Source organism: Novosphingobium sp. DS6-6 (assembly GCF_057784975.1).
The window spans coordinates 1-56669 of record NZ_JBYNTS010000012.1 but is presented as its reverse complement, the minus strand read 5'-3'; the positions used below and the strand labels follow the sequence as shown (position 1 = coordinate 56669).

The following is a 56669-nucleotide window of genomic DNA, read 5'->3' as shown; positions in this document are numbered from 1 at the left end:
CTTTGCATCCCGGCGCAAATCACGTAGTGCGCTCCACCGGTTCGGGCATGATGGCGATTATGGAAGGTGTTTTGAAAATGCTCTTGCAGGCGTTGGCAGACACGCGGACAGCTTCTCTCCCAACCCTGTTCGCGAACGGGAAGAAGGCCTGATGACCCGCCTGCAATCCGCCTTTGCCAAAGGCCACGCCGCGCTGGTCTGCTTCGTCACCGCCGGCGATCCCGCGCCGCAGGCGACGCCTGCCATTCTCGACGCGCTGGTCGAAGGCGGGGCCGATGTGATCGAGCTGGGCATGCCCTTCACCGATCCCATGGCCGATGGCCCGGCGATCCAGGCCGCCAACCTGCGCGCGCTGGCGGCTGGCACGAAAACAGCCGACGTTCTCGCCATTGCTCGCGATTTCCGCGCCCGCCACCCCGATGTGCCACTGGTGCTGATGGGCTATGCCAACCCGATGATCACCCGCGGGGCGGAATGGTTCGCCGATGCCTGCGCCGATGCCGGCGTGGACGGGGTGATCTGCGTCGACATTCCCAGCGAGGAAGACCCCGAGCTTGGCCCGGCGCTGCGCGCCCGCGGCATCGCGCCGATCCGCCTGGCAACGCCCACGACCGATGCCGCGCGCCTGCCCGCCGTGCTCGATGGTTCGGCCGGGTTCCTCTATTATGTTTCAGTGGCCGGGATCACCGGCAAGCAATCGGCCGCGCTTGCCTCGATCGAGGCGGCCGTGGCGCGGATCAAGCAGACGGCGACGATTCCCGTCGCCGTGGGCTTTGGCGTGCGCACGCCCGAACAGGCCGGCGGCATTGCCGCGGTTGCCGACGGCGTCGTCGTAGGCTCGGCGCTGGTCGATCTGGTTGCGCAACATGGCGCCGAGGCCGCCGGCCCGGTACGCGATCTGGTGGCCGCCCTGCGCACGGCGGTGCATGCGGCGCGAAAGGAATTGGCATGAGCTGGATCAACCGCGTTCGCAACGCGCTGCCTTTCACCCCCAAGCGGGACACGCCCGACAACCTCTGGATCAAATGCCCCTCGTGCAGCGAGATGCTCTTCACCAGGGAATATGAAGACAACCAGTCGGTCTGTCCGCGTTGCGATCACCATGGCCGCATCGGCGCCGATACGCGCCTGGCGCAACTGATGGACCCGGGCTTTGTCCTGCTGCCCGCGCCCAAGGTCAAGGAAGACCCTCTCAAGTTCCGCGACACCAAGAAGTATACCGACCGGATCAAGGCGGCGCGCGCCGCCAACCCGCATCCCGATGCGCTGACCAACGCGGTCGGCCGCATCGAAGGCAAGAAAGCCGTGGTCGGCGTGCAGGAATTCGCATTCATGGGCGGATCGATGGGCATGGCCGTGGGCAATGCCTTCATCGCCGGCACCGAACGCGCGATCCGTGAGAAATGCCCCTATGTCGCCGTCACCGCCGCGGGCGGCGCGCGCATGCAGGAAGGCATTCTCTCGCTCATGCAGATGCCCCGCTCCACCGTGGCGATCAGCCGCCTCCATGCGGCCGGCCTGCCCTACATCGTGGTCTTGACCGATCCGACCACCGGCGGCGTCACGGCCAGCTATGCCATGCTCGGCGATATCCAGATTGCCGAACCGGGGGCGCTGATCGGCTTTGCGGGCCAGCGCGTGATCCAGGACACGATCCGCGAAAAGCTGCCCGAAGGCTTTCAACGCGCGGAATATCTGCACGCCCACGGCATGATCGACATGGTCGTGCACCGCCACAACCTGCGCGCCACTCTGGCCGAAACGATCGACTATCTCATGGCGGCACGGGCGGCCTGAAGCCGGAACGGCAGCCGGCGGGGCCGGGGTGAGAGAGGGTTCTCGTGAAGGATTTCGCGATATCCGAAGACCGGGCGGTACAGGCCCAGCTCGATCGGCTGGCCGCGCTGTCGCTGCCGCAGGGGCGCCTGGGCCTCGACACGGTACGTGCTCTCTGCGCGCGGCTGGGGAATCCGCAGGACCGCCTGCCCCCGGTGTTCCACGTCGCCGGTACCAACGGCAAGGGCTCCACCTGCACCTATCTGCGCTTCATGCTCGAAGCGCAGGGCCTGCGCGTCCACACCGCCACCAAGCCACACCTGGTGCGCTATAATGAACGCATCCGCCTGGCCGGGCAACTGATCGACGATGCCATGCTGGCCGCGCTGCTCAAGGAAACGCTCGACGCGGCGGAGCCCGATCTGGCGCCCAGCTTTTTCGAAGTCACGACCGCGGCCTTGTTGCTGGCCTTCGCCCGGGTGCCAGCCGATGCCTGCGTGATCGAAACCGGCCTGGGGGGGCGGCTCGATGCCACCAATATCCTGCCGACGGCCGCCTGTTCGGGCCTCGCCACGCTGGGCCTAGATCACGAAGCGTTCCTGCTTGCGCCCGATCCGGCACTGCCGCCCGGCGCATACGACGACCCCCTGGCACGGATCGCTTTCGAAAAGGCGAGCATCGCCAAGCCCGGCGTGCCGCTGGTGACGCTGGCCTATGCCGGCCAGGCGGGGCAGACCGTGGCCGATACCGCCGCATCGCACGGCGCGCCGGTGCTGGCGCGCGGCCAGGCCTGGGACGCCAGTGTCGATGATGCCAGTGTCGATGGCGCAATCCGCTATCGCGATGTGTGCGGCGAACTGACCCTGCCCCTGCCGGCGCTGGCCGGTGCCCACCAGGCGGAAAACGCCGCGCTCGCCGTGGCCATGCTGCGCCATCAGCATGCCCTGTCGGTAAGCGCCGAGGCCATGGCCGCCGGCATCCGGGCCGCGCGCTGGCCGGCGCGGCTGCAAAAGCTGGCCGATGGGCCGCTGACGGTTCTGGCCGGCGGGCGCACGGTCTGGCTCGATGGCGGGCACAATCCCGATGCCGGGGTCGCCATCGCCCGGCACCTCGCCACGCAGCCGCCGGTGCATGTCGTCATCGGCATGCTGGCCAGCAAGAACCCCGGCGCGATCCTTGCCCCTCTGGGAGATCACGCACTGTCGATCTCGGTCGTGCCGGCACCGGGCCACGACGCGCACCGCCCGGAAGACTTTGCCGCGCACACCAACCTGCCCGTGCGCAGCTTCGCCGATGTCCAGGCCGCGCTCGCTTCTTTGCCGCCCGGCGGGGACGTGCTGATCGTCGGCTCGCTCTATCTCGCGGGCGACGTCTTGCGGCGGAATGGCGAAATGCCGGGTTGAGTGGTCAGGTCAAAAACCTGTCCTCCGGCGCTTCTTCGCCCGCCGTGCCGCCCGCCGTGCCGATCGCCGCATCGACCAGCCCGCTGCGGCTCATCCACCAGAACAGGACGATGCCGGGCACCGCCAGCACCGTCGTGAGGAGATAGAAATTCACATAGCCCATGCTCTCGATGAACGCGCCGGCGGTGGTGCCGGTGACGAAGCGGCCGACAATGCTCGCGGCGGCTGAAATCAGCGCATATTGCGCAGCGGTATAGCGCAAGTCGCACAGCGCGGAAAAATACGCGATGACGACAACGCCGCCATAGCCCGAAGTGGTGTTTTCAAAGCCGATCGCGCTGGCCAGGCCCAGGTTGGAATGGCCCGCCGCCGCCAGCGCCGCGAACGACAGGTTGGAAACGCCCATCAGCACCAGCGCAAGCAGGACGGAATGCTTGAGCCCCATCCGGGCATAGGCCACGCCGCCCAGGAACACGCCGATGAGATAGGCCCAGAAACCGACGCCGACGTCCCAGATCGCGATTTCGTCATTGGTGAACCGCAAGTCTTCGAAGAGCAGGCGGAACGTGAGATTGGCCAGCGTATCGCCCACCTTGTGGACAAGAATGAACAACAGGACCAGCCAAGCGCCGTTGCGCCTGAAAAACTCGCCAAACGGGCCGACCAGCGATGCCACGACCTCGCTCACCCCCTTGCGCGCCGCCGGTTCGCGGTGCCGTTCGGGCTCGCCCAGGATCAGTGCGGTCAGCATGGCCGGAAGCGCAAACAGCGCACAGGCCAGGTAGGCCGCGCTCCAGCCGAATCGGGCCGCCATCAGCAGGGCCAGTGCGCCGGCACCGGCGGAGCCGATGCGCCAGCCGTACTGGCTCATGCCCGATCCCGTGCCCAGCTGGTAAGGCTTGAGCGTCTCGATGCGATAGGCATCGATCACGATATCGAACGTCGCCCCGGCCACGCCCACCAGAATCGCGGCCAGGACCGTGGCGCCAAGGTCTGCCGCCGGATCGACCAGCGCAAGATTGGTGACCGCCGCGATCACCAGCGATCCCGTCAGCAGCATCCACGAGACGCGTTGACCCAGCCTGCCCAGCAGCGGCAAATGCACGCCATCGACCAGCCACGCCCAGAAAACCTTGAGATTGTAGACCAGAAAGGCAAGCGTGAAGGCCGTCACCGTCTTCTTGTCGATCCCGTCCTGCGCCAACCGGGTGACCAGGGTTGCCCCGATCATCGAGTAGGGAAAGCCTGATGACAGGCCAAGGAAGAACGCCGCCAGCGACTCCCGCTCCAGATAAGGTCGCACCGAAACCCACAGATTGCGTTGCGCGGGCGCCATGGTCATCGGTGCTGATGCTCCCTCTTCGTCGCTGGCAGACCGGCGCGATCCCATATCCGCAGCCGTCTCGCGCCACGAGAAACCAAGCGAGACCCCGGGTCAAGCCCGGGGTGACGGTTGTGGTGGACGGGCCGATCGTCTATTGCCCCGGCGATGACACTTCCCCCCAAAGGCAGGAGCGGCCGCCCGGGACGGCCCGCCGCTTCCGACAAGACCGCGCGCACGCCCCCTTCCGATGGCAAGCGGCCCCCGCGCGGGGGAAGCAAGCCCCAGCCGGCCCTGAGCGACGGCAAGATCAAGGGCAAGATCGAAGGCAAGCTTCACCCCAAACCGGCTGCCAAGCGCGGCGATGAGCGCCCCAGCGGCGCGGCCCAGGCCCGCTCGCTCAGCCGGCCGCAGGGCGACCGTCCGTTCAAGATCGCCAATCGCACGCCCCGGCCCGGCGCGAAACCGGCAACGGCCGTGCCCGCTCAGCCGCGCGAGGAGGGCCGCGAAGGCGAACGCATCGCCAAGCTGCTGGCCCGCGCCGGCGTGGCCTCGCGCCGCGAGGTGGAGCGCCTGATCGCCGAAGGCCGCGTGCGGCTGAACGATCAACCGGTCACCACGCCTGCGACGATTCTCAAGAATCTCAAAGGTGTGAGCGTTGACGGCAAACCGGTCGAGGCCGCGGCCCCGACGCGGGTGTTCCGCTTCCACAAGCCTGCCGGCCTGATTACCGCGGAACGCGATCCGGCGGGGCGACCGACGATCTACAATGCGCTGCGCAACGCCCTGCCCCCCGGGACGCCCCGGGTCATGCCGGTAGGGCGGCTCGACCTCAATACCGAAGGCCTGCTGCTGCTGACCAACGACGGCGAGTTGAAGCGCGCGCTGGAACTGCCCGCCATGGGCATCGCCCGCACCTATCGCGCCCGCACTTTTGGCGACATCTCCCAGGCGCGGCTGGAAGAGCTGATCGAAGGGATCGAGATCGACGGCGTGCGCTATGGCCAGATCGACGCCAACATGGAGCGGCGCACCGGCCGCAACCAGTGGATCGAAATGACTCTCACCGAAGGCAAGAACCGCGAAGTGCGCCGGGTGCTCGAACATCTCGGCCTGCAGGTCTCGCGCCTGCTGCGCACCGCCTATGGCCCGTTCGAGCTGGCCGACCTGCCGCGCGGCGGGGCCGAGGAAGTGCCGCAGATCCTGGTCGAGCGCTTTCGCAAGACCCTGAAAATCGGGTCTGCCCCGCTCAAGACGGAAAATTGAACGGATGCGTATCATTTCCGGGCAATGGCGCGGCCGCAAGCTGAATGCGCCCGCCGGCGAGACGACCCGCCCAACTTCTGACCGCACGCGCGAAACGCTGTTTTCGATGCTGACCAGCCGGCTGGGCAGTTTCGACGGGCTCAAAGTGGCCGATCTGTTTGCCGGATCGGGCGCGCTGGGGCTGGAAGCCCTGTCGCGCGGGGCGGCGCATTGCCTGTTCGTCGAGCAGGATGCCGCCGCAGTGCGCGCGATCCGGGCCAACCTGGCCGCGTTCCGGGCACAGGCGCAGGCCGACGTGCGCGCCGCTTCGGTGCTATCGCTGGGGCCGGTCAGGGAACCGCTGGACCTGATCCTGCTCGATCCGCCCTATGGCACCGGCGCGGGCGCGGTGGCGGTGGACAAGCTGGTGCGGCTGGGCTGGATCGGCGCGGGCACGTGGGTCAGCCTTGAAACCCATGCCGACGAAGTGCCGCAGATCAAGGCCTGCGAGGTGGAGAGCGAACGCAAGGTGGGCAAGGCGCGGCTGACTCTGCTGCGCCTCAAAACCAGGGGCTGACACCAGGCGCGTCAGCGCGGGGCCGGCCTGGGCGCCAGGATCACCCCTGCCAGTGTGACGGCCCCGGCTACCGTCAGGAACAGGCCGACGCTGGCCGTTCCGCCGCGCAAGGCCAGCGCCTGCGCGGCAAAGGGCGCCAACGCCCCGCCGATGATCCCGCCCGCGTTGAACGCGATGGAAATGCCGGTATAGCGCACGGGCACGGCATAGAGCGTGGGCAGCCACGCGCCGAGCGGGCCATAGACCAGCCCCATCACGAACAGGGCGAGCGCCAGGGTGGCAAAGACCACCGGCAGATAGCCCGACCCCAGGCCCAGCCCGAAGACCAGGCCGACCAGCGCCGTCAGTGCGGCGCCCACGCGCAGGACGGCGGCCGCGCCCCGTTTGTCGGCCCACCAGCCGGCGAAGGCGATCCCCGCGGCGAGGAAGACATTGGCCCCCAGTTGCACGGCCAGGAATTCCTGCTTGGCATAGCCCAGTCTGGTGGTGGCGAACGACAGGGCAAACGTGGTGGCAAGGTAGAAGATGGCAAAGCAGGCCACCACGCCGGCAATGCCTGCCGCGACGGCGCCGGGGTGATCGACCAGCAGGCGCCCGACCGGCACCCTTGGCGGCGGCGCCGCCTCGAGCGCGCGGGCGAAGGCGGCGGTTTCCCCGATCTTCAGGCGCACCCACAGGCCCAGCCCCACCAGAAGCGCGCTGGCAAGGAAAGGCACGCGCCAACCCCAGCTGGCAAAGGCCGCTTCGGGCAGGGCAATTCCCAGAATCAGAAACAGCCCGTTTGCAAACAGGAAACCCAACGGCGCGCCCAGCTGCGGTGCCGCGCCGAAACGCGCTTCCCATCCAGGCGGTGCGTTCTCGACCGCCAGCAGCGATGCGCCGCCCCATTCCCCACCCAGGCCAAGGCCCTGGCCAAAGCGGAGCAGGCACAGCAGCGCGGGCGCCCAGGCACCGGCCATCGCATAAGTCGGCAGGAAAGCGATCAGCAGCGTCGATCCACCCATCAGCATGAGGCTGGCCACCAAAGTGGATTTGCGCCCGACCCGGTCTCCGAAATGGCCAAAGGCGATTGCCCCCACGGGCCGCGCCACGAACGCCAGGCCAAAGGTCATGAACGAGAGCAGGACCTGCGCTTCGGGCGCTTGCGCCGGAAAGAACAGCGGCCCGATCACCAGCGCCGCGGCAGTCGCATAGATGTAGAAATCGTAGAATTCCACCGCCGTGCCCACGAGGCTGGCGACAAGGACGCGCGCGTGCTGGCGAACGGGGTGCATGGCAAAGGTCATCACCCCAGCGACGTTCCCGCCGCGCCGGCGCTTGTCAAGAAGACTGTCACCCCCTGCACACTGGTGGCTGCACACTGGTGGCCGCATTCTGGTGGTTGCATTCTGGCGGCAAGAAGGGCGCTGGCGAAAAAAGGGGTGCCGGTCTGCCCGGCACCCCTTCCCGTTGCGCGTTTCCCGTGCGCAGGGAAACGGCGTTGCGACCCTTGGGGCTTAACGGTCAGACCCCGCCACGGTTGCGGCAGTTGTCGGTAACCGTGCGCGAACACACCGGATACTTCTTGGGCGTGGCCGCATTGCCGCTGTCGTTGGTGGCATACTGGCCCGCCCCGCTGGTCGCAGCGGTAGCCGAGGCGCTGTCGTTCATGCCCGCGGATTGCTGGTCCATGCCCGACTGGGGCGCGGGTGCAGCCGCATCGTTGGCGGCCATGCTGCCCGCCGCGCCAGCGTTGGCGCCAGTCCCGGCGCCCGCGCTTGCGCTCGCGTCAGTGCCGGCGGCGGCCGGTGCCGGCGGGGTGCTGCCGGCGGCCGAGGCCGTCGCACGGCCCTGGACCTGGGCAACGATCGACGGCCAGATCTGCGCGCGCTGATCGGGCGTCATCGCATAGACCTGCCCGCGCTGGGTGTCGTTCATTGCCCACCAGCCCTTCTGCTGATCGACGTCGAGCGACCAGAAGTATTCCTGCTGGGCCGAAGGCCAGGCATCATACTTGGCCTTGAGATCGGCCGGCCAGGCATCGTACTGGCTCTTTTGTTCGGTAGTCATCGTGAATGGGCCGGACGGCGCCGTTGCGGTTGCCGCACCTGCTGCCGCGGGGGGCGTGGCGGCTGTCGACTGGGCATGAAGCGCGGCCGGTACGGACGCGGCGGCCAGCGCAAGAACGCTGATGGACATGATCTTTCGCATGGAATTTTCTCCTGTTCCCAAGATCAGAATTTGCTTTGGTTACGCCCAACGCCCCGATTTCGTTCCATGTGATCGGCCAGATGTGACCCGCTGTCGGCCAGCCGAACGAGCTGCCCCGTTTGTGGGACAAGCCGTTGATTTCCTGCTGTATGCAAGATGAATGACCGCGCCCGGGCAGGAACCCCGGCGGGCAACGTCGCCGGTCGGCGGGGGGAAATCCCGCCTTGCGTGCCCGCGCAAGGTTCCCTACTTGTTCCAGAGTGACGAGCATGCCCCCTCCTTCCGCTGCCGCGCCGCCCGAGCCGGCATGGCTTTCCGGGTTGAACCCGCCCCAGCGCGAAGCGGTGCAGACCACCGATGGCCCGGTGCTGATGCTGGCCGGGGCAGGCACGGGCAAAACAGCCGCCCTGACGGCGCGCCTGGCCCATCTGTTGCGCCAGCGCCTGGCCTGGCCGTCGCAGATCCTGTGCGTGACCTTCACCAACAAGGCCGCCCGCGAAATGCGCGAGCGCGTCGGCCATCTGATCGGCCCGGCGGTGGAAGGCATGCCGTGGCTGGGCACGTTCCATGCGATCGCGGCCAGGATGCTGCGCCGCCATGCCGAGCTGGTCGGGCTGACCGGTGCCTTTACCATTATCGATACCGACGATCAGTTGCGCGTGCTGAAACAACTGATCCAGGCTGAAGGCATCGATGACAAGCGCTGGCCGGCCAAGCAGCTCGCCGGGCTGATCGACCGCTGGAAGAATCGCGGGCTCGGCCCCGACGCGCTCGACGCCAGCGAGAACGAAGCCTATGCCAACGGGCGGGGCGCGCATTTCTATCGCCTCTACCAGGATCGCCTGCGCACACTGAACGCCTGTGATTTCGGCGATCTTCTGCTGCACATGCTGACGATTTTCCGCCAGCACCGTGATGTGCTGGAAGCATGGCAGGACCGCTTCCGCTATATCATGGTCGACGAATACCAGGATACCAACGCGGTGCAGTATCTGTGGCTGCGGCTGCTGGCCCAGGTGCGCCGGAACATCTGCGTGGTGGGTGACGATGATCAGTCAATCTATTCCTGGCGCGGGGCGGAAGTGGCCAACATCCTGCGTTTTGAAAAGGATTTTCCCGGCGCGAAAGTGATCCGGCTCGAACAGAACTACCGCTCCACGCCGCATATCCTGGGGGCGGCATCGGGCCTGATCGCCGAAAATGCCGAGCGGCTGGGCAAGCAGCTGTGGACCGAGCGCAACGGCGGCGACAAGCTGCGGGTAATCGGCGTGTGGGACGCGCCCGAGGAAGCCCGCCGCGTGGGCGAAGAGATCGAACGGCTCGAGCGCGAAGGTTGCCGGCTGAACCAGGTGGCAATACTCGTGCGGGCGCAGTTCCAGACCCGCGAATTCGAAGACCGCTTCATCCAGATCGGCCTGGCCTACCGCATCGTCGGCGGCTTCCGCTTTTACGAGCGCGCGGAAATCCGCGATGCCCTGGCCTATCTGCGCCTGGTGGGCCAGCCGTCGGACGATCTGGCCTTCGAACGCATTTACAACACGCCCAAGCGCGGCCTGGGCGACAAGACGCTGGAAAAGCTGTTTCGCTTTGCCCGCGCCGCCCAGGTGCCCCTGCTGCGCGCGGCTTACGAAATCGCCGATACCGACGAACTGCCAGCCCGGGCGCGCAACACCCTGCTGGCGCTGGTGCGCGATTTTCTGCGCTGGCGCGATCAGGTTGCCACGCTGTCTCCGGCCGAACTGGCGCGTACCATCCTTGACGAAAGCGGCTATACCGCCGCGCTCCAGGCGGAAAGGACGGCCGAGGCCAGCGGCCGCCTGGAAAATCTGTCGGAACTCGTCCGCGCGATGGAAGAATATGAAACGCTGGGCGATTTCCTGGAACATGTCAGCCTGGTGATGGACAACGAAGCCGCCGCGAGCGACGAGAAGGTCACGATCATGACCATCCACGCGGCCAAGGGACTGGAATTCGACCAGGTGTTCCTGCCCGGCTGGGAGGAAGGCGTGTTCCCCTCGCAACGCGCGCTGGATGAAGGCGGGCTGGCAAGCCTGGAGGAAGAGCGCCGCCTGGCCTATGTGGCGATCACCCGGGCGCGGCGGCGTTGCACCATTCTGCACGCCGCCAACCGCCGCATCTATGGCCAGTGGACCAGCGCGATCCCCTCGCGCTTCATTGCCGAACTGCCGGTCGAGCACATCGAGCAGGAAACCACGCTGTCGGGCGGCGCTTCGATGTGGCGCGCCAGCTGGAGCGAGGTGAGCGATCCCTTTGCCGAAGTGGCCCGCGCCAACCCGGTGAAAGCCAGCGCGCGCGGCCCCGGCTGGCAGCGCGCGGCGGCCCAGCTCTATGACCCCAAACCGCGCCGGATTGCCGAAAACACCCGCAGTGCGGCCAGTTTTGCCGGCACCCCGCGCGGCGATCTGGCCGTGGGCGCGCGGGTGTTTCACGACAAGTTCGGTTACGGCGTCGTGGCCCGCCAGGAAGGCAACAAGCTGGAAATTCATTTCGATACGGCCGGCGAGAAGCGCGTGATCGACAGTTTCGTCAGGCCCGCCTGAACCCGTCCCGCCCTGATCTGGTGCCGCCATGGCAATGCCCGGCGGCACCGGCGCGGATCAGGCGGATCAGGTGTCGAGCGCGCGGCGGCCCAGCCGCACCGTGGCGCGATGGCCGACACGCGCCGCCGTGCTGCGCTGGGCGATGGTATCGAGCATGACCCACGCGTTGCTCACGGCCTGGGCGCTGACCGTCAGCGCCATGTAGCCCCGCCGCGCGGTGTCGCACCAGGCAAGCTCGGGATTGCCCGACACCAGCCCCGCTGCCAGCGTCTGCGGCGCCACCGCCACGTCGTGCTCGAAGCCGGGCGAGGTGACCGACTGGCCGGCGAATTCCACCGCTGCCGCCTTGCCGTCCTGGCGCAGGTTATAGGCCCAGGCATTGTGGCTGTCGCCCGAGATGACCACGGTATTGCCGCCCATCGCCTGGGCATTGCGCAGGAAGCGGGCGCGCGCGGCGGGATAGCCGCCCCAGCTGTCATAGTTGAACGGCAGGCCCGCCTGAGCGGCAAGGATCCCGGTTTCCACAAACCGCGTCGCTTCCGCCGAGCCGCCGCGCACCCAATCGCGCGCGCTGGCGGGCATCGCCGTTTCGCCCATGATCGTGCCGAAGCCCACGATCTGCCAGGGCCGCCCGCTCCTGACGGAGGCCTGCATGGCGCCCGCCAGCCAGGCTTCCTGCTCGCTGCCCAGCATCGTGGCGGCGGGATCCTGCCAGGCGCCGTCATGAAAGGCCTTGAGCGCGGCCAGCGGATCGGCCGCCTTGAACAGCGGGCTCACGTCGGGCTGGCGGGTGCGGCCAAGCAGGCGGGTTTCAGTGCGGAAAAGCGTGGCAAGGCCACCGATGTCATAGGCTTTCCAGGGCGCTTCGCTCACCGGCATCCATTCGCGGTAGACCTGCATCGCGGCCTCCTTGCGCGCGCCCCAATCGCCTTCGGCAGCCGGATCATGGTGCTCTGCCCCGCCGGCCCAGCTGTCGTTGGCGCTTTCGTGATCGTCCCACTGCGCGATCATCGGATAGCGGGCATGCAGCGCCTGAAGATCGGGATCGGCGCGATAGCTGGCATAGCGCAGGCGGTAATCGGCAACGTGCACGGTATTGGCATTGGGCAGCATGACGCGCCCGGCCAGGGTATCCTTGGGCTCCGGATAGAGACCCGGTGCATATTCATAGAAATAGTCGCCCAGGTGAATGGTGCAGTCGAACGCATCGGCCTGGACCGCATGGGCATAGGCGTTGAACCAGCCGAAGCCCAGGTTGGAGCAGGAAAACACCGCCGCGCGCCACGGCTGCTGCCCGTCGGCCGGCAGGGTGCGCGTGCGGCCGACCGGCGATCTTGTGCCATCGGGCGCGATGAAACGATAGAAATAGGTGCGTGCCGGGGCAAGGCCGGTGGCGACGATCTTGACCGTGTGATCCCGCCAGGGGCCGGTCTGCATCGCGCCGCCGGCAATGGGATGCACGAAGTCTGCGCTTTCCGAAAGTTCCACCGCCACGTCGGCCAGGCCACCATCGGCCGGGACATAGCGCGTCCATAGCAGGATGTCGTGCGCACCCGGCTCGCCGCTCGCCACGCTATGCGTGAAACCCCGTGCGGCAAGCAGATCGGCCGCGCGGCCCCAATCGGGCAGGAGCAGCGCGCCGGTGCCGAGCATGGCGGTCTTGATGATCTGGCGGCGATGGAATTGCATGGCGGACATCCTGCAGAGAACGAACGCCGCCCGTGCGGCGCCCTGCCCTTCTCCCGCCATCATGAGATGACAGCTTGATGAACGCCGGATATTTTTCCCGCCCGGCTGCCGCCCTTTACAGCGCCGACACGTGCAGGAACGCGGGAACCGGACCGTTCCATTCGCCGGGCGCGGAAGGCGGCTCGGCCTGGTGATCGCGGCGACGGGCGGAATCACGCGGCGCCTGAACGCGGGCCGCGGGTTCAGGAGGGGCAGAGTCGATGAGCGGGTCGGCCGCCTCGTCTTTCCGGCGGCGCCCGGTTTTCCCGCCGGGGGCCTTTTCGGCCCTTGCCGGTCTTTCACGGGTCTTGCGCACCGGCCGTTCGGCCGGTTCTTCGGCCCCCGTATCCAGCGCCATGACCGGGATCGGGCTGCCGGTCAGCTTTTCGACGTTCTCGATCGCTTCGGCATCTTCCGGGCTGACCAGCGTGAACGCACGCCCGGTGGCGCCGCCCCGGCCCGTGCGGCCGATGCGGTGGACATAGTCGTCAGGATGCCAGGGCGTATCGAAGTTGAACACATGGCTTACGCCTTTGACGTCAAGCCCGCGCGCCGCGACATCGGACGCGACGAGAATGTTGATCGCGCCGTCCTTGAACTTCTGCAATTCGGCCAGCCGCGCCGGCTGATCCATGTCACCATGAATTTCCCCGGCGGCAAAGCCATGCTGTTTCAGGCTCTTGGCCAGCTCGCGCACAGTGGTCTTGCGATTGCAGAAGACGATCGCGGTGGAAACGTTGTCGGTCCGCAGCAGGTGGCGCAGCGTCTCGCGCTTGGCGCGGGCCGCCACTTTCACCTTGTGCTGGGCGATATTGATATTGGTGCTGGCCGGGCGCGCCACCTCGATCGACTTGGGATTGGTCAGAAAGCGATCGGCCAGCTTCTTGATCGGCGGCGGCATCGTTGCCGAAAACAACAGAGTCTGGCGCTGGGCCGGCAGCTTGGAGCAGATATGCTCGATATCGGGAATGAAACCCATGTCGAGCATGCGATCCGCCTCGTCGATGACCAGCAGTTCGCAGCCGGTGAGCAGGATCTTGCCCCGCTCGAACAGGTCCATCAGGCGGCCGGGCGTGGCGATCAGCACGTCGACGCCGTCCTGCAAGGCCTTGACCTGGTCTCCCATCTGCACCCCGCCGATCAGCAGCGCCATCTTGAGATCGTGGTTCTTGCCGTATTTCTCGAAATTCTCCGCCACCTGGGCGGCCAGTTCACGGGTCGGCTCGAGAATCAGCGAGCGCGGCATCAGGGCACGGCGCCGGCCGTGGGCCAGGATGTCGATCATCGGCAGCACGAAGCCGGCCGTCTTGCCCGTGCCGGTCTGGGCAATGCCGATGATGTCGCGCATCATCAGCACCGAAGGGATGGCCTGGGCCTGGATCGGAGTCGGCTCGTCATAGCCGGCGTCGATTACCGACCTTAGCAATTCATCAGAGAGGCCGAGATCGGCAAATTTCATGCAATGTTCCGAAAGCAGGGCGGCCACGCGTCCGGCAGCGCGGCGCCCTGTACGCGCCGCCGCCATCGGTCGCAGCCACCGGGCCGGGCCGGCCATGGCCCGTTAGTCAACAAGCGCCCGCTATGCCGAAACGCATCGGAAAGTCAAGGAAAGGCGCGGACGATCATCGCTAACGCTGCATTTCCTCGATGCGGGTGATTCCGCAAGTGGCGCCGGCGCGCGAATGGATCGTGTCGCGCCCGGCGCACAGCATGCCATCGCCGCTGCGTTCGGCATAAAAGCCGACGTAGAAATCACGGGCGCTGCACGATTTTTCCAGGCTGGCCAGAACCTGGCGGCGATCGCGCAGCAGCAGCACGATCTGCCCGTCAGACGCCGATGGCCCGATCGCGGCAATCCCGCCCAGCGCCACGCACGAACCGCTGCCGCGCCGGCCGCGCGAAAGCAGCGTGGGCTGGGCCATGGGCGGGGGCGGCGGCATGTCGCGCCCCACGCCGGGCGTGATGCGGATGATCAGGCGCTGTTCGATCCGCACCTGGCCCCACGGCTGTTCCGTTACAACGGCCCCGCCAGCATCCGCCCCGTCGCCCGGTCCGGGACTCAGTCCAGAGCTCAGGCCGGGCGCGGCAGCAGTGGTCGGACCGTTCGTTTCGTCGCGCAGCGCCTGCGGCAGGCTGGCCCCCGGCACGGCTTCCGCCACCGGCGCAAAAGGCACGGCAGCAGGCCCGAAGGCGGCGCTTGCAAGCGCCGCCATGGCCACGAGAGGATGGACCAGACCAGGCATCAGCAATTCGGCAACTGTAGAGTCCCTCATGTCCGTGGCCCGGCATCTCCCGGGATGCCCAGCCCGAACGGCTATCGGCGTTTTTCTCAAGCGGTGCTTGAACAATGCCTTAACCCGAGCGATGCGCAAAACGAGAAAAAGGAATTGCTGCGGCGCGCGCAGAGGGGTAGCCCGGAGACCATGATCGAAACGCTAGCGCCGCGCGCGGATGTCGCGCCGTTTCTGGAAGCCGCCTCCGCCCTTCTGGGCAGCAAGGGCTTTACCATCGACGCCGATGCCATCGCGCCCTGGCTGACAGACTGGCGCCAGCGTTTTACCGGGCGCGCTGTGGGCATGGCTTCGCCCGCCAACACCGAGGAGGTGGCGGCGCTGGTGCGGCTGTGCGCCGCGCATGGCGTGCCGATCGTGCCCCAGGGCGGCAACAGCGGCATGTCGGGCGGGGCGACGCCGGACGCAAGCGGCCATGCCGTGCTGCTGTCGCTGCGCCGGATGAACGCGATCCGCCGTGTCGATGCCGAAAGCCGCAGCGCGACGTGCGAAGCGGGCGTGATCCTGCAGGTTCTGCACGAAGCGGCCGAGGCCAAGGGTCTGCGTTTTCCCCTGTCGCTGGGCGGCAAGGGCTCGGCAACGGTGGGGGGCCTGATCGCCACCAACGCCGGGGGCACCCAGGTGCTGCGCCACGGTTCGATGCGCGCGCTGGTGCTGGGGCTGGAAGCGGTGATGCCCGATGGCAGCGTGTTCAACCAACTGGTGCCGCTCAAGAAAGACAACCGCGGCTTCGATCTCAAGCAGCTGCTGATCGGATCCGAAGGCACGCTCGGGGTAGTCACTGCCGCCACGCTCAAGCTGGAACCGGCCGTGTCCGCGCGCGAAGTGCTGTGGGCCGGCACGCAAGGCCTGGGACAGGCACGCGCGCTGCTGCTTCTGGCCGAACGCCTGGCCGGACCGGCGCTGGAGGGCTTCGAAGTGATGCCCCAGCACAGCCTCGATGCGGTGCGCGCTTATCTGCCCGGCGCTCGCCAGCCGCTGGCCGACGAGCATGCCTGGCACGTGCTGATCGAACTGGTCGCCGATGCCGATGGCGCCGAACGCCTGCCCGAAACGGCGCAGCGCGTGCTGGAAGAGGCGTTCGAAGCCGGCCTGATCGACGATGCCACGATGGCGGCCAGTGAAACCCAGGCGGAAGCATTCTGGAACCTGCGCGAAAGCATCGCGCCCGCCGAACGCGCGCTGGGCCCGGCCGTGCAGCACGATATCAGCGTGCCGGTGGACAGGATGCCCGCCTTCGTCGAGGAAGCAGTGCCCCTGCTCGAAGCGCAGTGGCCCGGCACCCGGGCGGTGGGCTTCGGCCATCTGGGCGATGGCAACATCCATTTCCACGTGATCGCGCCCGCAGGCGCCGAACCCGGCGCTTGGGAAGCGGGCGATGGCAAGGCGATCAGCCGCCAGGTGCACGACATGGTTGCCGCATGGGGCGGATCGATTTCGGCCGAACACGGCATCGGCCAGTTGAAGCGCGACGAACTCGCGCGGCTGGGCGATCCGGTGGCGCTGGCCATCCTGCGCCAGGTGAAACAGGCGCTCGATCCGCAGGGCCTGATGAACCCGGGCAAGCTTGTCTGAAAACCGGTTGCGGCGGGCGAAGATTGCGCGCGATCGGTGGTTGCGCGCGCTTGTCACTGCAACCGCTAAAGCCTATGCCGCTCGCGGCGCCCGTTCCAACTACGGGTCAACCACGGGCGCTTATCGTTTTTCGGAGAGATTGAATGGCCAGCGCGCCGCAAGCCAACCTGCCCCTGTTCTATAACGACCTCATGCCGCTCAACACGCGCGATCACGCCACGTGGCGCGCCCGGGGCGCCGAGTCCGCCCCCTGGCTGATCGGCCAGCACGCCGTGCCGTTGACAGTGGAGGAGTTTCCGCAGGCCGCGCGCCATTTCCCGATCATTTTCGCCTCGGGCGACAATCCCGTGCCGCTGGCACTGATGGGCCTTAACGAGGGCGTCAACGTTTTCGTCAGCGCCGAGGGCAAAGTGGAGCAGCCGATCTATCTGCCCGCCTATGCCCGCCGCTATCCCTTCATGCTTGCCAAGCTTTCGCCCGATAGCGACGACTTGTCGCTGTGCTTCGATCCGTCGAGTGGCCTGGTCGGCGAATTCGACGATGGCGAGGCCCTGTTCGACGGCGACCAGCCCAGCGAGGCGACCAAGCAGGCGCTGCAGTTCTGCGAGCAGTTCGAACAGGCCGGCCAGCGCACCCAGGCTTTCATCGACGAACTGCGCAAGCACAGCCTGCTGATGGAAGGCGAAGTGGCCATTCAGCAGACCGGCGTGGAGCAGCCATTCATCTATCGCGGGTTCCAGATGGTGAACCAGGAGAAGCTGCGCGAGACCCGGGGCGACGTACTGCGCGGCTGGGCGCAAAGCGGCCTGCTGCCGCTGGTCTATGCCCACATCTTCTCGCTCGATCTGATGAGCACGATCTTCGGCATCCAGGCACAACAGGGCAAGGCGCCCGTTGCCATGCCCGCTCCGGCGATCTGACCCGAACGGCCGGGCCGCCCGCGCCGGGCGAACCGGCATGGTCAGAACCGCTGCCTGGGCGGCCAGCGAATCATGCCCCGATTCGCTACTTGAAAGTTTCGATACTTAACGGCGGGTGTATTCGGTACCCGGCAAAGGGCGTAGAAAGAAACAACAACGCCCCGAGAATGCAATTAATTTCTGCGCCAACCCTCTTGCATGGCGCCGGAGTGTTGCCTATCTTCCTCACATCAGGCCGGCGCTCCCCTCATGGCCCGGTCTGATTGGTGCACCTGGTGCACCTCCTCCCTGAACCTTGGCCACCTGGAGCTTGTCTCCAGGTGGTTTTTTCATGGGCAAGCGGCCTGTCGAGGCCAGCCCGCTTTTTTCCCCCAGCCCGCTTTTACCCCAGCGGCATTCATTCCGCAGCCCGGGGCCAGCGATGCGCGGCCTGCCCCAGGGCGGCCACTTCCTGCGCCAGCACGCGCACCAGGCCGGTCATCGTGTCGACCACGTCGGCCAGCCCTTCGCCCGGTTCGGCCAGATCGGCATCCAGATAGGCACTGCGGTCGATCTCCACCTGTACGGCGTGAATGCCCGACTCGCGCCGGGCCTGCCGTTCCAGGCCATAGCCGCCGGCATAGGGCCGGTTATGGGCCGCGCGTGCCCCCGTTGCCGCCAGATGGGCAAAGGCGGCGGCCATCAACGTGCCGGCACAGGCCGCGCCGAAGCGATCGCCCAAAACGTAGGTCGGCGGCGGTTCCCCCTCTTCGTGCCGCGACAGCGGCGGCATGGAATGAAGATCGATCAACAGGGCTGCGCCCCATCGGGCGGCCAGATCCGCCAGGATATCCGACAAGGCCTGATGGTAAGGCGCATGGATGCTCGCGATCCGGGAATGAATATCCGCAGCCGGGGTGCGCTGGCGCCAGATTTCGCCCAGGCCCGCAAGGCGGCGCGGCACCAGCCCCAGGCCGCTGCGCGCGCGAGACGCCGGCTGTGGCCCGCGCGGCGGCAGCGGAAATCCATTCAGAGACGGATCGGGCACGATCATGTCGCGATCGAGATCGTCGGGCGCGCGGTTGAGATCGATCATCGCGCGCGGCGCCCGCGCGATCAGCAGCGCGGCACCGGTCTGGCGGCATACGGCACGAGCCACCAGATCGACCAGACGATCCTCCAGCCGCCGCGCGGCCTGGGCCGGGTGTCGCATGGCGGCAAGGACGCCTGGCGGATAAGCGCGACCCGCATGGGGCACGGCCAGCACGATCGGGACGGGCGCGGCCCGTGGGCGTTGCGACACGAAGGCTGGCCCGTCGCCGCCGGGGATCGTGCCCCCTTCGCCATGGCAAAGATCGTCCGCGCCGGTGATCCTGCCCCCTGCCCCATCATGGCACGAATCAATGGCGGGGCGATCGGTTGCATCCATGCTCAATGGCTGCAATGCTTTGGCGGTTCTGTCAAAACCTGGCCGGCGCCGGTCCTGCCGCAACCTTGGCCGAACACACCATCGGCCGGGCAGACGGCGCCGGCCTGAGATTGTTAACCCGTGGGGCGTTATAGAGACCCCCCGGCGATGCGCCTTGCCGGGCACGGCGCTGCGCGGGTGCCGGGCGCATCTGGAAAACGACATGGAAAATCAAAAGGGTAAGATGATCCGCATCCTGCTGGCTGAAGACGAAGAGGCCATGCGCACTTATCTGGCGCGCGCGCTGGAAAACGCCGGTTACAGCGTGATCGCGGTCGACCGCGGCACGCAGGCCGTGCCCCTTCTGGAACGCGAACAGTTCGACCTGCTGCTTTCGGATATCGTCATGCCCGAAATGGACGGGATCGAACTGGCGCAGCGGTGCAGCGAGATCAGCCCGGCCACCAAAGTTATGTTCATCACCGGCTTTGCCGCGGTGACTCTGAAAGCCAATCGCGAAGCGCCGCAGGCCCGCGTCCTGTCCAAGCCGTTCCACCTGCGCGACCTGGTCATGGAGGTGGACCGCATCTTTGCCAACGTTGCGTGATCCTCCCATTTGCCCCCTTGCCAAGGCATGGCGGCAAAGGTAGTGGGTCGCTCCCGACGCGTCGAGACGCGGCGGTTTTCGATGGTGCCGGGCGTATAGCTCAGTGGTAGAGCACTATGTTGACATCGTAGGGGTCGCAAGTTCAATCCTTGCTACGCCCACCATCGACAGACCTTGATCTAGCCTCGCCCCGGCGGGGCTTTTTCATGTCCGCAACATCGGCACGTCACCGGCCTTTTGCCCGAAGCGCCGGGCCTGCCGAAGAATCACCGGACGTGTGCTTGCACACCGTTCCGCACCTGCTAAGGGGGCGATAAGTTCAACTCCCCAGGCAAGGCAACGGAACGGCTATGGCGAAGATCAAGGTGAAGAACCCGATCGTCGAGATCGACGGCGACGAGATGACCCGCATCATCTGGGAATGGATTCGCGAACGTCTGATCCTGCCTTACCTGGATGTCGATCTGAAGTATTACGATCTTTCCGTCGAAAAGCGCGACGAGACCGGCGACCAGATCACGATCGATTCGGCCAATGCCATCAAGCAGTACGGCGTGGGCGTGAAGTGCGCCACGATCACCCCGGACGAAGCCCGCGTGGAAGAGTTCGGCCTCAAGAAGATGTGGAAGTCACCCAACGGCACGATCCGCAACATCCTGGGCGGCGTGGTGTTCCGCGAGCCGATCGTGATCCAGAACGTGCCCCGCCTGGTGCCCGGCTGGACCGATCCGATCGTGGTCGGCCGCCACGCTTTTGGCGACCAGTATCGCGCCACGGACACGCTGATCCCCGGCCCGGGCAAGCTGCGCCTGGTGTTCGACGGGGCCAACGGCGAATCGATCGATCTCGACGTGTTCGATTTCCCCTCGCCGGGCGTCGCCATGGCGATGTACAACCTCGACGATTCGATCCGCGATTTCGCGCGGGCCAGCTTCAATTATGGCCTTGGCCTGGGCTGGCCGGTCTATCTGTCGACCAAGAATACCATTCTCAAGGCCTATGACGGCCGCTTCAAGGACCTGTTCCAGGAAGTGTTCGACACCGAAGGCTTCAAGGAAAAGTTCGCCGCCGCCGGCATCGAATATCAGCACCGCCTGATCGACGACATGGTCGCCTCGGCACTCAAGTGGTCGGGCAAGTTCGTCTGGGCCTGCAAGAACTATGACGGCGACGTGCAGTCCGACACCGTGGCGCAGGGCTTCGGCTCGCTGGGCCTGATGACGTCGGTGCTGATGACGCCCGATGGCAAGACGGTCGAAGCCGAAGCGGCGCATGGCACGGTGACGCGCCACTATCGCCAGCACCAGCAGGGCAAGGCCACGAGCACCAACCCGATCGCGTCGATTTTCGCCTGGACGCGCGGCCTCATGTATCGTGGCAAGTTCGACGAAACGCCCGATGTGGTGCGTTTTGCCGAAACGCTTGAACGCGTGTGCGTCGAAACCGTGGAAAGCGGCAAGATGACCAAGGACCTTGCCATTCTGATCGGTCCGGACCAGCCGTGGATGACCACCGAAAAGTTTTTCGAAGCGATTGTCGAAAACCTGGAAAAGGAAATGGCCGCCTGGGCCTGAACCCGCGCCATTTTGCATGAAAAAGAAAGGCTCCGGCGCTTGCCGGGGCCTTTTCTTTTGGCATGCGAACCGGCAAGCAGAAACCGACGGGGTTGCACGGGGCAGCACCGGAGCTAGGGGCCGGGGCTTAGGGGGTGGCATGCAAGGCTTGGTAGTGCCGGCGATAATCGGGCTTGCCGTGGTGGCAGCACTCGGCACCCTTCTGGTGCTGCTGATCATGCGCCAACGCCGGGCGACGGGCGATACCGCCGCCGAAACGGCCGAGGCGCCAGTGCCGAGCGGGCAGACGCGCCGCCGCAACTTCGGCCCCGGCAGCGCCCGCCCGGAAAGCCGGCTTGCCGCGGAAGACGATCAAGAGCCCAGCCTGCCCGCCTTCGTCACCGCCGCACAGGAAGCCGAGGCGGCACGGACCGCGCTACAGACCGCGCCACAAGCTGCCATCGCCTCTGACGCCGCTGCTGGCCTGGCTTCTGTGCCGGCGACGCCGTCGGTCATCGCGCGGGCCTTGCGCCAGGCGGTTGTATTCCGACAGATTTTCCCGCCGCCGGTCGAAGGCACCCGCAGCTTCTACGGCGGCGTCCCGTCGACGCCCGGGCCGTTCGATTGGCCGCGATCGGCACAGACCGGCCTGCCGCTGCATTTCCTGTTGCAGGTGGATTGCGCCGCCGTGCCCGCGCGCGCCGGGCTGGGCCTTCTGCCCGAAAGCGGCGCGCTGCTGTTCTTTGCCGATCTTTCGGCCACGCCCGGGCGAGGCCCGGTGCCCGACGGGCGGGTGCTCTGGCTCGACGCGATCGAGGAAGCCCCGTGGGGCGACGCCGATCCGCCAGGCGATCTTCCCCCCGCCCATGCCGATCTGGCCACGGTCGCATGGCCCTGGGCGATCGATCCCGTCGATGCCCCGCAAGTGTTGCCGCGCTGGCCCTTCGTGCCGACGCTGATCGAACTGCCGGCCGCCTCGCCCGCGCTGGAGGCCACGGGCAGCACCTGGCCGGAAGGGCCTGCCGCCGATGCCCTGCTCGCCGCGCAGGGCTCGCCGCTGGCGGTCTATGCGCTTTCTCCCAACGATTTCAACGCGGACGACACCGGGATGATGGCGCGGCCATGGCCAGGCTTTCCCCACGATTGGCTGGCGATCCAGACGCTGGCCGCCATGCTGCTGCGCGAGGCGGGGCGCACCACACCGGCGGCCGCCCGCCTGCTCTGGCCCGAACGCGACGACGACGCCCGGCGCGCGCTGCTGTCCCGGATCGAAAGCGAGTGCGGCGAATGGCATGCCCTCGCCCGTACCAAGCCTGCCTTTGCCGACGTGACTGACGCAGTGCGCCATGCTTTCTGGCAATGGTTTTCAGGCTATGCGCCGCTCGCCCGGCTGGTTGCGCCCGGCGGCTGCGTCGCCGCGGTGGAAACCACGCTTCACGCCCTGCCCGCCAGCATTGCGACGTTTCCCAGCGACCTGGTGGCGCGCCTTGCCTATCGCCATGCGCTGGCCGTGCGTACCGCGGCCCGCGTTCACGCCCGCGTGCCCGACCGCCTCCTGGCCGCGCCGTCGGAAACCGAAGCCGACCAGTCACCCCGCGCGCAGCGCCAGTTGCTGCTGCTCGAACTTTCGGCGGACGAGGCCCTGGGCCATCACCTGGGCGACCACGTGCTGCAGTTCTGGATTGCGCCCGAAGATCTCGCCGCCCGCCGGTTTGACGCGACAGACATGGCCGCGCCGGCCGTCTGACGACGGCTCTGCCCTGGCCACGCCCCGGGGCGACGTACGGGGGGCCAAGCGCGACACCATTCCCTAAGGCGGCGTGGACAAATTCCGCAACGCCACGGTTGCCCTGTAAGAGGCCCTGGCGAGGCGCGAGGACGAAGCAAGAGTGAGCCTCTTGCAAGGCCAAGCGACGCAGCCAGGGCCTCTTGCAGGGCAATCCCTGCGGGGCTGGACCAGAAACCGCCATTTCGGCGTCGGCTCGGCGCGCAATATTCCCGATATTGCGCTGGCCTTACCTCCTTGAACTGGCGGTTTCTGCTTCCAGCCGTGGCGTTGCGGAATTCGTCCACGCCGCCTAGCCTGCCGCGCATGGCTGGCCAACTCGTTCCGACTTCCGCCCTGTCCGACGCCCTGGTGATCCTGGGCGCGGCGGGCATCGTCATTCCCGCCTTCGCCCGGTTCCGCATTACCCCGATCATCGGCTTCATCGTGGTGGGCCTGCTGGTCGGACCCTATGGCCTGGGCTCGCTGGCGCGGGACGTGCCCTGGCTGCATTACGTCACGATATCCAACCCCCATGCGATAGAGCCCTTCGCCGAATTCGGCATCATCCTGCTGCTGTTCGAGATCGGCCTGAAACTGTCGTTCAACCGCCTGTGGGCGATGCGGCGGCTGGTATTCGGCTTGGGGGCAATGGAACTGGCCGGTTCGGCCCTGCTGATCGCGCTGGGCCTGATGATGCTGGGCCAACCGGTTACCGGCGCGCTGGGGCTGGGCCTCGCTCTGGCGCTTTCGTCCACGGCGCTGGTGCTGCCCATTTCCGGAACGCAGGGGCCGGTGGGGCGCGCGGCCCTGTCGATGCTGCTGTTCGAAGATATCGCGCTGGTGCCCATCATCTTTCTGCTGGGAGCCATGGGTCCGGCAGCCGTCGCCGACGCGCCCGGTGTGGTCGAAACGCTGGGCAAAGGCGCGGTGGTGATCGTGGCTCTGCTGGTTCTGGGCCGGTTCGGCCTGCCGCCGCTGTTCGCCCAGGCGGCCAAGACCAAGAGCCCGGAACTGTTTCTCGCGGCCAGCCTGCTGGTGGTGATCGTCGCGGCGCTGGCCACGGGCGCGGTCGGCCTTTCGCCCATCATGGGCGCGCTTCTGGCAGGCCTGCTGATCGCGGAAACCGAATACCATACCGAAGTGGAAGCGATCACCAAGCCGTTCAAAGGCCTGGCGCTGGGCGTATTCCTGATCACCGTGGGGATGAGCATCGATCTGCGCGTGCTGGCGAGCGATTTTGCCGCCCTGGCGCTGGGCGTGCTGGGCGTGGTGACAGCCAAAGCGATGGTCACCGGCCTGCTGCTGCTGTTCTGGGGCAAGGAACGCGCCACGGCGCTGGAAACCGGCATCCTCATGTCGAGCCCTTCGGAAACCACGCTGATTGTGCTGGGTACGGCCGCGCAGGCGCAGCTTATCCAGCCGGCGACCGCGCAATTCTGGCAGATCGTGACCGCGATCGGCCTGACGATCACGCCGCTGCTGGCCAGTCTGGGGCAGATGAGCGCGGGCCGCGTGCGGCGGCAGGGCGGCGAGGAGAACGCTTTTGCCGTGGAAGAGCCGACGGGCCGCCGCACGGTCATCCTCGGTTTCGGCCGGGTGGGCCGCCTGATCGGCGAAATGCTGGCCGAACACGGCCGCCCCTACCTGGCGCTGGATGCGGAGCCGGGGGTGGTACGCGCCGCGCGCGCCGCGGGCCTGCCCGTGCTGTTCGGCAATATCGGCAGTGCGGCGGTGATCGACCGGCTCAATCTGGCTGACGCGAGCGCCGTCATCGTGACTATGGACGAGCCGGTGCTGGCGCTGCGCATCGTGCGCCGGCTGCGCGCGCTGGCGCCCGACGTGCCGATCATCGTCCGCGCCCGCGATCCCGATCATGCCGCCCAGCTCTATCGCGCCGGGGCAAGCCACGCGGTGCCCGAAACGCTGGAAAGCTCGCTGCAGCTGTCCGAGGCGGTGCTGGTGGACCTGGGCGTGCCGATGGGCCCGGTCATCGCCTCGATCCACGAAAAGCGCGATCAGTTTCGCATGCAGATCATGGCCGACGGCGATCTTGCCGTGCCCCCGCGCCTGAAGGCAAGCCGGCTGCGCGAACGGTAAAGCGAGTTCATCCCGGCGGTGTTCACGTGCCGGTCGCTGCTCAGCCCGCCAGCACGGCCTTTGCCGCCGCAAGCGCCGCGGCCGCGTTGCTGCCGTCGGGGCCGCCGCCCTGGGCCATGTCGGGGCGGCCGCCGCCGCCCTTGCCGCCCAGCGCTTCCACGCCGGCCCGCACCAGGTCCACGGCACTGACTTTGCCGGCAAGATCGGGCGTTACCGCCGCCGCGATGGAAGCGCGGCCCTCGTTGACCGCAACGATCACCGCCACGCCGGAGCCCAGGCGTTGCTTCGCCTGGTCGAGCAGCCCACGCAAGTCCTTGGGATCGAGCCCTTCGAGCACCTGTCCGGAAAAAGTGATCCCGGCCACTTCTTCGTCGGCCGCATCGGAACGGACATTGCCCCCGCCCAGCGCCAGCGCCTTGCGGGCCTCGGCGAGTTCGCGCTCCAGCTTGCGCCGCTCCTCGATCAGCGCGGCCACGCGGGCCTCGACGTCATCCGGCGTGGTGCGCAGCAGGCCGGCCGTGTGCTTCAGGGCATCCTCGCGCCCGATCAGCCATTGCCGCGCGCCTTCGCCGGTCAACGCCTCGATCCGCCGCACGCCCGAGGATACCGCGCTTTCGCTCACGATGCGGAACAGGCCGATATCGCCCAGGGCGCGGACGTGAGTGCCGCCGCAAAGCTCCACCGAATAGACTTTGTCGGTGGCCCGACCCATCGACAGCACGCGCACTTCCTCGCCGTACTTTTCGCCGAACAGCGCCATGGCGCCCGCGGCGATGGCGTCGTCGGGGCTCATGAGGCGAGTGGTGACCGGCTCGTTGGCGCGGATTTCGGCATTCACTTCCGCCTCGATCGCGGCGATGTCGTCCGCGCTCAGCGCCGTGGGGTGCGAAAAGTCGAAGCGCAGGCGGTCGGGCGCGACAAGCGAGCCCTTCTGCGTGACATGGGCGCCCAGGCGGTTGCGCAGCGCCTGGTGGAGAAGGTGCGTTGCCGAATGGTTGGCGCGCGTGGCATCGCGGCGCTCGACGTCGACCACCAGATGCACCGCGTCGCCCACGCGGATCGTCCCGGCTTCGACCACGGCCTGGTGCGCGTGCAGCCGGCCCAGCGGCTTGGCCGTATCGGTGACAGTGATCCTGAGGCCCTCGGCACCGCCGATCGTGCCGGCATCGCCCGTCTGGCCGCCGCTTTCGCCATAGAACGGCGTCTGGTTGGTGAGCACCGTCACGGCATCGCCCGCGCCGGCCTCGCGCACTTCGGCACCGTCCTTGACCAGGGCGACGACCACGCCTTCGCCGCTGGTGGCGGTATAGCCGGTGAATTCGGTGGCGCCTTCGCGCTCGGCAATGTCGAACCACACCTCGCTCGAGGCGGCATCGCCCGAGCCTTTCCAGGCAGCGCGGGCGGCGGCTTTCTGCTGGGCCATGGCCGCGTCGAAGCCATCGCGGTCCACCGCAACGCCGCGCGCGCGCAAGGCGTCTTCGGTCAGGTCATAGGGAAAGCCATATGTGTCATAGAGACGGAACGCGGTCTCGCCCGGCAGCTTGTCGCCCTCGCCAAGGCCGGCCGATGCCTCGTCGAGCAGACGCAGGCCGTTCGACAGCGTCTGGCGGAAACGTGTTTCCTCGCGCTTAAGCACTTCCTCGATCAAGGGTTGCGCGCGGCCCAGCTCGGGATAGGCCTGGCCCATCTCGGTGACCAGCGCCCCCACCAGGCGGTGCATCAGCGGGTCCCTGGCGCCCAGCAGATGCGCATGGCGCATGGCGCGGCGCATGATCCGGCGCAGCACGTAACCGCGCCCTTCGTTCGACGGCAACACGCCATCGGCCAGAAGGAAGCTCGACGAACGCAGGTGATCGGCGATCACCCGATGGCTGGCCGTATGTTCGCCCGCGGCCTTGACCCCGGTCAGGCTTTCCGAAGCGGCGATCAGCGCGCGGAAGGTATCGGTGTCATAGTTATCGTGTTCGCCCTGCAGCACGGCGGCGATGCGTTCCAGGCCCATGCCGGTGTCGATCGACGGTTTGGGCAGGTTGCCGACGATCTGGCCGGCCGCCTGCTCGAACTGCATGAACACGAGGTTCCAGATCTCGATGAAACGGTCGCCGTCCTCGTCCGGGCTGCCTGGCGGGCCACCGGGAATATCGGGGCCGTGGTCATAGAAAATCTCGGAACAGGGGCCGCACGGACCATCGTCGCCCATCGCCCAGAAGTTGTCCTTGGTGGCGATGCGGATGATCTTCTCGTCCGGCAGGCCGGCGATCTTGCGCCACAGCGTGGCTGCCTCGTCGTCGGTATGATAGACGGTGATCAGCAGCTTGTCGGCCGGCAGGCCCCAGACCCTGGTCAGCAGTGTCCAGGCATGCGTGATCGCCTGTTCCTTGAAATAGTCGCCGAACGAGAAATTGCCCAGCATTTCGAAGAAGGTGTGATGCCGCGCGGTATAGCCGACATTGTCCAGATCGTTGTGCTTGCCCCCGGCGCGGACGCATTTCTGCGACGACGTGGCGCGTGGGACGCTGCGGGTTTCAAGCCCGGTGAACACGTTCTTGAACGGGACCATGCCCGCGTTGGTGAACATCAACGTCGGATCGTTGTAAGGCACGAGGGGTGCGGAGGGCACCACGTCGTGGCCTTGGGAACCGAAGTATTCCAGAAAGGACCGGCGGATTTCGTTCGTCGAAGTCATGCCCCGCCGATTAGGCGAGCCGGCCGCCCGGAACAAGCCGGATTCATCGCCGGGCGCCGCCGGTTCACGCTTTCGTGGCGGTGACGATCCAGGCGGCGGCCGCGAACGCCACCACGCCGTTGCGATGATGCGCGGCGATGATCTGCACCAGGTCTTCCTCGATGCCGGCGCGCCTGTCGTCGGCCGCCTGGCGCAGGGCGGACGCGGCCGGGCCGATGCGGCGAAAAAGCGCGAAAGCCTGCGCCTGCGCGTCCGGCCCTTCGCCGGCGATATAGGGGAAATCATGGGGCGTGAAGACCAGGTCGGTCCACCCGGCGAGCATCGTGCGCACATGATCGGGATCGGCAAAGGCGAACGGGCCGGGGGCATGGGGATCGGCCGGCCTCGCGGGCGGCGGCACCAGCGCGGCCATGGCGCTGGCCCAGGCATTTTCGGTCGGCGGGCGAAAGCAGGAAAAGACCAGGCGTGCGCCCGGTGCCGCCACGCGGGCCAGATGCGCAAAGGCCGCTGGCGGATCGGCAAAGAACATCACCCCGTGGCGCGATACCAGCAGATCGGGCGCGAAATCGGCATCACGCCACTGGCTGGCGTCGGCAATGGCAAACCGCGCATTGACGCAGCCTGCGCCACGCTGCCGCGCGGCGGCGATCAGATCGGCCGAAAGATCAATCCCGCATACCGTGCTGGCAGGCCTGGCGGCGGCCAGGGCCAAAGCAAGCTCTCCCGCCCCGCAGCCGATATCAAGCAGGCGCTCGCCGGGCATCGGGGCAATGGCGGCCAGCAGCGCCGGAGTCAGCCGGGCAAAGGCGCGATCGGTACGCTGCCATTCTTCTGCCCAGGCACGGCCGACGCCGCCCTGCCAGTCCATCGCTTGGGTCATGGCGCCGGCATAGGCCATCGCGGCCAGCTTGGCGACAGGGACGCGTGGCGCGCCTTTCACCAGGAACAGAGCGCCGGAATAGAAAGCGGCACGGGCGCGGCGCGGCACCCGACCGCGACCGCGACCGCACCCTGTCAATCACGTCCCGTCAATCGCGATCACATATCGTCATCGGCATCAGGCCCGGCCATGAGGCCTTCGGCCACCTGCTCGGTCCGGCCGCGGATCGCCGCTTCCAGGCGATCGCGCATTTCGGCGTTCTCGCGCAGGAAGTTCTTGGCATTCTCGCGGCCCTGGCCGATGCGCACCGAGTCATAGCTGAACCACGCGCCCGACTTCTCCACCAGGCCGGCCTTGACTCCCAGATCGAGAATTTCCCCGATCTTGGAAATGCCTTCGCCATACATGATGTCGAATTCCACCTGCTTGAACGGTGGGGCGACCTTGTTCTTGACGACTTTGACCCGGGTGGTGTTGCCGGTGATCTCGTCGCGTTCCTTGATCTGGCCGGTGCGACGGATATCGAGCCGGACCGAGGCATAGAACTTGAGCGCGTTGCCCCCGGTGGTGGTTTCGGGATTGCCGTACATCACGCCGATCTTCATGCGCACCTGGTTGATGAAAATCACCATGCAGCGCGAACGGCTGATCGAGCCGGTCAGCTTGCGCAGCGCCTGGCTCATCAGGCGTGCCTGAAGGCCGACGTGGCTGTCGCCCATCTCGCCCTCGATTTCGGCCCGCGGCACCAGCGCGGCGACCGAGTCCACCACCAACACGTCGATGGCGTTGGATCGCACCAGGGTATCGACGATTTCAAGCGCCTGCTCGCCGGTGTCGGGCTGCGAAACGATCAGTTCGTCGATATTGACGCCCAGTTTCTTGGCATAGACCGGATCGAGCGCATGTTCGGCATCGACGAACGCCGCCGTGCCGCCACCCTTCTGAGCTTCGGCGATGGCATGCAGCGCCAGCGTGGTTTTCCCTGAACTTTCGGGACCATAGATTTCGATGATGCGGCCACGCGGCAGACCACCGATGCCCAGCGCGATGTCCAGCCCGAGCGAGCCGGTGGAGACGGCTTCCACCTGCATTGTCTCTTTCGAGCCCAGCTTCATCACCGACCCCTTGCCGAACGCGCGGTCGATCTGGGCCAGTGCGGCGTCGAGCGCCTTCTGACGATCCATGTCTTTCTCTTTGCCTTCCTGAATGAGCTTGAGCTGCGCCGCCATGGCTGCTTCCCCTTGCCTAGAGATGGCTGACACGAACCGTCAACACACAAGCAATGTACTCATTTCGTTCCATAAGAACAAGAGGGGAACGAAAAATTCCTCGCTTGTTTGCAGGAACGCGCATCGGTCATTGATTTTACGGGGTTTTGCAACGGTTCGTAAAGGCGCCGATGCCGAACCGGCGTGCTTTTCCCGACGGCCGGAAATGCTGCCATCCTGGCGCTAATGCCGACTCGTTGCAGCACCTATGCGCCGCGCAGCACCTGTTCCACCGCCGCCACGATCTGCGCCACGGAAAAGGGCTTGGCGAGAAAGTGCATGTTGGGAATATCGATCTCGCGGCGCAGCTGCTCCTCGGCATAGCCCGACATGAACAGAACCGGCAACTCGGGCTTTACCCGGCGGATCTCGCGCGCCATGGCCGGCCCGTCCATCGACGGCATGACCACATCGGACACCACGAGATCGATGTCGTTGCCGGCGGCCAGGATGCGGGCCAGCGCATCGAGGCCGTCTTCCCCATCGGCGGCGGTCGTGACCTCATAGCCCTGGCGCACCAGCGCGCGTTCCGCCACCGCGCGGACCGTATCCTCGTCCTCCACCAGCAGCACGCGCCCGCCGCCGGTCCATTGCGTGCGGCGCGCTTCGCCCTTGGGCCTGGACACCTCGACCATATCGGCCGGGCCGGGCACGTGGACCGGCAGATAGATGGTGAAGCGCGTGCCCTTGCCCACCTCGCTTTCGGCAAAGATGAACCCGCCCGATTGCTTGACGATCCCGTAGACGGTGGAAAGGCCAAGCCCGGTGCCCTTGCCCTTGTCCTTGGTGGTGAAGAACGGTTCGAAGATCTTGCCGATCTGCGAGGGCTTGATGCCATGGCCGGTATCTTCCACCACCAGCGCCGTATAGTCGCCGATGGGCAGGATTTCGCTTTTCATCGCCCGCACGTCGCCAGCAGTGACACGGCGGGTGGCGATGCGCAGGGTGCCGCCGGCCTTGGCGTCGGTGCCGTTGGCAGTCATCGCATCGCGCGCGTTGACGGCAAGGTTGAGCAGGACCTGCTCGAGCTGCACCGGATCGGCCCGCACCAGCCCGAGATCGCGATCGTGCGTCACGTCGAGCTGGATTTTCTCGCCCAGCAGGCGCTTGAGCAGCGTCGATACCTCGGCCACCACATCGGGCAATTGCAGCACTTCCGGGCGCAGCGTCTGTTGCCGCGAGAAGGCCAGCAACTGCCGGGTGAGCGAGGCGGCACGGTTGGAATTGGCCTTGATCTGCTGAATATCGTCGTAATCGCTGTCGCCGGGCGTGTGGCGCATCAGGATCAGATCGCAATAGCCGATGATTGCGGTGAGCACGTTGTTGAAATCGTGGGCGACGCCACCGGCCAGCTGGCCCACCGCCTGCATCTTGGTGGCCTGGGCGATCTCGCGCTTGAGCCGCGCTTCCTCGGTCGAGTCCTTGAGGCTCAGCAGCACTACGCCTTCGCCCAGCCCGCGCACGCCGGCCAGGCTGAACGAGACAGGCTCCTCCGGGGCGGCGAGCAGGCGTACGGCCACGTCACCGGCTGTGGGCGCGCCCTGCGTGTAGCGGCGCACCGCATCGGCCAGCGCCCCCTTGTCTTCGCGAATGACCAGGTCGGACGGATAGGGCGGCGGAACCGGTCCATCGTGCCCGGCCGCGCGCAGGAACGCGCGGTTGGCAAAAAGGAAGCGCCCGTCGCGATCGATCATCGCCAGGCCCAGTGGCAGGCGCGAGAGCAGCGCCTCGATCTGCGGCAGGCCGGCGCGGGCATCGCCCAGTGCGCCTTCGCTGTCGATCACCAGAAACAGCGACGGCACCTGCGCAGGATCGGTCACGGCCACGCCGTCGGGATCGGCGATCGGCACATGGATGAAACGCACCGGTGTGCCGCGCGCGCCTTCGCGGGCATAGAAAATGCGCTCGCTTTCATCGGCACGGAACCACGATACGAAATCGCTGCCCGTAACCTGCGCACCTTCGCCGGCGGCGCGGGCGGCGAAGGCGGCATTGGCGGCCTGCACGCGGCCATCGGGCAGCACGACCGCGGCCTGGATGCCCTCGCGCGTCAGCGCCCGGCCCAGCTTGCCGCCGACATGGCCGGCGACGTCGGCCACCAGATCGATCTGCGCCAGCGGTACGAAGCGGCAGACCAGGTGATCCTGCCCGCGGCCCGCGCGGAGCAGATCCGCCCGCCACTGTCCGCTGGTGGATGTGAGCCGTGCTACCTGCGCCCGTCCGTCGCGCCAAGCGGCGCGCATGGCGCGCTCCAGCGCTTCGGCATCGGCTGGCGCTATCGGCAAGCGCGGCGGCGCGGCCTGATCGAACCATTCCGTAAAGCGGCCATTGGCGCAAACCAGGCGGCCGGCGCGGTCGATAATCGCCAGGGCCTCGTCCGGCCGCTCGATCGCGGCGAACGTAACCGACCAGTCGGGCGGCGCCCAGGCGGGATCGGCCCGCTGCGGCAGGAACCGCACGACGACACGGGCGACCAGCCCCAGCGCCCCGAGCCCGACGAGGTAGACGGCCGCCAGAACGGCATCGCCCGCCAGCAGTCCCAGCAGCACCGCCCCGCCAAGCGCGGCCAGCGCGGCGATCAGCGCGTCGCGCCGCCAGGCGGCCGAGGCGGTGTGCGTCCGCGCGTCGTCAGGCCAGCCCGGAAAAGCGCCTTCGCCGATGTCGCCCGCTGCCGCCGGCACGCCTGTCCCCTTCGTTACTGTTGCGGCCGACACATGCCGTTCGACCCTTTACCGCCTGAACCATTCACCGCCCGGCGCGCATGGCCAGACGCGTGCGCCGCTTGTGCACCGTCCACCAGCGCCAGGCAAACCCCGCGATGACATAGCCGAGCGCGGCCGCCACCACGGAAATCACGAACAGCCCGAAGACCAGCGCGGGCGCGGCATCCGAGAGCAGCCAGCCGGCCCATTCGGAAAAGCTGGCCCCGCGCTCGAACAGGGCCATGAACGTGGCCACGTCGGCATGAAAGCCGAACCAGTTGCCCAAAGCCAGCGAAGCGGCGATGAACAGCGGCGTCGTTGCCGGATTCGACAGGAACGTCATTCCCGCCGCGATCGGGATATTGCCGCGAAGCGGCAGGCAAAGCGCCGCGGCACCGGCAATCTGCACCCCCGGGATCATCGCGAAGATGCCTACCAGCAGGCCCACCGCCACCCCGCGCGGCACCGATCGCCGGGTGAACCGCCAGAGTTCCGCGCGCGCGGCCAGAGGGCCGGTAAAGCGGTTGCGCTCCATCTGCTGACGCGTGGGCATCGACGAGCGGACCATGGTGGCAATCTTGTGGCGCATCGAAACGGCGATTCCCCGTGGTTGTGGCATGGGCAATCATGCCTGCATTCTACTTGCCAGACGATGAAGCACGGCAGCGACACGTCGCAATCGCCGGCGTTCAGCCGTGTTCGCGCATGATCCGCGCCTTGTCACGCTGCCAGTCACGGTCCTTGATCGTGGCGCGCTTGTCGGCGGCGTTCTTGCCCTTGGCGAGGGCCAGTTCGACCTTGGCCCGTCCGCGGCCGTTGAAATAGATCGACAGCGGCACCAGCGTCATGCCCTTGCGTTCGACCGCGCCGTGAAACCGGTCGATCTCGCGTTCCTTCAGCAAGAGTTTGCGGGGGCGCTTGGGCTCGTGATTGAAGCGGTTGCCGTGGCTGAATTCGGGCACGTTGGAATTGACCAGCCAGACCTCGCCGTTCTTGACCTCGGCATAGGATTCGGCGATCGAGCCTTCCCCGAACCGCAGCGATTTCACTTCCGTGCCGGTCAGCACGATGCCCGCCTCGTAGACGTCTTCCACGAAATACTCGAACCGCGCCCGGCGGTTTTCGGCGACGATCTTCTTCTTGTCGAAGGCCTGGGGGGTTGGTCTTGCCATGATCCTGCCCATGTAGGCAGGGAATGCGCGCAAGGAAAGCGGGAGAAGGCGCGAAATCTGCGAGCACGGAGCAGGCAGAAGGCGGCGCCGTGGCATATCCGTCTTGCCAGTTTCACATTGCCCCCGCACAGTGCGTTGCACTGCACAACGGCAGCCGGATGGAGCAAGGACGAACATGGCCGATGCAACACACGAGCGCTGCGTGCTCGTGCTTCAGGGCGGCGGGGCATTGGGCGCCTATCAGGCGGGCGTGTTCGAAGCGCTGGCTGCCAGCGGCTACTGCCCCGACTGGGTGGCCGGGATTTCCATCGGTGCCGTCAATGCCGCGCTGATCGCCGGCAATCCACCCGAGCGGCGGGTGCGCCATCTGCGGGCGTTCTGGGAACAGGCGTCGTCGCGCGTTCCTTTCGCCTCGCCCTTTGCCGATGGCTGGGGCCGGCGCCTGTTCAACGAATGGGCCGCCGCATCGGTGGCCTTGACCGGAATCCCGGGCTTTTTCATGCCACGCACCACGCCGCCGTGGCTGGCCCTGCCCGGATCGCCCGATTCGATCAGCCTTTACGATACCAGCCCGCTGCGCAAGACTTTGCTGGAACTGGTGGATTTCGACCTGATCAACAGCGGCAAGACGCGCCTGAGCGTGGGCGCGGTCAATGTTCTCACCGGCAATTTCGCCTATTTCGACAACCGTGACCGCCTGATCGAGCCCGAACACATCATGGCCAGCGGCGCGCTGCCGCCTGGCTTTCCCCCGATCATGATCGATGGCGAACCCTATTGGGACGGCGGCATCGTTTCCAACACGCCGCTGCAATTCGTGCTGGACGAACGCGGTTGCGATGCCGAACAGCACGAAACCAGCCCCGGCCCGGCGCTGCGCGATCCGCTGCTGGTGTTTCAGGTAGACCTGTTTGCCGCCCATGGCATGATGCCACGCAGCCTGGCCGAAAGCGCCCAGCGCGAAAAGGACATCCGCTTTTCCAGCCGGACCCGGCTCAACACCGACATGCAGAAGCGGATAGAGGCGCTGGAAGCGGCTGCCGCGCGGCTTGCCGAACGCCTGCCGGCCGAATTCGCCGGTGACGAGGACCTCGCCATTCTGACGGCGCGAGCCCAGGATGGCCCCGTGACGATCCTTCACCTCATCAATCGGGGCGAGGATTACGAGACCCAGAGCAAGGATTACGAGTTTTCCCGCATGACGATGCAGGGGCACTGGAACAGCGGCCGCCACGACGTGGAACGCTCGTTCGCCAGCCCGCGCTGGAAGAACCGCACTTTGCCGGCACGTGGCATCGTCACGCTCGATCTTGCCTGAACGGGCCAGAAAATCCGGCCAGGCATCGCTTGGGGACCGACCCAGACTGTGGAGAATGCATCGATGAACCTCGACAACAAGATCGCCATCGTCACCGGCGCGGCCAGCGGCATCGGCCTTGCCATCGCCAGGCGTTACGCGCAGGCCGGCGGGCGCGTGGCGATTGCCGATCTCAAGCTGGACGCCGCACAGGCCGCGGCCGACGGCATCAATGCCGATCACCCTGGCGCGGCGATCGCCGTGGAAATGGACGTGACCAGCGAAGATCAGGTCAATGCCGGCGTCGCCAAAGTGGTGGACACCTGGGGCGGGGTCGATATCCTGATCTCGAACGCGGGCATCCAGATCGTCAACCCGGTGGAAAGCTTTGCCTTTGCCGACTGGAAAAAGATGCTGGCGATCCACCTCGACGGCGCGTTCCTGACCAGCAAGGCCGTATTGCCGCACATGTATGCCAAGGGTAGCGGGGCGATTCTCTTCATGGGTTCGGTCCACTCCAAGGAAGCCTCGCCGCTCAAGAGCGCCTATGTCACGGCCAAGCACGGGCTCGAGGGGCTGGCCCGCACCATTGCCAAAGAAGGCGGCAAGAAGGGCGTGCGCACCAACCTGATCTGCCCCGGCTTCGTGCGCACCCCGCTGGTGGACAAGCAGATTCCCGAACAGGCGAAGGAACTGGGCATCAGCGAGGAAGAGGTCGTCAAGAACGTGATGCTGGGGCAGACGGTGGACGGCGAATTCACCACCGTGGAAGACATTGCCGAAGTGGCGCTGTTCTTTGCCGCGTTCCCCAGCAATGCCCTGACCGGGCAATCGCTGGTGGCGAGCCATGGCTGGTTCATGAACTGAAAGCTTTCCCGCGGCGCGCGAGGGGCCCAAAATCCCCCGCGCGCCTTGCGGTACGCCCCCCTGCCTGTTAGGCGCGCGGCGCGTCTTTCAGTCTTGAGGAGTGCCCGCCGATGTCCGAGATCAAGCGTGTCGTCCTCGCCTATTCGGGCGGGCTCGATACCTCCGTCATTCTCAAGTGGTTGCAGGTCAACTACAACTGCGAAGTGGTGACGTTTACCGCCGATCTCGGGCAGGGCGAGGAACTGGAGCCGGCCCGTGCCAAGGCCGAACTCATGGGCGTGAAGCCGGAACATATCTATATCGACGATCTGCGCGAGGAATTCGTGCGCGATTTCGTTTTCCCGATGATGCGCGCCAACGCCCGGTACGAAGGCGATTACCTGCTCGGCACCTCGATCGCGCGACCGCTGATTTCCAAGCGCCTGATCGAGATCGCGCGCGAAACCGGCGCCGATGCGGTGGCCCATGGCGCCACCGGCAAAGGCAACGACCAGGTGCGGTTCGAGCTTTCCGCCTATGCGCTGGAGCCGGGCATCAAAGTGATCGCGCCCTGGCGCGAATGGGATCTGGCCAGCCGTACCGCGCTGATCGCCTGGGCCGAGGCGCATCAGATCCCCGTGCCTCGGGACAAGCGCGGGGAAAGCCCGTTTTCGACCGATGCCAACCTGCTGCACACCTCGTCTGAAGGCAAGGTGCTGGAAGATCCGTGGCAGGAAGTGCCCGACTACGTCTATTCCCGCACCGTCGATCCCGAAGACGCGCCCGACCAGCCCGAATACGTCACGATCGATTTTGCCAAGGGCGATGGCGTGGCTCTGAACGGGGAGGCGTTGAGCCCCGCCGCCCTGCTCACCGCGCTCAACGAACTGGGGCGCAAGCATGGCATCGGGCGGCTCGACCTGGTCGAGAACCGCTTCGTAGGCATGAAAAGCCGGGGCATGTACGAAACCCCGGGCGGCACGATCTATGCCATGGCGCATCGCGGCATCGAATCGATCACGCTCGATCGCGGCGCGGCGCATCTGAAAGACGAACTGATGCCCAAGTATGCCGAGCTGATCTACAACGGCTTCTGGTTCTCGCCCGAGCGGGAGATGCTGCAGGCCGCCATCGACCACAGCCAGGCCCGCGTCAACGGCACGGTGCGCCTGAAGCTTTACAAGGGGCTGGCCTCGGTCGTCGGCCGCCGGTCTCCCGACAGTCTCTATTCCGAGCGCCACGTGACGTTCGAAGACGATGCCGGCGCCTATGACCAGAAGGATGCGGCCGGCTTCATCAAGCTCAACGCCCTGCGGCTGCGCCTGCTGGCCCAGCAGGGACGCTGATACGGGCTTATCATCCCGCCGCCGTCGCTTGAGCGCGGCGGGCGGCGGGTTTGGCCGGCGATCGCCGGCCGCATCGCCCCCTGCTCCATCAATCCAAGGCACTGCCTCTTGTCCACCATCATTCCCCTGGCCGATGTCGATCCGCAACTGATCGAGGACCTGCTCGATGCGGCGTTCGAACCGGAACGCCGCCAGCGCACGGCCTATCGGCTGCGCGAGGGGGTGGACTGGCTGCCCGCCCTGTCCTTTGCCGCGCTCGACGAAGACGCAATGCTGGCCGGCACGATCCAGTGCTGGCCGGTGGCGTTGACCACGCCCGAGGGGCGCAAGCTGCCGATGATCATGGTGGGGCCGGTAGCGGTCATGCCCGGGCAGCAGGGGCGCGGCTATGGCAAGGCGCTGGTTACCGCCAGCCTCACGGCCATCGATCCGCGCGCGCCGCTGCCTCAGGTGATGATCGGCGATCCGGAATACTACGAGCGCCTTTTCGGCTTCAGCAATGCCCATACCGGCCGGTGGCAGTTGCCCGGCCCGGTGGAGCAGCGCCGCCTGCTGTGCCGCACGGCCAATCCGGCCATCCTTCCGGCCGAAGGCATGCTGGGGCCTTGGCGCGGCTGATCAAGTCTGGCACTGCCGGGCGGTGCCTTACGAACCGCCCCCCGAGCTTGCCGGCCTCTCGCTGAGCGAAATCGCCGCCCTGGCGCAAAGCCGCCGCTTGCCGCCGCTGGACCAGTGGAACCCGGCGCAGAGCGGGGACATCCACATGCACATCCTGGCCGATGGCACCTGGCTGCACGAAGGCAGCCCGATTACCCGGCCGGCAATGGTGCGCACGTTTGCCACCTTGCTGATGCGCGACGGCGCGGGCCGGCACTGGCTGATCACCCCGCATCAGCGCCTGGCGATCGCGGTGGACGATGCCGCTTTGATCGCCGTCGACATGGACGTGCGCCACGATCCCGCGCAGGGCGGGGCGGTGGTGCTGGCGTTCCGGCTCAACACCGACGACATCGTGCTGTGCGGGCCTGACCACCCCCTGCGGGTTGCCGGCACCCCGGATGTGCCGGCTTTCTATCTGGCTGTGCGTCACGGGGTCGAAGCGCGGCTCAACCGCAGCACGTATGGCCAGCTTATTGCCCATGCGCTGGACGTTTCCGATCCCGAGGATCTGGCGGTGGAAAGCCAGGGCGCGCGTTTCGGCCTGATTCCCGGATCATGAACGATTCGCTGTTCGACCGGCTGGCCAATCTTCATCGCGCCGGGCACGCCGCGGCGGCACCGTCGCTCGTTGCCGACTGGCGCGTGGCGCCCGAGGGCCTGCGCGCCGCCGCCGTGCTCATCGCCGTGACCGACCGCGCCGATCATCCCGATGGCCCCGGCGTGCTGCTGATCCACCGCCCCAGCCACATGCGGGCCCACCCCGGCCAGGCCGCTTTCCCCGGGGGAAAGATCGAAGCTGGCGAAACCGCGATCGAGGCGGCCCTGCGCGAGGCGAACGAGGAACTGGGCATTGATCCGGCGCAAGTGCGGGTAATCGGGCCGACCGACCGCTATCGCACCGGCACGGGCTATGATATTACGCCCGTTCTGGCCGTCGTGCCCGAAGACCTGCCGCTCAGGCCCGAACCCGCCGAAGTGGCCAGCTGGTTCGAGCCGCCCCTCGCGCTGCTGATGGACGAGCGCCGGCACACGTGGATCGACGCCGAATGGAACGGGCGGCGCGGCCGCACCATCGAAATCCTGTGGCAGGGCCACCGCATCTGGGGCGTGACGGCCGCGATCATCGCCAACCTCGCCCGGCGCATCGCTTGGCCCCAGGCATGACCGGCCAGTTGCCCCCCGCCCCCTGGACCATGCGCCGCGATCTGGCCACGCTGGTTGCCGCGCTCGATGCCGACGGGGCGGGCACCTGCCGCTATGTGGGCGGGGCCGTGCGCGATACGCTGCTGGGCCTGGCTGTCAGCGATGTCGACATGGCGACCGTGCACCGGCCCGAGAGGACCCAGGCCCTGCTTGCGGCGGCCGGCATCCGCCAGGTGCCCACCGGCATCGCCCATGGCACGATCACCGCCGTCCTGCCCGACGGACCCGTGGAAATCACCACCCTGCGACGCGATGTCGCCACCGACGGCCGCCGCGCGACCGTGGCCTTTGCCAGCGACTGGCAGGAGGATGCCGCGCGGCGCGATTTCACTATCAATGCGCTCTATGCCGATCCACGCACGCTGGAAATCAGCGATCATTTCAACGGCCTCGACGATCTGGCGGCGCGGCGCCTGCGCTTCATCGGCGTGGCCGAGCAGCGCATTCGCGAGGATTACCTGCGCATCCTGCGCTATTTCCGGTTCCAGGCCCGCTTCGGCTCGTTGCCTGCCGACGCAGCGGCCGAGGCCGCCTGCGCCGCGCTGGCGCCAGGCATGAAAAGCCTTTCGCGCGAACGGGTGGCGGCCGAGCTTCTCGGCCTGCTGGCCTTGCCCGATCCGGCGCCCACGCTGGACCGGATGGCGGCACTTGGCGTTCTGGCGCAGGTCCTGCCCGAGGCCGATCCGGCCCCGCTGCCGGCGCTGATCGCTGCCGAAATGCGCGAGGGCCTGGCGCCCGATGCGCTGCGCCGCCTCGCCGCCGTGCTGCCCGCAGATCCGCCGCTGGTCGAACAGGTGGCGGCGCGCCTGCGCCTTTCGGTTGCCCAGCGCAAGCGCCTGGCGACGGCAGCCGCACGAAACGAACGCGATGCCATCGAACCGGCGCGCGCGCTGGCTTACCAGTTCGGCCACGCCGAAGCGATCGACCGCCTGCTGCTGGCCGGGCGCGACAGCGCGGACCTGGCCGGCTGGGCCGTGCCGCGCCTGCCGCTCAAGGGCGGGCAGATCGTCGCACGCGGGCTCAGCGCCGGGCCAGAAGTGGCGCGCGCCCTGCGCGCGGTCGAAGCGCGCTGGGTGGCCGAAGGCTTTCCTGACGAAGCGCGGGTGATGACCCTGCTGGACGAGGAACTGGCAAAGCGCGGCTGAACCCGATTCGGCGCCATCGCGGTGGCTGGGAACGGCTGGAAAATGCGCTATTTCAATCGCAGTGGCAGCCCCGCGCAGATCAGTTGCACTTCGCCGCAAAGCGCCGCCATGCGCTGATTGGCCCGCCCTGCTTCGTCGCGGAAACGGCGGGCCAGTGCGTTGTCGGGCACGATGCCCTGCCCTACTTCGTTGCTGACGAGGATGACCAGCCCTGCCGCACCGGACACCGCCCGCTCCAGCGCGTCGAGCGCGGCGGCAATGTCATGGTCGGCCAGCAGCAGATTGCTGAGCCACAAGGTCAGGCAATCGACCAGCAGCACGCGCCCGGGTGCGGCCTGGACCGCGACCGCCCCCGGCAGGTCTGTCGGCGCTTCCACCGTGGCCCAGGCGGCGTCGCGATCGGCGCGGTGGCGGGCGATACGATCGCGCATTTCCTCGTCCAGCGCTTGGGCCGTGGCGATGTAGACGGGCGCCAGGCCGCTCGCTTCGGCACGCATCTGGGCGTAGCGGCTTTTGCCCGAACGCGCCCCGCCGATGACCAGCAGGCGAGAGCCCGATACCATCACCGCGCTCCCCGCGCCACGGCCAGCAGGCCATCGATATCGAGATGGCGTTCCAGTTCACGGGCTATCTCGTCAAGCGCGGCATCGACGGTAGCGCCATGATCCGCGCCGTCCGAGCCCGCACCAAGCCGGCCGAGCAGCGCGGCGCGCAGGGCCGGGCCGCCCAGCGCGCCGTGCACGTAGCTGCCGATGACCCGGCCGTCGGCAGCCATCGCCCCGTCCGCCCGCCTCTCGTCCACGCTCGCACCATCGAGCATGGCAAACGGCCGCGCACAATCTGTTCCGCGCGTTTCGCCCATGTGCATTTCGAACCCTTCGAATGCGGCGCCCAGCGCCGTACCCCGCACCCGGCGCAGCGCCTTGCCGGGCGTCAGCACCGTTGCCACGTCGAGCAGCCCCAGCCCCGCCAGTTCTCCCGCTGGCCCTTCGATGCCGTGCGGATCGGCGATCGTGCGGCCCAGCATCTGATAGCCGCCGCAGATGCCCAGGATATGCCCGCCGCGGCGATGATGGGCAAGAATGTCGATATCCCAGCCCTGCGCCCGCAGCGCGGCCATATCGGCCAGCGTCGCTTTCGATCCGGGGAGCACGATCAAGGCGCAATCGGCGGGGATCGGCCTGCCCGGCGGCACCATCGCCAGTTCAACGCCGCTTTCGCCCTTCAGCGGATCGAGATCGTCGAAATTGGCAATGCGCGGCAGGATCGGGCAGGCGATGCGCAGCGCGCCGGGGCGTGGCCGGGCCTGCCGTTCCAGCACCACCGCATCTTCGCTGGGCAGGCGCGCGCTGGCCGGCAGCCACGGGACGATGCCAAAACCGCGCCAGCCGGACAGCGCCGCGATCTGGGCATAGCCATCGGCAAACAAGGCCGGATCGCCGCGAAACTTGTTGATGATGAAGCCCCGGATCATCGCCGCGTCGGCCGGATCGAGCACCGCGCGGGTGCCGGCCACCGCCGCGATAACCCCGCCGCGGTCGATATCGCCCACCAGGACCACCGGCACGCCGGCGGCGCGGGCAAAGCCCATGTTGGCAATGTCGCCGGCACGCAGGTTGATCTCGGCCGGCGAACCGGCCCCTTCCACGACGATCAGATCGGCCTCTGTGCGCAGGCGCTGCCAGCTTTCCAGTACCTGGGGCAGAAGCGCGGCCCGGCCCGCACGGAAATCGCCCCCGCCCAGCGTGCCGCGCACCCGGCCCTGGACCACGAGTTGCGAGGTATGATCGGCCTGGGGCTTGAGCAGGACGGGGTTCATGTCGGTATGCGGCTCGGCACGGCAGGCCAGCGCCTGCAGCGCCTGGGCGCGACCGATCTCGCCGCCATCGACAGTGACCGCTGCATTGTTCGACATGTTCTGCGGCTTGAACGGCCTGACGCGCAGGCCGCGGTTGGCAAAGACACGGCAAAGGCCGGCGGTCAGCACCGATTTGCCCACGTCCGACCCTGTTCCTTGCAACATCAACGCACGCATCACGCCCCTTTCCATGCCGTCAGCAGAGCGAGCAGCAGCAGCAGCAGCAGCAGCGCGCAGGCCCGCCGATAGAGGCGCAGGGCACGCACCACGTCGGCCCCGTCGGCGTCGGCGCGGCCCCTGCCGATCCACGCCCTGGCCTGAACCACGCCGTCATAGGCGACCGGCCCGGCCAGCCGCAGGCGCAGCGCCCCGGCCATTGCAGCCTCGGTCCACCCCGCGTTGGGGGAAGCATGGCGGGCATGATCGCGCCATAGCACGGCCCAGCCGCCCCCGCCCGCCAGGCACAGCACAACCGCGCCGATCCGCGCGGGGATCAGGTTCAGCGCATCGTCGGTGCGCGCGGCGGCCCAGCCGAACGGCCCCCAGGGTTCCTCGCGATGGCCGATCAGGCTGTCGGCGGTATTGACCGCCTTGTAGGCCCACAGGCCCGGCAGCCCGCCGACCACCAGCCAGAACAACGGTGCCACCACGCCATCGCAGAAACTTTCGGCCAGGCTTTCGATTCCCGCGCGGGCAATGCCGGCGCGGTCAAGCCCGCCGGTATCACGCCCGACGATCATGCCGACCGCGCGCCGCGCGGCGGCAATGTCATTGCCCAGCAGCGCGTGGGCCACCGGGCGCACGTGATCGTCAAGACTGCGCAGGGCGAGGCCGGGCCAGGCAAGCACCGCCACCCCGATCCACGCCCGGGGCCCGAGCGCCCGGATCGCCACGATCTGCAACGCCCAGCCGCCGCCCAGCGCCAGGGCCACGAGCAGCAGGACCGTGACAAGGCCCATCAGGCGCCGCCGCGCCGCGCTCCGGCCCGGCCGGTTCCATGCGCGTGCGCAGGCATCGATGACGCGGGCAAAGCCGCCCACCGGATGGCCGACGCGGGCATAGAAAGCAGCCGGCCAGCCCAGCGCGATGTCCAGCAGCAGGGCGGTTGCGGCAACCGGTTCAGCCACGGTCGCACGCCCGATCGGGAAGAGCCGCGACAAGCCGGGCAAATCCTGCTGAGTCGCCTGGCAGCCCCAGCCGCAGCCAGTCGGCCCGCGCCGCGAACGGCCGGGTCAGAATGGCCTGGCGGGCAAGGCGTTCGAACAGGGCCGGCCCGTCGATCCCGGTCAGCAGCCGGAACAGCGGGCAGGCGCCTTCCACGCGGTAACCCTTGCCCTGCAAGGCGGCATCGAGCGTGGCAGCCCGCGTTACCAGGTCGATGCGGGCCTGCCCGATCCACGCGCGATCGCGGTAGGCGGCCGTGCCGATCGCCAGAGCCGCGGCGGAAACCGGCCAGGCACCGAGCCGCGCACGCAGATCGGCCAGCAGGGGGCGCGGCCCCAGCACGAAGCCCAGCCGCACGCCGGCAAGGCCGAAGAACTTGCCGAACGAACGGAAGATCACCAGGCGCCGCGCATCGTCGATCTGATCCGCCATGCTGCTTTGCGGGTGGCAATCGGCAAAGGCTTCATCGAGCAGGAGCCAACCCCGCGCGCCGCGTCGGTCCAGCAGGCCTGCCAGCACGGCGCGATCCAGCAGGCGCCCGTCGGGATTGCCTGGATTGGCAAGGATCAGGCTGGCGCCGTCGCCCCGGGCATCGCCGGACGGGGGCAAGCATAGGGACAGGGGCAGGGACAGGGGCAGGGGCAGGGGCAGGCTGGCGCCCAGCATTTCACCGTGCGTGCGATAGCCCGGGTCGGCATGATAAGCCGGACCGCCGATCATCCCGCCAATCAGGCGCAGGCCGATTTCGGTGCCCGGCACCGCGCAGACATGATCGACCGCGCAGCCGAAGTGCGCAGCGGCGGCGGCTTCGAGATCGCGAAGCGCGGTCTCTGCCGGCAGGGACTGCCAATCCACCGGCACGCTATCGGCATGGGGCCAGGGACAGGGATTGATCCCGGTGGAAAGATCGCGCCAAAGGCCTTCGCCATAACGTGCGCGGGCCGCATCGAGGCCCCCGCCGTGCCAGGTGAAGCGATCCCCGCTCACCATTGCGTCTGCGCCACAAGGCCGATTAATAGAACGGTCTCGATCAATTCCACGCCCGCGCCATGCCCATCGCCGGAAATCCCGCCGATGTGCGTGGCCAGCCACCAGCCCCACAGCGCGATCGCCGGACCGGTCAGCACCAGCGCGGGACAGAGGCCGGCGGCAAGCAGCAGCACCGCTGCCCAGGCAATAAGGTGCGCCCGATGGATGCTGCCGGCAAAGCGGGCGCCAAGGCCGGCATGAAGCGGCACCATCCAGCGCGTCCACGCCAGCGGCCCCAGGCGCGCGGCAAACGGCACCAGAATCAGGCCGGCCAGCGCGCCGCGCTCGGCCAGGCCGTGGAGCAGGACAAGCTTCGCGACCAGTTGCAGCACCACGGCAACGACACCAAAACTGCCCAGGTGCGGATCGGCCAGCACTGCCAGAAGGCGCGCCCGGTCCTGGTGCGCGGCGCCGGCGGCATCGGCAATGTCGGCAAGACCATCGAGATGCAGCGCGCCCGTCACCCACACCCAGGCCGCGAGCCCGGCCAGCGCGCCGACCCACGGATCGAGCCAGGCGCCGATCACGGCGGCGGCAGCGACGATGGCGCCCACGATCAGGCCCACGGCGGGGAACCAGCGCATCGAGGCCGCAAATATCGCCGCGTCCGCATCGACGCGCGGCGTCGGCAGCCGGGTCAGGAACTGCACGGCCAGGATCAAGCTCTTCATGCCCGCAATCCCGTGATCCGGGCCGAAAGCGGCGTGCCGGGCCATACCCGCAGCGTGAGCACCGCCGCATAGGGCAGATCGAACGCCGGAAGCTGTTCCCAGCCAAAGCCGCACAGCACCGCCAGCGCCGCGCGCATCGGGCCACCGTGCGTCACCACCAGGGTATCGACCGGCAGCGTCTGCGCCAGAGCCAGGGCAACCCGCGCCCGAAGCGCCGACCAGCGCTCGCCCCCGGGCGGGGCATGGAGATCGGGATCGCGATAGAATGCGGCCAGGGCCGCGCCATCTACCTGCGCCGGATCACGCCCGTCCCAGGCGCCGAAGTCAAGCTCGCGCCAGCGTGCGTCGCGCAGCATGGCAAGCCCGCGCGCGGTGGCGATGGCCTGCGCCGCAGCGGCGCAGCGCTGCAGGTCGGACGTGATCACGCGGTCGAACGCCAGCCCCGCGGCCCGCGCCACGCAGGCCGCGACCCCGCCCGGCGTGGCGGCCATATCGGCATGGCCCAGCAACAGCCCGGCAACCGGAGGCGCACCATGGCGCATCAGGTGCAGCGCAAACGCGCTCACAGCCCGGAGGCCACCCCGGCCTGCACGAAGGTGGCCATCTGCGCATGGGTGACCAGGGCCGAACGCACGAGATGTACCGCGAGCGCCGCGCCGCTGCCCTCGCCCAGGCGCATGCCCAGATCGAGCAGCGGGACCAGGCGCAGCCGTTCGAGCAGGCGCACATGCCCAGGCTCGGCCGAACAGTGCCCGGCCAGGCAATGATAGACGATGCCCGGCGCGTGGGCCGCCAGTGGCGCCACCGCGGCACAGGTGATGAAACCATCGAGCATGACCGGCACGCGCAGCGCGCGCGCGCGCAGCACGGCACCGGCCATGGCGGCAATCTCGCGCCCGCCCAGCCGGCGCAGCGTCTCGAACGGGGTGGACGGCGCATCGGCATGGAGCGCGAGCGCGCGTTCGATCACCGCGACTTTGCGCGCAACGCCCGCGCGATCGAGCCCGGTGCCCGGCCCGGCCCAGTCCGCCGCGGTGCCGCCCAAGCTGTGCGCGCAAAGCGCGGCGGCGGCCGTGGTATTGCCGATGCCCATTTCCCCCAGCGTCAGAATATCGAGATCGGGGGTGACCGCCGCTGCCCCGGCGTTGATCGCGGCGAGGCATTCGGCCTCGCTCATCGCGGGGCCGGTGGTGAAATCGGCCGTCGGCCGATCCAGATCGAGCGGCACTACCCGCAGATCGAGCCCCGCCGCCCCGGCCAGGGCGTTTATCGCGGCGCCGCCCGCGGCAAAATTCGCCACCATGGCGGCCGTGACGCTGGCGGGAAAGGCGCTGACACCATGCACGACAACACCGTGGTTGCCGGCAAAGATGGCAGTGCGCCCACGAACGATCACCGGCTGTTCGCGCCCCTGCCAGCCGGCCATGAACACGGCCAGGTCTTCCAGGCGGCCGAGCGATCCCGGCGGCTTGGTAAGCACGGCCTGGCGGGCACGGGCAGCGCCCATGGCGGCTTCATCGGGCGCGGACAATGCGGACAGCGCGCCGGCAAAGGCGGCAGGCGTGGCAAACGCGCTCATGCCGCAACGAACCCCGCCGGCGGAGTACGGGCGATGAAATGCCCTTTGACCCCAGGCGGCCACTGCGCGAACGGCACTTCGCCATGCGGGCTTTGCGCATAGGCCGCGGCATAAGCGAGAATGGCGGCGGCCGCCCCTTCATCGGGCGCGAACCGGCCCAGCACATAGCCCAGTTTCCCCGGCGCGCGCAGATGCACGGTGCATGATTGGGCACAGGCGAACAGGCACGCCATTTCCTGGATGGCAATGCCGGCAAAGCGGCCATCCTTCTGCTGCGCGGCGCGCAGTGCCGCCGCCAGCCGGGCGCCACCGCGCCGCTCGTCGCCATGGTGGCAGGTATTGCAGGCCACGATGGCGGGGCCTTCGTCAACGGGAGTAAGCATGCAAGAGCCTTCCACGCGCCGGGCGATGGAACAGGGCAAGGGCCTGCCGGTATCGATCCGGCCGGACGCGCGGTGGCAGGCCGGCGCACGAAGCCCGCCACAAAGCGACCCGTGCAGCCCCGGCCGCACATGTGCTCGTCGCCCAGACGGAAGCATTACCGTGCCCGGACCATCCCCTGGATCAAGGCAAGAGCGACCGATGCGCCGGCAGGTCTCCTGGCTCGCGGGTCAGGGCTTGATGCAAGCCTTCCCAGGCCGCTGCCGGCCCAGTGGCGATCCCCGGCACGAAAGGGGATCGGTTGCATCGCGCTCGCCGCTTACAGTTGCAGGGACAGCTGCGGACTTGGGGACGAAGCCCCCGCACCGCATTCCCGATTAAGCCCCTTTCGGGGCACCGACGCGATCTTTCAGAAGACAAGGCGCAAGGCCCTGCCCCGGCGCACCCTCTAGACCAGATCGGCCGGCAAGCCAACCGCCCTTGACCGCACCCGGATCGCGGCGCCGGTCAGGGCCGCGGATCGTCCGGTGGCGGCGGTCACGGTGCTGGCGCTTCGAACCGTCGCTGCACGAGCTGATCGACCAGGGCGACTTTCTCCGCTTCGGAAAACCGGATCGTCGTTTTGCCGAGAAACCGCGCGAGGCGCATCATCATGTGCCAGGCGGTATCCTGCGTGATGCCAAGATCCCGGGCCAGCTGGGTGCTGGCGATGCATCGCGGATGGGCCGCGATCAACCGCACGGCGATCAGCCAGTGCCGCAAGGGAAGCTTGCTGCCGCCGAAAACCGTGCCCGCGCGAACGTTGAAGCGTTTGGCACAGGCGCGGCAGCGCATCTGCTCCCGCTCGTCCTGCACGTTCACTTTCCGGGAGCCGCAATGCGGGCAGGAAACGCCGTCGGGCCAGCGGATCGCACGCACGAATTCGATCGCCCCCGCTTCATCGGGAAACGCCCGCTGCGCCCACTGTCTTCGCCACAGGCGCACGCCGCGCGCGGTCATCGCTCCCTCATGATCCTGGCACTTTGGTATATAGATTTCGCACGCCGGCCGCATTGTCAATTCGTGAGTGGAAATCTAGATTTGCCGCATACTGCCAAAGGAAAATACCATGTCGGTAAGTCTCGATGATCTGTTCCTGCCGGCTTACGAGCAAAGACAGGCATTAAGCGAAGGAAAATTCACTTCTCTTGATTTGACAAAAGCCTATCTTGAAAGAATTGAACTGCTCAATTCAGAGCTGGTCGCTTTCGTTCAGGTCGATTGTGACGGCGCAATTGCGGCCGCAAACGACGCGGATATTCGACTGAAGGCCGGAGACACATCGCCGGTTCTGGGACTTTGCGTGGGGATCAAGGACCTGATCGACGTGCGCGGCCTGCGGACCACGTACGGCTCGCAGGCGTTCGCCGATAACGTGGCGGCCGAGGATGCGCCGGTCGTTGCGCGTCTGCGGACTGCCGGCGCGGTCATTCTGGGCAAAGTCAATACCACGGAATTCGCCTTGTTCAGTCCGAACATGATCGAAGGGCCATCGAAGAACCCGTGGGATTTCAGCCGGACCGCCGGCGGATCGTCCAACGGTTCGGCCACGGCGACGTCGGCCGGGCTGTGCTCGTTTGCCATCGGCACAGACACGGCCGGATCGATCCGGACGCCGTGTTCGTTCACGGGCATAGTCGGCCTCAAGCCCACGCACGGGCGCGTTGCGGCCCAGGGCATCGGCGAACTGTCCACGTTCATGGACACTGTCGGCCCGATGGGGCGTTCGCCGCGCGACATCGCGCTGGTCCTGCAGGTGATCGCCGGCTTCGAGCCCAGCGACATGACCTCGGCCGACAGAGGCGTTCCGGATTACATCGCCGCGCGGGAGCGGGGCGTTTCCGGCATGCGGATCGGCGTGCCGGAAAGCTACATGGACGATGTGCTCGATCCCGAAATCGCGGCGGCATGGCGCGCTTCGGCGGCGGCCCTGCGCGCGGCGGGCGCCATCATCGCGCCTGTCGAACTGCCCGACACCAGCGATGCCATGGGCATCTGGCGCGGCCTGGTGGTGGGCGACGCCCTGGCCTGGCACGAGGCCAGCCTGAGCGAGCGCGGCGCGCTCTATTCCGAAGCGACACGCATGCTGCTTGAAGGAAACGCCGGCGCGCTGGCGGTGGAAACGGCGCGAGCGCGCAAGGAACAATGGGCGTTCCGGCGCACCTACCGCGAAGCGATCGCGGGTTTCGATGCCATCCTGCTGCCGGGCGCGCCGGTCATTGCCCCGCTGGACAGCGAAATCGCCGCCAATGCGCTGACCTCGGGCGATCGCAAGGTGGGCGGCCAGGTCATGCTCGACTATGCGATCCCGTTCAACGTCACGGGACTGCCCGCGCTGGTCATGCCGGTGGAGCGGTCGAAGATCAACGGCATGCCGCTTCCCGTCATGGTCTGCGGGGCGCATTTCCAGGAAGACCGGATACTGCAACTGGCCACGGCCCTTGCCGATCTCAAGCCCTTCGACACCCGGCCGGAGCGTTATCGTTGAGCGGTCCGGTAAAGGCCGTGACGCTCGACGGGGCAAGCGACGAGCAGGCCGCCGTGCTGCGCATGCTGCCCCCCGGCGGCCTGTCTCCCTTTCTTGCCCACGCGCCGGGCCTGGCCGAAGCGGCAGTCCATGTCGGGCTTATGCTGTTCGACGAGGAACAGACCGGCGTTCCCGATCAACTGCGCGAGGCGTTGATCATACGGGTCGCCCGCCTCTTGCAGAGCGACTATGTCGAGCAGCAGCACGCCAGGCTGGGCGCTGCATTCGGCATGCCGGCAGAGCAGATCGAGGCCGCAGCGGATGGGTCTGCCTCGCACCGGCTGCCGCCGGACTGGCGGGCGGCAGTCCAGCTGGTCGAGCAGGGGCTGACAGGCGCACCGGTGGCCGCTGCGACGCTGGACGCGGTGTTGGCGCTTTACGGCGAACGGGGCCTTGTCGGCATCGCGGCCATCTGCGGGGCCTTTTCCCAGATGAGTCTTCTCGCCCGCTGGGCCGGCCTTGGCCCCACGGGCTAGATCAGAGGATTGGCGGCCGCCTAAGTCAGCCCCGCACCGTGCGCAGCAGCGCGAACAGGCTGGTCGCCACAAGCACGGTGCCGACCAGGCCAAGCAACCATCTTGCCGGCACCCGCTTGACCAGCAGCCCGCCGACCGGCGCGGCCAGCGCGCCGCCGACGATCAGGCCGACCGCCACCCGGGTGAACGCTTCCGCGCCGAGCGCGAACAGGAAAGTTGCGGAAATGGTCGACGTCAGCACGAATTCGGCGGCGTTGACGGTGCCGATCGTGCGGCGGGGTTCACTGTCCTGAACGAGCAGGTTCGAAGTGACCACCGGCCCCCAGCCCCCGCCGCCCGCCGCATCGAGGAAGCCGCCTGCCAGCCCGAGCAACACGATGTGGCGAGGCCGCCGATGGACGCGGTGATGGCCGACCTGCCATGCGCGCCAGACCAGGTAGAGGCCCACGCCAGCGAGATAGACCATGATGAACGGGCGCACGAGCGCGGCATCGATGTTCGACAAGAGGTACGCGCCGCAGATCCCGCCGGCCATGCCGGGGATCACCAGCCGCCCGAACAGGCGCCAATCGACATTGCCGTGCGCGATGTGGCTGATCGCCGAGGCCGCCGTGGTGAAGCATTCGACGATATGGACGCTGGCCGAGGCCCGCGCGGGCGGAATGCCCAGCACGAAGACCAGCAGCGTGTTGGTAATGACGCCGAACGCCATGCCCAGCGCACCGTCGACAAGCTGCGCCATGAACCCGATGGCCACGAACGGCGCGATGCTTTCGACGAGTTGGATATCCATGGCTTCGGGTTAACCCTCATCGAGCGATAGATCGGAACGGTTGTCACCAGGGTAAGCATGTTCGTTGCGCCAGGCACTGCGACAGCCGCGAGGCAAGACGCGCAGACCAGGCCGCTTCCCGGATTCAGGTAATGCCAACCCGCGGTTTTTGCACCTTCTATCGGAACGAATCGGGCGCACCGCTCTTCAAGCATCATCACCGTTCGCGGGCGGGCACCGCCATGACGGCCTGCCGCTGGCCATGCGCGCCACGCGACCTTTCGGGAGTTGGACGCCAATGTTCGAGCTGCGCGTCTGGCCGCCGGATACCTACATGCTCGTGCTGATCGGGGCCGCCCTGCTGATCGCCCTGGTTGCCTGGCTGCCGCTCGCTCTCAGGAAACTGCCCCTGTCGCTGCCGATCGTCTGCATTGCCATGGGCGCGGCGCTTTTCCGGTTCGTGCCGGTGCCGTTCGCGCCGCTGCCTGGCGAGTACCCCCGGTTCGTCGAGCGCTTTACCGAATTCGTGGTGATCATCGCGCTCATGGGTGCGGGGCTGAAGCTCGACCGGGTGTTCAACTGGCGGCGCTGGGCGGTGACATGGCGGCTGCTGGGTCCCACCATGTTGCTGACGATCGCGGCAATCACCGTTCTGGGGCTATGGCTGCTGGCGCTGCCGCTGCCGCTGGCGATCCTGCTGGGCGGCGCGCTGGCGCCCACCGATCCGGTACTTGCCGCCGACGTGCAGGTCGGCCCGCCCAAGACGGGAGAGGAGGACGAGGTGCGCTTTGGCCTCACGTCGGAGGCCGGGCTTAACGACGGGCTGGCCTTTCCGTTCGTGAACCTTGCCGTGGCACTTGCGGCGGCGGCGACAACCGGTACGCCATGGGCCACCAGGTGGGTTCTGCATAGCGTGCTGTGGGAAATCGCGGCGGCGATCCTGATCGGCTGGCTCGTCGGGCGGATGATCGGGTGGGTCACGTTTCACATCCCCGCCGATAGCAAGCTGGCGCAAACCGGCGATGGTGTCATCGCCATCGCGGCAACGCTGTTCGTCTATGGCCTGTGCGAAGTTGCGCAATGTTATGGCTTCCTGGGGGTTTTCGTCGCTGCGCTGTCGATGCGGCATGCGCATCGCAGCCACGATTTCCAGCGCGAGATGCATGATTTCACCGAACAGGTGGAGCGCATCGCGATGATGACCGGGCTGTTGTTGTTCGGCGGCGCGTTGGTCAGCGGCCTTCTGGCGCCGCTCGGCTGGGCCGAAGTGCTGGCCGCCGTGGCGATCCTGCTGGTGATCCGGCCGGCGGCCGGGATGATCGGAATGCTCGGGTTCAAAGCCGATCTCAGCGAAAAGCTGACTCTCGCCTTCTTCGGGATCCGCGGTGTCGGTTCGTTCTACTATCTGGCCTATGGCCTGAACCACATGGACGTGGGCGGCAGCGACCGGCTGTGGGCGGTGATAAGCCTGGTGGTGCTGCTCTCGATCCTCATGCATGGGTTGACCGTCACGCCGGTGATGCGCTTCATGGACCGGCGACACGGACGCGACCCGGACGCCGATCCGCCAGCCGGCGAAAAGGGGCCCCGGCCACGGCCCGCATAACGGACCGCCGTTATCGTGCTTTCAGTCGTTCAGGCGTGCCATCAGCATCGCGACGATATCCTCGCCCGCTTCCTCCTGCAGGAAATGCCCCGCCCCTTCCACGGCATCGAATGTCGCGTTCTGCATCGCCGCGGCCCATTGCCGGCCCCAGGATGCGGGGAAGATCGTATCTGCCGTGCCGAAAAAGAAGTGCGAGGGAATGTTCATGGCAAGCAGGCGGCGGAAACATTCCTCCTGCCCCCTGGGATCGCCATCGAGTGACCCCGTGAGCGGAAGCATCTGGGGAAAGCGCTGCGCCCCGACCTTGGACTCCAGCGCGGGAAACGGCGCGTTATAAGCAACATAGGCGCCTTTGCGATCCGCCTCCGGGCGATACAGGCTTCCGGCCACCAGCCGCCCGCAATCCATGTCGCCGCCAAGCTGCGCAGGATCGATCGCGCGTTCCGCCCAGTATCGCGCGCCCGGCGCATATTCGAAGCCCTCGTGGTGCAGCCATGTGCTCATGATCACCAGGCGTTCGAACCGCTCGGGCATGTCCGTCACCAGACGCAGCCCGATCGGGCCGCCCCAATCCTGCACGAACAGCGTAATGCCCCGCAGATCGAGCGATTCGACGAGATGCCGCAGACGGGCGACATGGCCGGCAAGATCGTACCACTGCGGGTCGGACGGCTTGTCCGATTTGCCGAAGCCGGCATGGTCGGGCGCGATGCACCGGTAGCCGCGCGCCGCAAGCTGGCGGATCATCTTGCGATAGAGGTAGCTCCAGGTCGGCTCCCCATGAACGAGCAGCGCGATCGGCCCGGTTCGCGGGCCTTCGTCGACATGATGCAGCCTGAGGCCCCCGAGTTCCCGCCAGACCGGCGCGAACGGGAAGTCTATGGCATCGAACCGTTCGTCCGGCGTCCTGAATATCACCTGCCTTGTCCTTTCACTCGCTGCCGCGCGGATCGTGCCTCAGAATGCCGCTATCCCGGTGATCGCGCGGCCCAGAATAAGGGCATGCACGTCGTGCGTGCCTTCATAGGTGTTGACCGTTTCCAGATTCACCATGTGGCGGATCACCTGGTATTCGCCGGAAATGCCGTTGCCGCCGTGCATGTCGCGGGCGGCGCGCGCGATATCGAGCGCCTTGCCGACATTGTTGCGCTTGACCATCGAGATCATCTCGGGCGCGAAAGTGCCGGCATCCATCAGGCGGCCGACCTGAAGCGAGGCGTGCAGGCCCAGCGTGATCTCGGTCAGCATGTCGGCCAGCTTTTTCTGGAATAGCTGCGTTGCGGCAAGCGGGCGGCCGAACTGGTGCCGGTCGAGCCCGTAGCGGCGCGCGGCGTGATAACAGAACTCTGCCGCCCCCAGCGCCCCCCACGAGATGCCGTAGCGCGCGCGGTTGAGGCAGCCGAATGGGCCTTTGAGCCCTTCGACACCGGGCAGCAGCGCCGTTTCGGGCACGAACATGCCGTCCATGACGATCATCCCGGTGATCGAGGCGCGCAGGCTGATCTTGTTCTCGATCCTGGGCGCCGACAGCCCCTTCATGCCCTTTTCGAGCACGAAGCCGCGAATGGCGCCACCGTGCGCGTCGCTTTTGGCCCAGACCACGAAGACATCGGCAATCGGTGCGTTGGAAATCCAGGTCTTGGTACCATCGAGCACGTAGCCGCCATCGACTTTCCGCGCCCGCGTGCGTATGCCGCCGGGATCGGAACCGGCATCGGGCTCGGTCAGGCCGAAGCAACCGATCCATTCGCCGCTGGCAAGCCTTGGCAGATAGGTCTGGCGCTGCTCTTCCGAACCATAGGCATGGATGGGAAACATCACGAGGCTGGATTGCACGCTCATCATCGAGCGGTAGCCGGAATCGACCCGCTCCACTTCGCGCGCGACAAGGCCGTACGACACGTAACCGGCATTGGCGCAGCCATAGGCTTCGGGCAGCGTAAGGCCGAGCAGCCCCTGCCCGCCCATTTCGCGAAAAATGTCCGGGTCGGTATGCTCCCTGGCGAAAGCATCCACCACGCGCGGTGCCAGCCGATCCTGCGCAAAGGCACGCGCGGCATCGCGGATCATGCGCTCGTCATCGGTCAAAAGCCCGTCCAGCCCGAGCGCGTCTTCCCAATCGAATGGCACCATGTTTCCTCGCATCAATAACGAACAGGCCGTGCAGATCGGCCCGGATCGGATGAACGTGTCGCTTAGCTAACCGATGGGTTCGAACCGTCGCGTCGGCGGCCCGCTACCAGCCATAACGGGCGATTTCGAGAAGCGGCACGCCGCTGTCGTACATCCCGCAAAGCACCTCGGGATCATAAGGCACGCCGATCGTGTTCGCGCGGAATTCGTCCGAGTACATGAACTCCGTGGCCATATCCATCGGCATGGTATCGGTCTGCAGTTCGACATTGTTGCCATCGGGATCAAGGTAGTACATCGACAGGACGCCGCCATGGTTGACGCAGAAGACCGGCTCGATGCCCTGCTTCTTGAGGCGGCGATAATTGCCGAGCAGCGCGCCGACGCCATTGAAAGTGAACGCCACATGCTCGAGCCCGGGGGCCTTGCGGCGTTCGTTGATCTGCTCGAAAAAGTCGCCCAGGGCCTGCTGGCGCTCCACGTCCTGCGGCGGCATGCCGATGATCAGCACGCGGTGATGCTCTTCGTCATAGGTAAGGCCGCAGGCATTGCCTTCGCCGCCGTTGACGATCTCGCGCCCGTTCAGAACGGTCAGATACCATTCGCGCATCGCCGGAACGTTGATCGAGCGCAGCACGATGTGCGCAAGCTTGATCGGGGATTCGACCGGCATCTGGTCGAGAGGGGTGCGTGGATACATCGTGGCAATCCCTTTGCCTGATGGGAGCCGATCGCTCATGCCATCGGGCTTGCGGCAGGATCTGCGTCACCCTGCGCCAGCGCCTTGGCTGCCCGTTGGCAGATCAGCAGGATCCGGTCCGAAAACGCTTCGTCCTCCACCGCACGGGCGAGGGAAAGGCCGCCCGCGCACAGTGCGATGAGCGCGATCGCCTCGTCATGCCGCGTGCTTTCCGGGGCTTGGCCCGCTGTTTCCAGGTCCCCGGAACCGACTATATCTGCAACCGTTCGCCGCAGTTCCGCCTCGTAGGCGCGACGCAGGGCCTGCGAGGCGCGAGGCATGTCGCCGGCAAGCACTGCCAGCGGGCAACTCGTTTCGGCATCGTTGCGGTGGCTGCGCGAGAGATAGCGTCGTGCCAGGCGGGGCAGCCGCGTTGCCCAAGGCTCTCGCGGAGCGGGAGCGAGCCAGCGCTTCCGGCCTTCGATCATCGCGTGCTGGAACGTGGCCACAAGCAGATCGTCCTTGTGGGCAAAGTGGCTGTAGAACGCACCGCGGGTGAGCTGGGCACCCGCCATGACAGTCGCGATCGGAGCGCCGCCAACGCCGTCGCGCCGCAAAGCCCGCGTAGCGATATCCAGAATGCGTGCTCTGGATGCGTTCTTTCTTTCCGCGCGTATGCCCATTCCACGTCCCCCGAACGCCTCTTCGCCCCGGTATGCGCAGTCGCGCCAGACACGTCAAGTCGCATGTCACTTATCATGCGAAATTTCTCGAGGCAGTTGTGACCCGCGCCGTATCGGCGAGCTGTACGAGGTCGAGCGCACGATCAGCGCAGATACTTCGCCACATGGCGGTGGACATGGGAGCTAGCCTACCCGCGATGGAGAGTTACGGCCGCCTAGCCTTGAAGGCTCAGGCACAAAGCCGGGCCACCCTTGAGGCGCTGATAAAGTTGCACCAACCGCGAGAGCAAACCGTCCGCCATATCCACGTGAATGAGGGCGGGCAGGCAATCATTGCCGATCAATTCCACCACCACGGCCTACAACAAGGGGGGCAGCAAAAGGACAATCAGGCGGACAACCCCATACACAAGGCGCACCTGGCCCGCGCTGCCATGCCCGAACCCGCTCGGGCCAGCCGTACCGCTCGCCCGCGATCAAGGGCAAGGCGCGGTGCCGGATGCACGGCGGCAGAGGAAGCGGCGCACCTGAAGGCAACCAGAACGCCTGGAAGCACGGCGCGCGATCACGGGAAATGAAGGCGCTCTGGGATCTGATCAATAGCCTTGGTGAGAAATGACGTAACGGCGCCTCGTCCAGGCCCAGCGCCGGCCCATTGCCCTGTTCACGCTTGAAAGATGGCTTGCCTGAGCCATTCCTCCAAAAATAGCTGGTGATCTGATCCCGGAAAGCTGGATCGCTTTGAGTTAGAGTTTTTCGCCGTAATCTCCCTGGCTGGGAGGAGTGAAAGACGATGAAGGCATCGAGGTTTTCTGACGCCCAGAAGGCGTTCATTCTGAAGCAGGGGGCAGACGGTGTTCCCGTGGCG

The 56669-nt window shown here is 67.2% G+C and carries 50 protein-coding genes, 1 tRNA gene and 1 riboswitch; of the genes, 24 read left to right on the top strand and 27 right to left on the bottom strand.

Annotation, left to right across the window (positions count from 1 at the left end; genetic code table 11):
- Positions 1-151: 151 nt before the first annotated feature.
- The 3 genes from trpA to AC3EDY_RS13630 are packed head-to-tail and all read left to right on the top strand — an operon-like array spanning position 152 to position 3179.
- The gene (trpA, locus tag AC3EDY_RS13640) at positions 152-952 is read left to right on the top strand and encodes a tryptophan synthase subunit alpha (RefSeq protein WP_488573048.1); all 801 of its coding nucleotides are present in this window, start codon (positions 152-154) and stop codon (positions 950-952) included.
- Complete coding sequence (gene accD, locus AC3EDY_RS13635; RefSeq protein WP_488573047.1) at positions 949-1797, top strand: acetyl-CoA carboxylase, carboxyltransferase subunit beta; 849 nt, start codon at positions 949-951, stop codon at positions 1795-1797. Before trpA ends, accD begins: the two co-directional genes overlap by 4 nt.
- A 44-nt stretch (positions 1798-1841) precedes the next feature.
- Positions 1842-3179, top strand: coding sequence for a bifunctional folylpolyglutamate synthase/dihydrofolate synthase (locus AC3EDY_RS13630; RefSeq protein WP_488573046.1), 1338 nt, complete (start codon positions 1842-1844; stop codon positions 3177-3179).
- Between the two features lie 4 nt (positions 3180-3183).
- Here the strand turns inward: AC3EDY_RS13630 and AC3EDY_RS13625 are convergent, their stop codons facing one another.
- A complete protein-coding gene (locus AC3EDY_RS13625; protein WP_488573045.1) occupies positions 3184-4521 on the bottom strand; it encodes an AmpG family muropeptide MFS transporter in 1338 nt (445 codons plus the stop codon).
- 147 nt (positions 4522-4668) lie between these two features.
- Between AC3EDY_RS13625 and AC3EDY_RS13620 the strand changes: the two genes are divergently transcribed.
- Both AC3EDY_RS13620 and rsmD read left to right on the top strand, forming a co-directional pair.
- Positions 4669-5766: a pseudouridine synthase gene (locus AC3EDY_RS13620; RefSeq protein WP_488573044.1), complete on the top strand. Its 1098-nt coding sequence runs from the start codon at positions 4669-4671 to the stop codon at positions 5764-5766.
- 4 nt (positions 5767-5770) lie between these two features.
- A complete protein-coding gene (gene rsmD, locus AC3EDY_RS13615) occupies positions 5771-6322 on the top strand; it encodes a 16S rRNA (guanine(966)-N(2))-methyltransferase RsmD (protein WP_488573043.1) in 552 nt (183 codons plus the stop codon).
- 11 nt (positions 6323-6333) lie between these two features.
- Here rsmD and AC3EDY_RS13610 read toward each other — a convergent pair whose 3' ends face one another.
- Positions 6334-7608, bottom strand: a complete 1275-nt coding sequence (locus tag AC3EDY_RS13610; RefSeq protein WP_488573042.1) for an MFS transporter — start codon at positions 7606-7608, stop codon at positions 6334-6336.
- 217 nt (positions 7609-7825) lie between these two features.
- A complete protein-coding gene (locus AC3EDY_RS13605) occupies positions 7826-8500 on the bottom strand; it encodes a hypothetical protein (RefSeq protein ID WP_488573041.1) in 675 nt (224 codons plus the stop codon).
- Between the two features lie 281 nt (positions 8501-8781).
- Here AC3EDY_RS13605 and AC3EDY_RS13600 point away from each other — a divergent pair, with 281 nt between their 5' ends.
- A complete protein-coding gene (locus tag AC3EDY_RS13600; RefSeq protein ID WP_488573040.1) occupies positions 8782-11073 on the top strand; it encodes an ATP-dependent helicase in 2292 nt (763 codons plus the stop codon).
- Between the two features lie 66 nt (positions 11074-11139).
- On the opposite strand, the gene AC3EDY_RS13595 is transcribed toward AC3EDY_RS13600, so the two are convergent.
- The 3 genes from AC3EDY_RS13595 to AC3EDY_RS13585 form a co-directional block, all read right to left on the bottom strand.
- Entirely contained in the window at positions 11140-12762 is a 1623-nt protein-coding gene (locus tag AC3EDY_RS13595) for an alkaline phosphatase D family protein (protein ID WP_488573039.1), read from the bottom strand.
- 115 nt (positions 12763-12877) lie between these two features.
- Positions 12878-14260, bottom strand: coding sequence for a DEAD/DEAH box helicase (locus tag AC3EDY_RS13590; RefSeq protein ID WP_488573038.1), 1383 nt, complete (start codon positions 14258-14260; stop codon positions 12878-12880).
- Between the two features lie 169 nt (positions 14261-14429).
- Entirely contained in the window at positions 14430-15074 is a 645-nt protein-coding gene (locus tag AC3EDY_RS13585; protein ID WP_488573037.1) for a hypothetical protein, read from the bottom strand.
- 150 nt (positions 15075-15224) lie between these two features.
- On the opposite strand from AC3EDY_RS13585, the gene AC3EDY_RS13580 reads away from it, so the two are divergent.
- A complete protein-coding gene (locus tag AC3EDY_RS13580; RefSeq protein ID WP_488573036.1) occupies positions 15225-16667 on the top strand; it encodes an FAD-binding oxidoreductase in 1443 nt (480 codons plus the stop codon).
- A 143-nt stretch (positions 16668-16810) separates the two neighbouring features.
- A complete protein-coding gene (locus AC3EDY_RS13575; RefSeq protein WP_488573035.1) occupies positions 16811-17587 on the top strand; it encodes a SapC family protein in 777 nt (258 codons plus the stop codon).
- Between the two features lie 397 nt (positions 17588-17984).
- Here AC3EDY_RS13575 and AC3EDY_RS13570 read toward each other — a convergent pair whose 3' ends face one another.
- Positions 17985-18995, bottom strand: coding sequence for an N-formylglutamate amidohydrolase (locus AC3EDY_RS13570; protein WP_488573034.1), 1011 nt, complete (start codon positions 18993-18995; stop codon positions 17985-17987).
- A 223-nt stretch (positions 18996-19218) separates the two neighbouring features.
- On the opposite strand from AC3EDY_RS13570, the gene cpdR reads away from it, so the two are divergent.
- The 5 genes from cpdR to AC3EDY_RS13545 all read left to right on the top strand — a co-directional run bounded on the left by cpdR (position 19219) and on the right by AC3EDY_RS13545 (position 24999).
- Positions 19219-19581 carry a cell cycle two-component system response regulator CpdR gene (gene cpdR / locus AC3EDY_RS13565; protein ID WP_488573079.1) on the top strand — a complete coding sequence of 121 codons (363 nt, stop codon included), beginning with the start codon at positions 19219-19221 and terminating at the stop codon, positions 19579-19581.
- Positions 19582-19670: 89 nt separating this feature from the next.
- Positions 19671-19745 (top strand) — tRNA-Val (locus tag AC3EDY_RS13560).
- Between the two features lie 186 nt (positions 19746-19931).
- Positions 19932-21155 (top strand): NADP-dependent isocitrate dehydrogenase, encoded by a 1224-nt coding sequence (locus AC3EDY_RS13555; protein WP_488573033.1) that lies wholly within the window; start codon positions 19932-19934, stop codon positions 21153-21155.
- A gap of 154 nt (positions 21156-21309) precedes the next feature.
- Positions 21310-22881 (top strand): DUF1963 domain-containing protein, encoded by a 1572-nt coding sequence (locus tag AC3EDY_RS13550; protein WP_488573032.1) that lies wholly within the window; start codon positions 21310-21312, stop codon positions 22879-22881.
- A 345-nt stretch (positions 22882-23226) separates the two neighbouring features.
- Entirely contained in the window at positions 23227-24999 is a 1773-nt protein-coding gene (locus AC3EDY_RS13545) for a cation:proton antiporter domain-containing protein (RefSeq protein WP_488573031.1), read from the top strand.
- Positions 25000-25039: 40 nt separating this feature from the next.
- Here AC3EDY_RS13545 and alaS read toward each other — a convergent pair whose 3' ends face one another.
- The 6 genes from alaS to smpB form a co-directional block, all read right to left on the bottom strand.
- Positions 25040-27685 carry an alanine--tRNA ligase gene (gene alaS, locus AC3EDY_RS13540; RefSeq protein ID WP_488573030.1) on the bottom strand — a complete coding sequence of 882 codons (2646 nt, stop codon included), beginning with the start codon at positions 27683-27685 and terminating at the stop codon, positions 25040-25042.
- Between the two features lie 64 nt (positions 27686-27749).
- Complete coding sequence (locus AC3EDY_RS13535) at positions 27750-28673, bottom strand: class I SAM-dependent methyltransferase (RefSeq protein WP_488573029.1); 924 nt, start codon at positions 28671-28673, stop codon at positions 27750-27752.
- A 50-nt stretch (positions 28674-28723) separates the two neighbouring features.
- Positions 28724-29794: a recombinase RecA gene (gene recA, locus AC3EDY_RS13530; RefSeq protein ID WP_488573028.1), complete on the bottom strand. Its 1071-nt coding sequence runs from the start codon at positions 29792-29794 to the stop codon at positions 28724-28726.
- Between the two features lie 245 nt (positions 29795-30039).
- Positions 30040-32514: a hybrid sensor histidine kinase/response regulator gene (locus AC3EDY_RS13525; protein ID WP_488573027.1), complete on the bottom strand. Its 2475-nt coding sequence runs from the start codon at positions 32512-32514 to the stop codon at positions 30040-30042.
- A gap of 64 nt (positions 32515-32578) precedes the next feature.
- Positions 32579-33124: a DUF2062 domain-containing protein gene (locus AC3EDY_RS13520; RefSeq protein ID WP_488573026.1), complete on the bottom strand. Its 546-nt coding sequence runs from the start codon at positions 33122-33124 to the stop codon at positions 32579-32581.
- 100 nt (positions 33125-33224) lie between these two features.
- Complete coding sequence (gene smpB, locus AC3EDY_RS13515; protein ID WP_488573025.1) at positions 33225-33707, bottom strand: SsrA-binding protein SmpB; 483 nt, start codon at positions 33705-33707, stop codon at positions 33225-33227.
- Between the two features lie 175 nt (positions 33708-33882).
- Between smpB and AC3EDY_RS13510 the strand changes: the two genes are divergently transcribed.
- The 7 genes from AC3EDY_RS13510 to AC3EDY_RS13480 all read left to right on the top strand — a co-directional run bounded on the left by AC3EDY_RS13510 (position 33883) and on the right by AC3EDY_RS13480 (position 40204).
- On the top strand, positions 33883-35025 hold the full coding sequence (locus AC3EDY_RS13510) for a patatin-like phospholipase family protein (protein ID WP_488573024.1): 1143 nt from the start codon (positions 33883-33885) through the stop codon (positions 35023-35025).
- 63 nt (positions 35026-35088) lie between these two features.
- Entirely contained in the window at positions 35089-35871 is a 783-nt protein-coding gene (locus AC3EDY_RS13505) for a 3-hydroxybutyrate dehydrogenase (RefSeq protein WP_488573023.1), read from the top strand.
- Positions 35872-35981: 110 nt separating this feature from the next.
- Positions 35982-37196 (top strand): argininosuccinate synthase, encoded by a 1215-nt coding sequence (locus tag AC3EDY_RS13500; protein ID WP_488573022.1) that lies wholly within the window; start codon positions 35982-35984, stop codon positions 37194-37196.
- 108 nt (positions 37197-37304) lie between these two features.
- Positions 37305-37814: a GNAT family N-acetyltransferase gene (locus tag AC3EDY_RS13495; protein ID WP_488573021.1), complete on the top strand. Its 510-nt coding sequence runs from the start codon at positions 37305-37307 to the stop codon at positions 37812-37814.
- 22 nt (positions 37815-37836) lie between these two features.
- Positions 37837-38415 (top strand): DUF1285 domain-containing protein, encoded by a 579-nt coding sequence (locus tag AC3EDY_RS13490; protein ID WP_488573020.1) that lies wholly within the window; start codon positions 37837-37839, stop codon positions 38413-38415.
- Positions 38412-39020 carry a CoA pyrophosphatase gene (locus tag AC3EDY_RS13485; protein WP_488573019.1) on the top strand — a complete coding sequence of 203 codons (609 nt, stop codon included), beginning with the start codon at positions 38412-38414 and terminating at the stop codon, positions 39018-39020. The genes AC3EDY_RS13490 and AC3EDY_RS13485 overlap by 4 nt, the downstream gene beginning before the upstream one ends.
- Positions 39017-40204 (top strand): CCA tRNA nucleotidyltransferase, encoded by a 1188-nt coding sequence (locus tag AC3EDY_RS13480; protein ID WP_488573018.1) that lies wholly within the window; start codon positions 39017-39019, stop codon positions 40202-40204. Before AC3EDY_RS13485 ends, AC3EDY_RS13480 begins: the two co-directional genes overlap by 4 nt.
- Before the next feature lie 47 nt (positions 40205-40251).
- Here the strand turns inward: AC3EDY_RS13480 and cobU are convergent, their stop codons facing one another.
- From cobU to AC3EDY_RS13435, 9 genes are all read right to left on the bottom strand, one after another.
- On the bottom strand, positions 40252-40767 hold the full coding sequence (gene cobU, locus AC3EDY_RS13475) for a bifunctional adenosylcobinamide kinase/adenosylcobinamide-phosphate guanylyltransferase (RefSeq protein ID WP_488573017.1): 516 nt from the start codon (positions 40765-40767) through the stop codon (positions 40252-40254).
- Positions 40767-42239, bottom strand: a complete 1473-nt coding sequence (locus AC3EDY_RS13470; protein ID WP_488573078.1) for a cobyric acid synthase — start codon at positions 42237-42239, stop codon at positions 40767-40769. The genes cobU and AC3EDY_RS13470 overlap by 1 nt, the downstream gene beginning before the upstream one ends.
- On the bottom strand, positions 42239-43189 hold the full coding sequence (gene cbiB / locus AC3EDY_RS13465; RefSeq protein ID WP_488573016.1) for an adenosylcobinamide-phosphate synthase CbiB: 951 nt from the start codon (positions 43187-43189) through the stop codon (positions 42239-42241). Before cbiB ends, AC3EDY_RS13470 begins: the two co-directional genes overlap by 1 nt.
- Positions 43182-44216, bottom strand: coding sequence for an aminotransferase class I/II-fold pyridoxal phosphate-dependent enzyme (locus AC3EDY_RS13460; protein WP_488573015.1), 1035 nt, complete (start codon positions 44214-44216; stop codon positions 43182-43184). Before AC3EDY_RS13460 ends, cbiB begins: the two co-directional genes overlap by 8 nt.
- Positions 44210-44926, bottom strand: coding sequence for an adenosylcobinamide-GDP ribazoletransferase (gene cobS / locus AC3EDY_RS13455; RefSeq protein WP_488573014.1), 717 nt, complete (start codon positions 44924-44926; stop codon positions 44210-44212). Before cobS ends, AC3EDY_RS13460 begins: the two co-directional genes overlap by 7 nt.
- Positions 44923-45492, bottom strand: coding sequence for a histidine phosphatase family protein (locus AC3EDY_RS13450; RefSeq protein ID WP_488573013.1), 570 nt, complete (start codon positions 45490-45492; stop codon positions 44923-44925). The genes cobS and AC3EDY_RS13450 overlap by 4 nt, the downstream gene beginning before the upstream one ends.
- A complete protein-coding gene (cobT, locus tag AC3EDY_RS13445; RefSeq protein WP_488573012.1) occupies positions 45489-46505 on the bottom strand; it encodes a nicotinate-nucleotide--dimethylbenzimidazole phosphoribosyltransferase in 1017 nt (338 codons plus the stop codon). Before cobT ends, AC3EDY_RS13450 begins: the two co-directional genes overlap by 4 nt.
- Positions 46502-46888: a DUF1636 domain-containing protein gene (locus tag AC3EDY_RS13440; protein ID WP_488573011.1), complete on the bottom strand. Its 387-nt coding sequence runs from the start codon at positions 46886-46888 to the stop codon at positions 46502-46504. Before AC3EDY_RS13440 ends, cobT begins: the two co-directional genes overlap by 4 nt.
- 189 nt (positions 46889-47077) lie before the next feature.
- Positions 47078-47302: riboswitch (cobalamin riboswitch) on the bottom strand.
- 121 nt (positions 47303-47423) lie between these two features.
- Positions 47424-47885, bottom strand: a complete 462-nt coding sequence (locus AC3EDY_RS13435) for a transposase (protein WP_488573010.1) — start codon at positions 47883-47885, stop codon at positions 47424-47426.
- 109 nt (positions 47886-47994) lie between these two features.
- On the opposite strand from AC3EDY_RS13435, the gene AC3EDY_RS13430 reads away from it, so the two are divergent.
- Both AC3EDY_RS13430 and AC3EDY_RS13425 read left to right on the top strand, forming a co-directional pair.
- Entirely contained in the window at positions 47995-49413 is a 1419-nt protein-coding gene (locus AC3EDY_RS13430; RefSeq protein WP_488573009.1) for an amidase, read from the top strand.
- Positions 49410-49928, top strand: coding sequence for a carboxymuconolactone decarboxylase family protein (locus AC3EDY_RS13425; RefSeq protein WP_488573008.1), 519 nt, complete (start codon positions 49410-49412; stop codon positions 49926-49928). The genes AC3EDY_RS13430 and AC3EDY_RS13425 overlap by 4 nt, the downstream gene beginning before the upstream one ends.
- Positions 49929-49953: 25 nt before the next feature.
- Here AC3EDY_RS13425 and AC3EDY_RS13420 read toward each other — a convergent pair whose 3' ends face one another.
- Entirely contained in the window at positions 49954-50721 is a 768-nt protein-coding gene (locus AC3EDY_RS13420) for a sulfite exporter TauE/SafE family protein (protein ID WP_488573007.1), read from the bottom strand.
- Between the two features lie 277 nt (positions 50722-50998).
- Between AC3EDY_RS13420 and AC3EDY_RS13415 the strand changes: the two genes are divergently transcribed.
- Positions 50999-52306, top strand: a complete 1308-nt coding sequence (locus tag AC3EDY_RS13415; RefSeq protein ID WP_488573006.1) for a cation:proton antiporter — start codon at positions 50999-51001, stop codon at positions 52304-52306.
- 21 nt (positions 52307-52327) lie between these two features.
- Here the strand turns inward: AC3EDY_RS13415 and AC3EDY_RS13410 are convergent, their stop codons facing one another.
- From AC3EDY_RS13410 to AC3EDY_RS13395, 4 genes are all read right to left on the bottom strand, one after another.
- A complete protein-coding gene (locus AC3EDY_RS13410) occupies positions 52328-53224 on the bottom strand; it encodes an alpha/beta fold hydrolase (protein WP_488573005.1) in 897 nt (298 codons plus the stop codon).
- A 39-nt stretch (positions 53225-53263) separates the two neighbouring features.
- Positions 53264-54439 carry an acyl-CoA dehydrogenase gene (locus AC3EDY_RS13405; RefSeq protein WP_488573004.1) on the bottom strand — a complete coding sequence of 392 codons (1176 nt, stop codon included), beginning with the start codon at positions 54437-54439 and terminating at the stop codon, positions 53264-53266.
- A 103-nt stretch (positions 54440-54542) separates the two neighbouring features.
- Positions 54543-55112, bottom strand: a complete 570-nt coding sequence (locus tag AC3EDY_RS13400; protein ID WP_488573003.1) for a VOC family protein — start codon at positions 55110-55112, stop codon at positions 54543-54545.
- 62 nt (positions 55113-55174) lie between these two features.
- On the bottom strand, positions 55175-55801 hold the full coding sequence (locus tag AC3EDY_RS13395) for a TetR/AcrR family transcriptional regulator (protein WP_488573002.1): 627 nt from the start codon (positions 55799-55801) through the stop codon (positions 55175-55177).
- Between the two features lie 343 nt (positions 55802-56144).
- Here AC3EDY_RS13395 and AC3EDY_RS13390 point away from each other — a divergent pair, with 343 nt between their 5' ends.
- Positions 56145-56420, top strand: a complete 276-nt coding sequence (locus AC3EDY_RS13390; protein WP_488573077.1) for an HGGxSTG domain-containing protein — start codon at positions 56145-56147, stop codon at positions 56418-56420.
- Positions 56421-56669: the final 249 nt, after the last annotated feature.

Excerpts from the sequence above, each read along its gene's own strand:
- recA (WP_488573028.1), bottom strand. The coding sequence starts at position 29,794 with ATGGCGGCGCAGCTCAAGCTCATTCAGGAAGGCAAAGAGAAAGACATG.
- AC3EDY_RS13590 (WP_488573038.1), bottom strand. The coding sequence starts at position 14,260 with ATGAAATTTGCCGATCTCGGCCTCTCTGATGAATTGCTAAGGTCGGTA.
- AC3EDY_RS13580 (WP_488573036.1), top strand. The coding sequence starts at position 15,225 with ATGATCGAAACGCTAGCGCCGCGCGCGGATGTCGCGCCGTTTCTGGAA.
- alaS (WP_488573030.1), bottom strand. The coding sequence starts at position 27,685 with ATGACTTCGACGAACGAAATCCGCCGGTCCTTTCTGGAATACTTCGGT.
- rsmD (WP_488573043.1), top strand. The coding sequence starts at position 5,771 with ATGCGTATCATTTCCGGGCAATGGCGCGGCCGCAAGCTGAATGCGCCC.
- AC3EDY_RS13420 (WP_488573007.1), bottom strand. The coding sequence starts at position 50,721 with ATGGATATCCAACTCGTCGAAAGCATCGCGCCGTTCGTGGCCATCGGG.
- cpdR (WP_488573079.1), top strand. The coding sequence starts at position 19,219 with ATGATCCGCATCCTGCTGGCTGAAGACGAAGAGGCCATGCGCACTTAT.
- AC3EDY_RS13625 (WP_488573045.1), bottom strand. The coding sequence starts at position 4,521 with ATGACCATGGCGCCCGCGCAACGCAATCTGTGGGTTTCGGTGCGACCT.
- AC3EDY_RS13435 (WP_488573010.1), bottom strand. The coding sequence starts at position 47,885 with ATGACCGCGCGCGGCGTGCGCCTGTGGCGAAGACAGTGGGCGCAGCGG.
- cobU (WP_488573017.1), bottom strand. The coding sequence starts at position 40,767 with ATGGTATCGGGCTCTCGCCTGCTGGTCATCGGCGGGGCGCGTTCGGGC.
- trpA (WP_488573048.1), top strand. The coding sequence starts at position 152 with ATGACCCGCCTGCAATCCGCCTTTGCCAAAGGCCACGCCGCGCTGGTC.
- AC3EDY_RS13485 (WP_488573019.1), top strand. The coding sequence starts at position 38,412 with ATGAACGATTCGCTGTTCGACCGGCTGGCCAATCTTCATCGCGCCGGG.
- AC3EDY_RS13480 (WP_488573018.1), top strand. The coding sequence starts at position 39,017 with ATGACCGGCCAGTTGCCCCCCGCCCCCTGGACCATGCGCCGCGATCTG.
- AC3EDY_RS13510 (WP_488573024.1), top strand. The coding sequence starts at position 33,883 with ATGGCCGATGCAACACACGAGCGCTGCGTGCTCGTGCTTCAGGGCGGC.
- AC3EDY_RS13415 (WP_488573006.1), top strand. The coding sequence starts at position 50,999 with ATGTTCGAGCTGCGCGTCTGGCCGCCGGATACCTACATGCTCGTGCTG.
- AC3EDY_RS13505 (WP_488573023.1), top strand. The coding sequence starts at position 35,089 with ATGAACCTCGACAACAAGATCGCCATCGTCACCGGCGCGGCCAGCGGC.
- smpB (WP_488573025.1), bottom strand. The coding sequence starts at position 33,707 with ATGGCAAGACCAACCCCCCAGGCCTTCGACAAGAAGAAGATCGTCGCC.
- AC3EDY_RS13605 (WP_488573041.1), bottom strand. The coding sequence starts at position 8,500 with ATGTCCATCAGCGTTCTTGCGCTGGCCGCCGCGTCCGTACCGGCCGCG.
- AC3EDY_RS13570 (WP_488573034.1), bottom strand. The coding sequence starts at position 18,995 with ATGGATGCAACCGATCGCCCCGCCATTGATTCGTGCCATGATGGGGCA.
- cobT (WP_488573012.1), bottom strand. The coding sequence starts at position 46,505 with ATGAGCGCGTTTGCCACGCCTGCCGCCTTTGCCGGCGCGCTGTCCGCA.
- AC3EDY_RS13575 (WP_488573035.1), top strand. The coding sequence starts at position 16,811 with ATGGCCAGCGCGCCGCAAGCCAACCTGCCCCTGTTCTATAACGACCTC.
- AC3EDY_RS13500 (WP_488573022.1), top strand. The coding sequence starts at position 35,982 with ATGTCCGAGATCAAGCGTGTCGTCCTCGCCTATTCGGGCGGGCTCGAT.
- AC3EDY_RS13470 (WP_488573078.1), bottom strand. The coding sequence starts at position 42,239 with ATGCGTGCGTTGATGTTGCAAGGAACAGGGTCGGACGTGGGCAAATCG.
- AC3EDY_RS13440 (WP_488573011.1), bottom strand. The coding sequence starts at position 46,888 with ATGCTTACTCCCGTTGACGAAGGCCCCGCCATCGTGGCCTGCAATACC.
- AC3EDY_RS13610 (WP_488573042.1), bottom strand. The coding sequence starts at position 7,608 with ATGACCTTTGCCATGCACCCCGTTCGCCAGCACGCGCGCGTCCTTGTC.
- AC3EDY_RS13620 (WP_488573044.1), top strand. The coding sequence starts at position 4,669 with ATGACACTTCCCCCCAAAGGCAGGAGCGGCCGCCCGGGACGGCCCGCC.
- cobS (WP_488573014.1), bottom strand. The coding sequence starts at position 44,926 with ATGAAGAGCTTGATCCTGGCCGTGCAGTTCCTGACCCGGCTGCCGACG.
- AC3EDY_RS13395 (WP_488573002.1), bottom strand. The coding sequence starts at position 55,801 with ATGGGCATACGCGCGGAAAGAAAGAACGCATCCAGAGCACGCATTCTG.
- AC3EDY_RS13430 (WP_488573009.1), top strand. The coding sequence starts at position 47,995 with ATGTCGGTAAGTCTCGATGATCTGTTCCTGCCGGCTTACGAGCAAAGA.
- AC3EDY_RS13585 (WP_488573037.1), bottom strand. The coding sequence starts at position 15,074 with ATGAGGGACTCTACAGTTGCCGAATTGCTGATGCCTGGTCTGGTCCAT.
- AC3EDY_RS13520 (WP_488573026.1), bottom strand. The coding sequence starts at position 33,124 with ATGCGCCACAAGATTGCCACCATGGTCCGCTCGTCGATGCCCACGCGT.
- AC3EDY_RS13545 (WP_488573031.1), top strand. The coding sequence starts at position 23,227 with ATGGCTGGCCAACTCGTTCCGACTTCCGCCCTGTCCGACGCCCTGGTG.
- AC3EDY_RS13405 (WP_488573004.1), bottom strand. The coding sequence starts at position 54,439 with ATGGTGCCATTCGATTGGGAAGACGCGCTCGGGCTGGACGGGCTTTTG.
- AC3EDY_RS13595 (WP_488573039.1), bottom strand. The coding sequence starts at position 12,762 with ATGCAATTCCATCGCCGCCAGATCATCAAGACCGCCATGCTCGGCACC.
- AC3EDY_RS13600 (WP_488573040.1), top strand. The coding sequence starts at position 8,782 with ATGCCCCCTCCTTCCGCTGCCGCGCCGCCCGAGCCGGCATGGCTTTCC.
- AC3EDY_RS13400 (WP_488573003.1), bottom strand. The coding sequence starts at position 55,112 with ATGCCGGTCGAATCCCCGATCAAGCTTGCGCACATCGTGCTGCGCTCG.
- accD (WP_488573047.1), top strand. The coding sequence starts at position 949 with ATGAGCTGGATCAACCGCGTTCGCAACGCGCTGCCTTTCACCCCCAAG.
- AC3EDY_RS13460 (WP_488573015.1), bottom strand. The coding sequence starts at position 44,216 with ATGGTGAGCGGGGATCGCTTCACCTGGCACGGCGGGGGCCTCGATGCG.
- AC3EDY_RS13555 (WP_488573033.1), top strand. The coding sequence starts at position 19,932 with ATGGCGAAGATCAAGGTGAAGAACCCGATCGTCGAGATCGACGGCGAC.